The sequence below is a fragment of the Brenneria populi genome, assembly GCF_036016195.1.
GTDB classification, from domain to species: domain Bacteria; phylum Pseudomonadota; class Gammaproteobacteria; order Enterobacterales; family Enterobacteriaceae; genus Brenneria; species Brenneria populi.
This window is the reverse complement of record NZ_JAYWTM010000036.1, coordinates 1-49,935: the sequence shown is the minus strand read 5'-3', so window position 1 is coordinate 49,935 and position 49,935 is coordinate 1. Positions and strand designations below refer to the sequence as shown.

The 49,935-nt window shown below is 48.5% G+C and carries 50 protein-coding genes and 2 pseudogenes; 14 read left to right on the top strand and 38 right to left on the bottom strand.

Going from position 1 to position 49,935, the window contains the following annotated elements; genetic code table 11:
* Window positions 1-23: 23 nt before the first annotated feature.
* The 3 genes and pseudogenes from VSX58_RS20855 to VSX58_RS22555 form a co-directional block, all read right to left on the bottom strand.
* Window positions 24-479, bottom strand: a pseudogene (locus VSX58_RS20855) (LpxL/LpxP family acyltransferase); the annotation flags it as partial.
* Between the two features lie 202 nt (window positions 480-681).
* On the bottom strand, window positions 682-954 hold the full coding sequence (locus tag VSX58_RS20850) for a hypothetical protein (RefSeq protein WP_016247220.1): 273 nt from the start codon (window positions 952-954) through the stop codon (window positions 682-684).
* Window positions 955-1,033: 79 nt separating this feature from the next.
* Window positions 1,034-1,210, bottom strand: a complete 177-nt coding sequence (locus VSX58_RS22555; RefSeq protein WP_213076229.1) for a YnfU family zinc-binding protein — start codon at window positions 1,208-1,210, stop codon at window positions 1,034-1,036.
* A gap of 153 nt (window positions 1,211-1,363) precedes the next feature.
* On the opposite strand from VSX58_RS22555, the gene VSX58_RS20845 reads away from it, so the two are divergent.
* Window positions 1,364-1,597 (top strand): hypothetical protein, encoded by a 234-nt coding sequence (locus VSX58_RS20845; RefSeq protein ID WP_004132711.1) that lies wholly within the window; start codon window positions 1,364-1,366, stop codon window positions 1,595-1,597.
* A 19-nt stretch (window positions 1,598-1,616) separates the two neighbouring features.
* Here the strand turns inward: VSX58_RS20845 and VSX58_RS20840 are convergent, their stop codons facing one another.
* The 3 genes from VSX58_RS20840 to cspF all read right to left on the bottom strand — a co-directional run bounded on the left by VSX58_RS20840 (window position 1,617) and on the right by cspF (window position 10,813).
* Window positions 1,617-10,199 (bottom strand): GH36-type glycosyl hydrolase domain-containing protein, encoded by an 8,583-nt coding sequence (locus tag VSX58_RS20840; protein WP_327619757.1) that lies wholly within the window; start codon window positions 10,197-10,199, stop codon window positions 1,617-1,619.
* Window positions 10,200-10,354: 155 nt separating this feature from the next.
* A complete protein-coding gene (locus VSX58_RS20835) occupies window positions 10,355-10,519 on the bottom strand; it encodes a YnfU family zinc-binding protein (RefSeq protein WP_213076404.1) in 165 nt (54 codons plus the stop codon).
* Between the two features lie 81 nt (window positions 10,520-10,600).
* Window positions 10,601-10,813, bottom strand: a complete 213-nt coding sequence (cspF, locus tag VSX58_RS20830; protein WP_327619756.1) for a cold shock-like protein CspF — start codon at window positions 10,811-10,813, stop codon at window positions 10,601-10,603.
* Window positions 10,814-11,078: 265 nt separating this feature from the next.
* Here cspF and VSX58_RS20825 point away from each other — a divergent pair, with 265 nt between their 5' ends.
* The 5 genes and pseudogenes from VSX58_RS20825 (at window position 11,079) to VSX58_RS20805 (ending at window position 15,615) form a co-directional block, all read left to right on the top strand.
* On the top strand, window positions 11,079-11,297 hold the full coding sequence (locus VSX58_RS20825) for a cold shock domain-containing protein (RefSeq protein WP_223365845.1): 219 nt from the start codon (window positions 11,079-11,081) through the stop codon (window positions 11,295-11,297).
* Window positions 11,298-11,565: 268 nt separating this feature from the next.
* The gene (locus tag VSX58_RS20820; RefSeq protein ID WP_327619755.1) at window positions 11,566-11,793 is read left to right on the top strand and encodes a hypothetical protein; all 228 of its coding nucleotides are present in this window, start codon (window positions 11,566-11,568) and stop codon (window positions 11,791-11,793) included.
* A 563-nt stretch (window positions 11,794-12,356) separates the two neighbouring features.
* Window positions 12,357-12,761: an H-NS family histone-like protein gene (locus tag VSX58_RS20815; RefSeq protein ID WP_196406261.1), complete on the top strand. Its 405-nt coding sequence runs from the start codon at window positions 12,357-12,359 to the stop codon at window positions 12,759-12,761.
* A 77-nt stretch (window positions 12,762-12,838) separates the two neighbouring features.
* Window positions 12,839-12,973 (top strand): annotated as a pseudogene (locus tag VSX58_RS20810) (arsenical resistance protein ArsH); the annotation flags it as partial.
* A gap of 542 nt (window positions 12,974-13,515) precedes the next feature.
* The gene (locus VSX58_RS20805; RefSeq protein ID WP_327619754.1) at window positions 13,516-15,615 is read left to right on the top strand and encodes a hypothetical protein; all 2,100 of its coding nucleotides are present in this window, start codon (window positions 13,516-13,518) and stop codon (window positions 15,613-15,615) included.
* Window positions 15,616-15,951: 336 nt separating this feature from the next.
* Here the strand turns inward: VSX58_RS20805 and VSX58_RS20800 are convergent, their stop codons facing one another.
* The 8 genes from VSX58_RS20800 to virB11 all read right to left on the bottom strand — a co-directional run bounded on the left by VSX58_RS20800 (window position 15,952) and on the right by virB11 (window position 22,442).
* Window positions 15,952-17,001, bottom strand: a complete 1,050-nt coding sequence (locus VSX58_RS20800; RefSeq protein WP_327619753.1) for a DNA-methyltransferase — start codon at window positions 16,999-17,001, stop codon at window positions 15,952-15,954.
* Window positions 16,994-17,797, bottom strand: a complete 804-nt coding sequence (mobC, locus tag VSX58_RS20795) for a MobC family replication-relaxation protein (RefSeq protein WP_327619751.1) — start codon at window positions 17,795-17,797, stop codon at window positions 16,994-16,996. The genes VSX58_RS20800 and mobC overlap by 8 nt, the downstream gene beginning before the upstream one ends.
* 8 nt (window positions 17,798-17,805) lie before the next feature.
* Complete coding sequence (locus VSX58_RS20790; RefSeq protein WP_327619750.1) at window positions 17,806-19,542, bottom strand: type IV secretory system conjugative DNA transfer family protein; 1,737 nt, start codon at window positions 19,540-19,542, stop codon at window positions 17,806-17,808.
* Between the two features lie 352 nt (window positions 19,543-19,894).
* Entirely contained in the window at window positions 19,895-20,260 is a 366-nt protein-coding gene (locus VSX58_RS20785) for a hypothetical protein (RefSeq protein WP_186376608.1), read from the bottom strand.
* A 61-nt stretch (window positions 20,261-20,321) separates the two neighbouring features.
* Window positions 20,322-20,627, bottom strand: a complete 306-nt coding sequence (locus tag VSX58_RS20780; RefSeq protein ID WP_286462232.1) for a dpoa decarboxylase — start codon at window positions 20,625-20,627, stop codon at window positions 20,322-20,324.
* A 50-nt stretch (window positions 20,628-20,677) separates the two neighbouring features.
* Window positions 20,678-20,980, bottom strand: a complete 303-nt coding sequence (locus VSX58_RS20775; RefSeq protein ID WP_286462230.1) for a TrbM/KikA/MpfK family conjugal transfer protein — start codon at window positions 20,978-20,980, stop codon at window positions 20,678-20,680.
* A gap of 47 nt (window positions 20,981-21,027) precedes the next feature.
* On the bottom strand, window positions 21,028-21,426 hold the full coding sequence (locus VSX58_RS20770) for a cag pathogenicity island Cag12 family protein (protein WP_327619749.1): 399 nt from the start codon (window positions 21,424-21,426) through the stop codon (window positions 21,028-21,030).
* Window positions 21,423-22,442 carry a P-type DNA transfer ATPase VirB11 gene (gene virB11, locus VSX58_RS20765; protein ID WP_327619748.1) on the bottom strand — a complete coding sequence of 340 codons (1,020 nt, stop codon included), beginning with the start codon at window positions 22,440-22,442 and terminating at the stop codon, window positions 21,423-21,425. The genes VSX58_RS20770 and virB11 overlap by 4 nt, the downstream gene beginning before the upstream one ends.
* Window positions 22,443-22,479: 37 nt before the next feature.
* On the opposite strand from virB11, the gene VSX58_RS20760 reads away from it, so the two are divergent.
* Window positions 22,480-23,487 carry a hypothetical protein gene (locus tag VSX58_RS20760; protein ID WP_076945532.1) on the top strand — a complete coding sequence of 336 codons (1,008 nt, stop codon included), beginning with the start codon at window positions 22,480-22,482 and terminating at the stop codon, window positions 23,485-23,487.
* Between the two features lie 309 nt (window positions 23,488-23,796).
* Here VSX58_RS20760 and virB10 read toward each other — a convergent pair whose 3' ends face one another.
* From virB10 to VSX58_RS20685, 15 genes are all read right to left on the bottom strand, one after another.
* Window positions 23,797-25,038 (bottom strand): VirB10/TraB/TrbI family type IV secretion system protein, encoded by a 1,242-nt coding sequence (gene virB10, locus VSX58_RS20755; RefSeq protein WP_076945530.1) that lies wholly within the window; start codon window positions 25,036-25,038, stop codon window positions 23,797-23,799.
* Between the two features lie 12 nt (window positions 25,039-25,050).
* The gene (gene virB9, locus VSX58_RS20750) at window positions 25,051-25,962 is read right to left on the bottom strand and encodes a P-type conjugative transfer protein VirB9 (protein ID WP_233603715.1); all 912 of its coding nucleotides are present in this window, start codon (window positions 25,960-25,962) and stop codon (window positions 25,051-25,053) included.
* Entirely contained in the window at window positions 25,962-26,645 is a 684-nt protein-coding gene (locus VSX58_RS20745; RefSeq protein ID WP_046878108.1) for a virB8 family protein, read from the bottom strand. Before VSX58_RS20745 ends, virB9 begins: the two co-directional genes overlap by 1 nt.
* Complete coding sequence (locus VSX58_RS20740; protein WP_017346468.1) at window positions 26,638-26,775, bottom strand: hypothetical protein; 138 nt, start codon at window positions 26,773-26,775, stop codon at window positions 26,638-26,640. Before VSX58_RS20740 ends, VSX58_RS20745 begins: the two co-directional genes overlap by 8 nt.
* 92 nt (window positions 26,776-26,867) lie before the next feature.
* The gene (locus VSX58_RS20735) at window positions 26,868-27,932 is read right to left on the bottom strand and encodes a type IV secretion system protein (protein ID WP_076945528.1); all 1,065 of its coding nucleotides are present in this window, start codon (window positions 27,930-27,932) and stop codon (window positions 26,868-26,870) included.
* A gap of 10 nt (window positions 27,933-27,942) precedes the next feature.
* Window positions 27,943-28,167 (bottom strand): EexN family lipoprotein, encoded by a 225-nt coding sequence (locus tag VSX58_RS20730; protein WP_185220021.1) that lies wholly within the window; start codon window positions 28,165-28,167, stop codon window positions 27,943-27,945.
* Between the two features lie 11 nt (window positions 28,168-28,178).
* Entirely contained in the window at window positions 28,179-28,883 is a 705-nt protein-coding gene (locus VSX58_RS20725) for a type IV secretion system protein (RefSeq protein WP_289177909.1), read from the bottom strand.
* 20 nt (window positions 28,884-28,903) lie between these two features.
* Complete coding sequence (locus tag VSX58_RS20720; RefSeq protein WP_200064680.1) at window positions 28,904-31,648, bottom strand: VirB4 family type IV secretion/conjugal transfer ATPase; 2,745 nt, start codon at window positions 31,646-31,648, stop codon at window positions 28,904-28,906.
* Window positions 31,649-31,658: 10 nt separating this feature from the next.
* Window positions 31,659-31,952 (bottom strand): TrbC/VirB2 family protein, encoded by a 294-nt coding sequence (locus VSX58_RS20715; RefSeq protein ID WP_039493200.1) that lies wholly within the window; start codon window positions 31,950-31,952, stop codon window positions 31,659-31,661.
* A complete protein-coding gene (locus VSX58_RS20710) occupies window positions 31,952-32,662 on the bottom strand; it encodes a lytic transglycosylase domain-containing protein (protein ID WP_327619758.1) in 711 nt (236 codons plus the stop codon). The genes VSX58_RS20715 and VSX58_RS20710 overlap by 1 nt, the downstream gene beginning before the upstream one ends.
* Before the next feature lie 68 nt (window positions 32,663-32,730).
* Complete coding sequence (locus VSX58_RS20705; RefSeq protein ID WP_327619747.1) at window positions 32,731-32,964, bottom strand: hypothetical protein; 234 nt, start codon at window positions 32,962-32,964, stop codon at window positions 32,731-32,733.
* Window positions 32,965-33,370: 406 nt separating this feature from the next.
* Window positions 33,371-33,580, bottom strand: a complete 210-nt coding sequence (locus VSX58_RS20700; protein ID WP_327619746.1) for a TraR/DksA family transcriptional regulator — start codon at window positions 33,578-33,580, stop codon at window positions 33,371-33,373.
* Window positions 33,570-34,154, bottom strand: coding sequence for a DUF2857 domain-containing protein (locus tag VSX58_RS20695; RefSeq protein WP_039493206.1), 585 nt, complete (start codon window positions 34,152-34,154; stop codon window positions 33,570-33,572). Before VSX58_RS20695 ends, VSX58_RS20700 begins: the two co-directional genes overlap by 11 nt.
* A 4-nt stretch (window positions 34,155-34,158) precedes the next feature.
* Entirely contained in the window at window positions 34,159-34,365 is a 207-nt protein-coding gene (locus VSX58_RS20690) for an AlpA family transcriptional regulator (RefSeq protein WP_039493208.1), read from the bottom strand.
* Window positions 34,366-34,506: 141 nt separating this feature from the next.
* The gene (locus VSX58_RS20685) at window positions 34,507-35,433 is read right to left on the bottom strand and encodes a hypothetical protein (protein WP_039493210.1); all 927 of its coding nucleotides are present in this window, start codon (window positions 35,431-35,433) and stop codon (window positions 34,507-34,509) included.
* A gap of 967 nt (window positions 35,434-36,400) precedes the next feature.
* On the opposite strand from VSX58_RS20685, the gene VSX58_RS20680 reads away from it, so the two are divergent.
* A complete protein-coding gene (locus VSX58_RS20680; protein WP_327619745.1) occupies window positions 36,401-37,300 on the top strand; it encodes a MipA/OmpV family protein in 900 nt (299 codons plus the stop codon).
* A 391-nt stretch (window positions 37,301-37,691) separates the two neighbouring features.
* Here the strand turns inward: VSX58_RS20680 and VSX58_RS20675 are convergent, their stop codons facing one another.
* The 7 genes from VSX58_RS20675 to VSX58_RS20645 form a co-directional block, all read right to left on the bottom strand.
* A complete protein-coding gene (locus VSX58_RS20675; RefSeq protein ID WP_039493212.1) occupies window positions 37,692-38,375 on the bottom strand; it encodes a TetR/AcrR family transcriptional regulator in 684 nt (227 codons plus the stop codon).
* Between the two features lie 165 nt (window positions 38,376-38,540).
* On the bottom strand, window positions 38,541-39,239 hold the full coding sequence (locus VSX58_RS20670) for a DUF1080 domain-containing protein (RefSeq protein ID WP_234455465.1): 699 nt from the start codon (window positions 39,237-39,239) through the stop codon (window positions 38,541-38,543).
* Window positions 39,240-39,756: 517 nt separating this feature from the next.
* Entirely contained in the window at window positions 39,757-40,653 is an 897-nt protein-coding gene (locus VSX58_RS20665; protein WP_039493214.1) for an NAD-dependent epimerase/dehydratase family protein, read from the bottom strand.
* Between the two features lie 424 nt (window positions 40,654-41,077).
* On the bottom strand, window positions 41,078-41,431 hold the full coding sequence (locus tag VSX58_RS20660) for a putative quinol monooxygenase (protein ID WP_039493216.1): 354 nt from the start codon (window positions 41,429-41,431) through the stop codon (window positions 41,078-41,080).
* Between the two features lie 218 nt (window positions 41,432-41,649).
* Window positions 41,650-41,847 (bottom strand): tautomerase family protein, encoded by a 198-nt coding sequence (locus VSX58_RS20655; RefSeq protein WP_039359963.1) that lies wholly within the window; start codon window positions 41,845-41,847, stop codon window positions 41,650-41,652.
* A gap of 126 nt (window positions 41,848-41,973) precedes the next feature.
* Window positions 41,974-42,894: a LysR family transcriptional regulator gene (locus tag VSX58_RS20650; protein WP_039493218.1), complete on the bottom strand. Its 921-nt coding sequence runs from the start codon at window positions 42,892-42,894 to the stop codon at window positions 41,974-41,976.
* A 12-nt stretch (window positions 42,895-42,906) separates the two neighbouring features.
* Window positions 42,907-43,830 (bottom strand): LysR family transcriptional regulator, encoded by a 924-nt coding sequence (locus VSX58_RS20645; RefSeq protein ID WP_039493219.1) that lies wholly within the window; start codon window positions 43,828-43,830, stop codon window positions 42,907-42,909.
* A 98-nt stretch (window positions 43,831-43,928) separates the two neighbouring features.
* Here VSX58_RS20645 and VSX58_RS20640 point away from each other — a divergent pair, with 98 nt between their 5' ends.
* Window positions 43,929-44,552, top strand: coding sequence for an NADPH-dependent F420 reductase (locus VSX58_RS20640; RefSeq protein ID WP_039493221.1), 624 nt, complete (start codon window positions 43,929-43,931; stop codon window positions 44,550-44,552).
* A gap of 116 nt (window positions 44,553-44,668) precedes the next feature.
* Window positions 44,669-45,727: an alpha/beta fold hydrolase gene (locus tag VSX58_RS20635; protein WP_200550571.1), complete on the top strand. Its 1,059-nt coding sequence runs from the start codon at window positions 44,669-44,671 to the stop codon at window positions 45,725-45,727.
* A 194-nt stretch (window positions 45,728-45,921) separates the two neighbouring features.
* Here VSX58_RS20635 and VSX58_RS22550 read toward each other — a convergent pair whose 3' ends face one another.
* Both VSX58_RS22550 and VSX58_RS20625 read right to left on the bottom strand, forming a co-directional pair.
* Complete coding sequence (locus tag VSX58_RS22550) at window positions 45,922-46,053, bottom strand: hypothetical protein (protein WP_370568812.1); 132 nt, start codon at window positions 46,051-46,053, stop codon at window positions 45,922-45,924.
* 158 nt (window positions 46,054-46,211) lie between these two features.
* Entirely contained in the window at window positions 46,212-46,985 is a 774-nt protein-coding gene (locus tag VSX58_RS20625) for a DeoR/GlpR family DNA-binding transcription regulator (protein WP_039493222.1), read from the bottom strand.
* Window positions 46,986-47,444: 459 nt separating this feature from the next.
* Between VSX58_RS20625 and VSX58_RS20620 the strand changes: the two genes are divergently transcribed.
* From VSX58_RS20620 to VSX58_RS20605, 4 genes are all read left to right on the top strand, one after another.
* Window positions 47,445-47,774: a PTS sugar transporter subunit IIB gene (locus VSX58_RS20620; protein ID WP_039493224.1), complete on the top strand. Its 330-nt coding sequence runs from the start codon at window positions 47,445-47,447 to the stop codon at window positions 47,772-47,774.
* 17 nt (window positions 47,775-47,791) lie between these two features.
* On the top strand, window positions 47,792-49,084 hold the full coding sequence (locus VSX58_RS20615; RefSeq protein ID WP_039493226.1) for a PTS sugar transporter subunit IIC: 1,293 nt from the start codon (window positions 47,792-47,794) through the stop codon (window positions 49,082-49,084).
* 40 nt (window positions 49,085-49,124) lie between these two features.
* Window positions 49,125-49,433 carry a PTS lactose/cellobiose transporter subunit IIA gene (locus tag VSX58_RS20610; protein ID WP_039493228.1) on the top strand — a complete coding sequence of 103 codons (309 nt, stop codon included), beginning with the start codon at window positions 49,125-49,127 and terminating at the stop codon, window positions 49,431-49,433.
* A 22-nt stretch (window positions 49,434-49,455) separates the two neighbouring features.
* Window positions 49,456-49,935 (top strand): glycoside hydrolase family 1 protein (locus tag VSX58_RS20605; protein WP_327619743.1); only part of this gene is annotated, 480 nt, incomplete at its 3' end.

Here is a 49,935-nt window from a genome sequence, read left to right as displayed (position 1 = left end):
AAATTCAGTAAACCACTTCAATCATTGTGTGGGCGATACGTTGCCATCATAGGATGGCATAACCCCATTACTCTTCCACACAATTCAAGGGACATAAAATGTATCCCGACAACCATTACCCCTCTGGTCGCACCGGTCAGGTTTTCAAGCCCTTCGACATCAAACCATTTTTTGACTCTCGCATCGCTCCAGAACCAGGCCATTCCTGTTTCCATCAGTCCCAGCCCGAGAGAAACAAAGTTTTTATTGACCATCTGGCTCCGGGCAAACGGTGTCATCTCGGGAAAGCAAAGTTCGATATTTCTACTCGCAATCCCTTCCCGGCGTTTCAGAAAGGGTCTGGATATTTTTCCAAGACCAGAGCCCAGAATATGTAAAACCGGGTAAGGAAGCTGAACGAGAAGCCACAGCAGACCCAAACCAGACCAGGTAAGCCAGTGGCGAGGATGAAGTAAATTATGAGTAAAAGTCTGTGCCATAAATTTCCTTAATGCTAATGAAGGTTATAACGCAAAAGGGTAACAATGAGGCAATTCGTCTTTAGCGATACATTTTGTTTTAGATAATTTAAATTCATCTAAATTCAGGAAAAAATATTTTCCAATGACTGGTGAATAATTTAAAGAGCCAGGGGTGAATTGTAAGCCAGCAAATTTATTCTGTTATAAATCCATGGTTTTATCATTGATACTCAAGGAATTGTCTTCTTGATTCATCATCATCAAGGTACTCAAAAGAAAGAAGCCGAATTTTGGTAAGTTTATAAAACCACTCACAATCGTTTCGTTGAATAATTTCGCCTGGTTTGAAACATATCCCGGATGCCACCCGAATAATCGCATATTTACCATTACTAAACCTGACCCGGTGAATACAGAAAGGTTGGCCAGGCTGTCCGTGACAGCTGTTCGACATGATATGCCCTTCAATAAAAACAGATTTTTTAGATTTCATTATCATACCCTCGACAACAGCAGTACAGGAGGAATGTTGTCATTTTCCGACATCACTGACGTTAAGTGGCAGAAGCTGATCAGCCGCCGATACACCAGCATTCTGAAGGTCTGAACAACAGTCCGCAGGCAGGGCACTCAAGAACCGCATCTTTTCTTAGTTTACCTGCTTTCTGATCGGCTCTGTGTGCACATACCGGGCAGGCAACATGAACCGGTCTTTCTTTAAAATACCTGAGCCCATTTGTATAAGACATAAATAATTCTCTGAGGAATACAGTAATTATTATACGTTTTAATATAAAAATAACTGGCATAAGTTATGTTAAGTTGTGTCTGAATCAGGATATCAGATATTGAAAATTGAACGTCTTATTTATGATACACTACCCTTCCGTGAGAAATTTAAGATGAAATCAGAAGACACCCTTGACTGGTATCCGGCACAACTACCGCCTGTGAAAATTATTCTTGGCGAAGCCGTGCTGGCTGTGGGTAAACAGGGCCGACCGATTAATACCCGCACCTTGCTGGAATACCTTCAGGTCATGCAGGACAAACAAAAAAGGCGGGATGACAAAATCGCCATGCAGACTGCGATTGATGTTCTCAGGGATAATCAGCGCATTAACGGCAGACGTTAATGCACCTCCGGGATCAGTGTCAGTTCTGAATGATCTCAACCGTATGGTTTTGTCCATCATCCTTCAGCGGTATTCTGTCATCAGGGAGGAGAACACCATCCAGCGTCACGCAATATTCTGCATCGCCGCGTGAAACACTAATCTGATAATGGCTTTCACCATATTGATATGCCATAGAAAAAGACGACCACTCATCCGGTAACCTGGCATGAACACTAAAGTCAGTGCCGGAACGTTTTATCCCCAGTAATTCCTCGGTAAGTAAACGCCAGGCCCAGCCTGCGGAACCGGTATACCAGCTCCACCCTGCACGTCCGGTATGGGGAGCGACGCTGTAGACATCAGCACTCATGACATAAGGCTCAGCTTTATAAATCCCGACAGAGTCCGCATTCAGGGTATGATTTATAGGGTTGAGCATTGACCAGAGTTGCCAGGCTCGTTCGGCATTCCCCATTCGGGCAAAGGCCATCACTGCCCAGATGGCGCCATGCGTATACTGCCCTCCGTTTTCCCGCACGCCGGGCAGGTACCCCTGTATGTAGCCCGGATTTGGACCGTGTCCGTCGAAAGGAGGCGTTAACAGTTTGATCAGCCCTCCTTCGTTATCCACAAGGTGCTTATCCAGCGCCTGCATGGCCTTTGCGCACCGTCCCGGGCTCGCGGCGCCGGACAATACAGACCAGCTCTGCGCAATCGCATCAATCCGGCAGTCCTGTGAGGTTTTCGATCCCAGGGGAGTACCATCGTCAAAATACCCGCGCCGGTACCATTCCCCATCCCAGGCGTGGGCTTCGAGATTACTTTGCAGGCGCAGAGCCTGTGAACGGCACATCGCGGCGACGCTTTCATCCAGCCTGCGCTCCGCCAGCGCTGCAAACCGCTGCAAAATGTCGTACAGGAAGAAGCCCAGCCAGACGCTTTCACCTTTGCCTTCGATACCCACCCGGTTCATCCCGTCATTCCAGTCACCAGCCCCCATCAGCGGCAGGCCATGTTCCCCGAAGCGAAGTCCATAGTGAATAGCTTTGACGCAGTGTAACCAGAGTGTCTCTTCGGTGCCGCTGATGACCGGCGTGTCATAGACAGACTCTTCACCAGGCTGAAGCGAGCGTCCCTCCAGATAAGGAATGCGTATTTCCAGTGCATCCATATCCCCCGTCGTTTCAACATAGTGGCAAACAGCAAGCGGCAGCCAAAGATAGTCATCGGAACAGCGGGTACGCACACCGTTGCCGTGTGGCGGGTGCCACCAGTGCTGCACATCCCCCTCGATAAACTGCCGTGATGCACAGAGTATTATCTGTTCACGCATCCGGTCCGGAGCAGCGTGGCTCAGAGCCAGCGTATCCTGCAGCTGATCGCGAAAACCAAATGCACCGCCAGACTGATAGTAGCCACTCCGGGCCATAAGACGGCAGGCGACCGTCTGATACAACAGCCAGCCATTAACCAGTAAATTTACGGACGTGTCGGGGGTGTTAACTACGATTTTATCGAGAACATTGTGCCAGTGATTATGAATCCGGTTCAGCTCCTGGCGGACCGTATCCTCGTTCATGTAGCGGGCCAGCGTCTCCTGAGCACAAACATCATTCTCCTCTGCGCCTAGGATAAAAATAAACGTCCTCTGGTCCCCGTCAATTAATGTAACCGCCGATTGCACCGCTCCGCAGGGATCCAGACCGGCCCCCGTCTTACCAGAAAGCTTTTGCAGTTTCATAGCCGAAGGGGCGTGAAGGGAACCATTACGGCCAATAAACTCCCGGCGGTCCCCTGTCAGAGAACAGTCATTACCGCTGACGGCAAAAAATGTAGTTCGGCCGCCACCATTATCACCATAAAAGTTATTCGCAAGCACCCCGCAGCCGCCGGGCGTTCTGGCCACATGTGTCACAATGTGGGGGGCTGAGCGCGTTCGTGTTTCTCCGAGCGTCCACTCTACATAGCCTGTGACGGAAAGTTGACGTGTCCGTCCCGAAGAGTTACTGAGCGTCAGGAGCACCAGTTTAACCGGATCTTCTTCAGCAACCAGGACCGTCAACTCGCTGTCTATACCACTCTCACGATGGGCAAAAACGCTGTAGCCAAAACCATGGCGGGTCAGGTAATCACCGTGTCCGCGAACAGGTAAAGCCGTCGGCGACCAGCACTCCCCGCTCTCTTCATCGCGCAGGTAAAATGCCTCGCCGCTGCGATCGCTCACCGGATCGTTCTCCCACGGCGTCAACCGGTATTCATGGGCATTCTCATACCAGGTATAGGCCTGCCCTGCCTCTGAGATCACACTGCCAAAACGGGAATTTGCCAGTATGTTCGACCAGGGAGCCGGTGTAAGCGCATTTTCCCGAAGGACGATCTGATACTCCCGCCCATCCTGAGAAAATCCACCGTACCCATTGAAATGGCATAACTGACTGGTATCAGGGCTCCAGTCCGTATGTTGATTACGCTCGCGCACAGCACGCGGAATGAATGCCCTTGCCGGCGATTTCAGGGTATGAATACGCTGGTTAAGCTGCTCATTAATACCCCCTGCGCGGTCATCAAGATAAAGACAGGCCACGCTCATCAAAAGCAACTTATCCTCAGCGGAGAGATGCTCACCGTTCCGGACAAAAAGCCCGCCCTTTTTATCCAGCAGACTGGCTTCAGACCCGGCATAAATTAACTCCATAATCTGATTTTGTAATCCCTGCTGGTAGCCGCCGGGGCTGTTATTCAGGATAACCAAATCAACATCCAGCCCTTTCTGTCTCCAGTAACGGTGTGCCTGAATCAGTGTGGTCACTGAGGTGATACTTTCCTCGCTGGTTATACTCAGCAGCACTATCGGCAGATCCCCTGAAATTGCCCAGCCCCACAGTCCGGACTGGCCACGCCGGTTGCGGCCGATCGCCTGGCCTTCGGCGCGCAGCTCCTGGACAGGGTAAAGCACAGCGCTGGCGAGACTATTGAACAACGTGGCATCATCTTCACTGGCGTTCATCTGGCGCAATACCACCAGACTGTGAGACCAGGCCAGTTCAAAGACGCGATCGGCGATAGGGTAATCGCGATATTTCTCCAGCAACGCCAGGCTCTGCTGACGGGTCTCGCTGATGCCATAAATGATATCAATCGTAACCGGCTGCCCTGGCTGCAGAATGATGGCGTTGCGAATTGCCAGTATCGGATCCAGCACCGAGCCCGACGTGTTGCCTAGCATCCCTCCCGTCTCTATTGCCTGTGCATTCTCAGGGTTTCTGCCACGTCCAATAAACCTTGCCCTGTCCGTTTCAAACGACACGTTATGTCGGTTATCGCCGTGCACCACCATCATGTGAAACAGGCAAGGGCCCGGTTCATCCGGTGAGCGCGGGCGCCGGTGGCAAAGAATAGCGTCACGCTCAGGAGCCAGCTCAGTCTGAATAAACAAATTGCTGAATGCCGGGTGTGCCAGATCGCTGGCATCAGGTGCCAGTACCACTTCAGCATAGGTTGTCAGCTCCAGAGAGCGAGGCTTACGACCACGATGAATCAGTGTGAGCCGTCGCAATTCAACATCATCCTCCGGAGAGATTACCACCTGAGTTTTGACGCTGAGTCCCCCTAAGCTGCGTCTGAATTCTGCCCCCGCATCGGTGAACAACACTTCCTCGTCCTGTCCGCTGGTGTAGCCTGTTGGTTGCCAGGTATTGCTCCACACATCTCCCGTCTGGGTATCGCGGATGTAGCAGAATGCTCCCCAGTTATCACGGGTGGTATCACTGCGCCAGCGCGTTAGTGCAATATCATTCCAGCGACTGTAACCGCCGCCGCCCGCGGTCAACATCAGATGATAATGGCCGTTGGACAGGAGTTGAATATCCGGGGCGGGGGTATCCACGCTATAGAAAATACGGGGTTCATAGCGAACGGGTTTGACCCTGCCCTCATGAGATTCAAAATGACGGCGCGGACTGTACAGATCGACCGCATCCGGCACGCGCTCCTGTAACAGCAGACTCGCTGACCGGAATACCGTGCTGGACATAAAGCGTTCAGTCATGGGGGCGTCAAGCAGCACATGAGCCAGCGCCTGAAATGCCATACCCTGGTGATGCGCCATCCAGGACTGTACCACCGCATAGAGCTGACCGGTTGCAAGACGTGAGGGGGTATAGTCCAGCGCTTCATAAAAACCGTATTCTCCGCGTGCACCATTTTTTTGCAGCCTGAACAGGTTCTCACAGGCTCTCTGTGGGGAAACCATCAGCGCCAGCAGCGTGGCGTAAGGAGCGACAACCATGTCATCGGCAAGTCCCCTGCGCAGACCGAGCCCCGGTACGCCAAATGCCTGATACTGATAATTATGCTGAACATCAAAAGCATGATAGCCAGACTCTGAAACACCCCATGGTACCCCGCGTTCTTTCCCCCAGTGAATCTGGCGCATAACCGCCGACTGACTCATTTCATCGAGCAGGCTGCCGGGCCAGGTGGGCATCACCAGATTCGGCATCAGATATTCAAACATGGATCCGCTCCATGACATCAGGGCAGTTTCATTATCAATCGTGGTAAACAATCGACCCAGCGCGTACCAGCTTTTAAGAGGCAGCTGATTAGTCGCAATGGCAAGAAAACTGGTCAGGCGGATTTCAGACGGCAGGAGATCGTAGTGGCTCTTGTCAGGCATATTGGTGTCACAGTTATAACCGACGCTGAGCAGACTGGTTGCTTCACTGTACAGAAAGGCGAAATCCATCCGGGCATGCTCATCCAGCCGCTGTTCCAGCTCGGTGATAATATTGAGTCGCATTCGGGCCTGCTCCGCCACTGACGCCGGAGGCGTTCCTGTACCGGTTAATGTCGGACGGGCAAGCTCGCTCAGCGTCGGCAGCTTCTGTTCATTCCAGGATGCAGGCAACCAGCCAAGCAACAGAGACCACTCATGGCAAAGCTGAACCAGTTGATGCTCCAGATGTCCAGCCCAGCGCATCTGAAGAGGAGATCCCTGATGACATGCGCTGGTCAGATGGTTGCACTGGGTGCGCATGCTTTTCAGTTCGCTGAAAAGCGCCTGCGGAGAGAGCGACACCGCGTTCAGGCAATGCTTGCGCAGTAGTCTCAGGCTGTCAGGTGGGTTCTTACCCCACTGTTTTTCCAGAATATCCAGCGTATCGTTCAGTCCTGCCAGTATCTGTTGGTTGCTTAAAACAGGCTGATGACGCATGGCAGACAGGCCTGCACGCAGGGTCAATAAATGCCCGGCCATATTGCCGCTGTCGACGCTGGAGATATAGCGTGGACTTAGGGGGACCAGCGTACGGGTGTCATACCAGTTGTAGAGATGGCCCCGGTAGTGCTCCATTTTATCCATCGTGTCGAGCGTGAGCGACACGCGCCGGAGCACCTCTCCGCCAGGCAGGTAGCCAAAGTCCCATGCCGTCAGGTTAGCCATAAGTGAAAGACCAATATTGGTAGGAGAAGTTCGGTGTGCCACCGTCGGTTGTGGTATTTCCTGATAATTATCAGGCGGAAGCCAGTTCTCTTTTGCTGTGGCAAATGTTTCAAAAAAAGCCCAGATTTCACGGCTTGTCTGGCGTAACAGCTGTTTTTGTTCCTGATTAGGCGAAAAAACCTTACGCACGGGCTGGCGACTCAGCCAGCTCATCAGCAGCGGTGCCACACACCATACCAAACCGATCGGTAACGCAATCCCCAGCAGCTGTGGGGCAAATTGTCCGGTCAGTATTGTCAACGCCACGCCACCGGCAACGTTCAGCCACATCGCCTGATAAAAACGTGCAACAGTGGGTCTGGCCTGACTGCTGTCCTGGCTGTGGCTGACCCACTGGCTGAGGTGACGCCTGCTTATCCCCAGTCGCCATAGCGTCACGGCGATCGCTTTCAGCGAATATCCGGCTTCGTGCGGCAGTATCGCAAAATTAAGGCTGATACCTGACAGACGCTTTAGCGCGCCCGCCCCAACCAGTAACAGATGCGGCTTCACGCGGCGACGCAGAGGTTTATGCAGAAGGTCGTGGCTAATGCAGAGGATGGCTGGCAACAGCCATATCAGCAACAGTATGCCCAGCCAGTAAACCGGATTGGGTACCCAAAGCAGAGTGAAGAACAGCAATACCAGTAAGGAGGGGGCGACCATACTGCGACGTAGATTATCGAGTAATTTCCAGTAAGAAAGCGCGGTCAGCGGATTCCTGACCTGGGTTCCATCGGCTTTTCTGACGCATGGTTTCAGCCAGTTAAGCAGTTGCCAGTCACCCCGGATCCAGCGTGAACGTCGTGCAACATCCGACAGATAATTATTAGGGTACTGTTCGTACAGTAACACCTCGCTCAGCAGACCCGAATGTGCATAGCATCCTTCAAGCAGATCGTGGCTGAGTACCAGATTTTCCGGGCAGATGTTGGTAGTGGCCTGCATAAAAATATCAACATCGTAAATCCCTTTGCCCACAAACGAGCCTTCCCCAAAGAGATCCTGATAAATATCCGAAGACATCATCGAATAAGGGTTATTTCCCGGTACGCTGCTGCGCAGGGCTGCGTAACGCCCCTGACCGTTGCGTGGTATCTCCTCCGCAAGACCGGGCTGTAAAATACCGAATCCTTTGACAACCCTCTGGCGTACCGGATCATACTCAGGCGTATTCAGCGGATGCGCCATCGTCGCGACGAGTTTGTGTGCCGTATCGCGCGGGAGCACTGTATCGCTGTCCAGGGTAATGACGTATTTTATGTGACCCGGTAAAAGGTGGGCAGGCATCTCTGCAACGCTGACAAATTGCGTTCCGGGATGGCGCAACCAGCTGTTCAGTAACGCCAGTTTTCCCCGCTTGCGTTCATAGCCCATCCACGCTTCTTCCGAGGGGTTCCATTCAGGCTGGCGATGTAACAGATAAAAACGTGGTCGGCCGGAGGGGTAGCGGCGATTAAGCGCCTGCGTATCGGCGATAGCCTGTCTGAGCAGCGCGTGACTTTCCGGCGAGGGTTCATTTTCAGAATCAGCAAAATCAGTGAGCAGCGCGAACCTGAGATTTTCGTTTTCATTCCCCAACCAGCAGACTTCAAGACTGGTGAGGAGCTGGCTGAAACTTTCGTGGCTGGTCAACATACAGGGAATGACTAACATGGTGGCACTGTCAGCGGGAATACCGGCTGAAAAATCCATCCCCGGCAAGGGTCGAGGAACGCGAAAACGGGTGGTTGCATCACTGAGCAAATCGCTCATTAACTGAGTTAATGCGATAATCAGAGGTAATATCACCGCGATCAATAGCCAGTCTGCGCCCTGCATGGCGGTTTCGTGCAATATTGCTGCGGTCGCTGCGGTTGTCAGCAACGCCAGGCTTCCAAGCCATGACAGCAGGGTTATTCTGTTGAAACTGTGCCGCAAGCGTATGAGCCTTGAGGCGTCTGCCAGGAGATGAATATCCAGCGCCTGTCGACCTTCGCCCGCAAGATAATAACCAACATGATGTTCCGGTGTATCAGGCGCTTTTTCCTCTGAAAACGCCAGCGCCTTCTCAGCAACCTCAGGCTCGCTGAGACCGCTGTCTCTGGCCAGAACCTCAACTACGTGCCGGTAATGATCCCGGGTATTGAAGTGCATCCGGGGATAGATGCCGGCAGGATCATTGCGTAATGCCTGTTCGACAACGCTTATCGTTTCGGCGAAATCAGCCCAGTCCGTTTCACTCAATAAACGCAGGCCCGCGATGCTGTTACTGACGGACAGCTGGCTGGCGGCAAGCTGCTGATTGAAACTATGTATGAGAACGTCAGTGGTGATCCCCTGTTCCCGAAGGCACTGATCAACCCAGGTCAGAGGTAACGACAGCGCGTTGCCATGCCCCTGCAGGCGCCGCACCAGCTCTGCGACAAACGCACTGGTTAACGGAGGTCGGGAGCGCGCCATATCGGCAACCACCATGATTAAATCACCAGGCGCACTCTCTGCGCATTCGACAATCCTTGTTATCCACGTATCAGCAAGGTTTCTGTCCTGCTGCGCTTTTATCACTTCCATACTGATACGACGAAGATTTTCAATCAGCGCAAGGCGCAGCATTCCCGGTAACGCCCAGACTTCACCCAGCGTCAGCGGCGTCACCTGTTGATAGGCAGTGAGATAGCTGGTCAGGCTGGCGGCATCCCAGCGGCCATCGCCGTGAGCAATGGCCTCTGATGCAATATGATAAATTCGTGGGCAATTTAACGGCGATACCAGCGACGGAAGACCTTTGCCAAAGCTTTTCGGCAGATGCTGGCGGACAGTGCGGATTTGTTCCTCAATCAGATAATAATTGTCCAGCAGCCATTCACCGGCGGGCATGATACTGGTCTTTTTACCCGCGTTAAGCTCATAGCAGTTTTGGGTAATGACGGCCTCATTGTCGCCAAGCCGTTTCAGAAGATAATAAGGATGCCTATCCGGTGATACTTTATGAGTCCGCGCCAGCTTCTGGCCGTAGCGTTCCATCTGGACGGTCGAAAAGAGTTCTGACCGCGGCGAGCTTTCACCGGCAGGATCGTTCGCCGAAAACGTTATGTTTTCGGCAGCATTCATCAGAATACGGGAGCGGTTAAACCACGCTCTGGGGATCATTTTCATAGCATTGCTCTGATGCGACGTTAGCGCGCAGGAGCAGTTGCGAAATCAGTTCAGAAACGTTCTCTCAGGATGGGCGTCAGGCATCAGGGATTTAACAGCTGCCGTAATCTAACATAAGTATAGGACATGAGCTCTGTTATGCGGTTTTTGTCGAGCTAGCGTCGGGAGATAAACAGAGCCTTACATCCGGGGCAAAGCATGGTCTGGTTGAGCCGGATTTTTGACAACGGTTGTGCTGATTTTAAGCCACAAACAGGACAGGCAGCAGTGGCAGTAGACGCACTGCTGAAGAGTTTCATTGCGTAATTGATAACAGACATAACCATTAACCTTTCAATGAATGAGATTCACCGTACCACATATGGTTAAGTTTTAATCTATTTATTTTGACACACTGAAAATCAGGAAAGATAAATGTTCGCAGCCACAGGTCCCCTGAGACCGTTTATCCGGCAAAACTCTATGCGCCTTCCAGGGATGAGTAATTCTGATTCGCGGGAGTTAACGGCTGAAATGTGAAGCAGAACGTCTTTTCGTCCATCAGATGGGATGATGAGGCCTTTACCACAAAGAATATCAAAGTTTTTGACAATTCCGGTCATTTTATGGGACAAGTCAATTCCTTATTGAAAACACTTAAAGACTATACATTGGAAATGGCATTCAGCCACTTTTATTTTCCCTACAGGACCTCTGGACGGCTAAAAGATAATTTGCTTATATCGATTCCCTGTGCCTTAATGAATCCCATCAGTTCGATGTACTAATGAAAGTTAGAAATTTTCCGGGCAGTTCTCATTACCAGGCGCTATCGTTGATATCCCCTTTTTTGAGTCCATACGTTTACTATCAATACAATGATGTATAACAGGAGTCAGTATGACCTCTAGAATTACAGGCCTGGTAAAATGGTTTAACGAAGACAAAGGTTTTGGTTTCATCTCTCCTCTTGATGGCAGCAAAGATATCTTTGTCCATTTGTCTGCACTTAATGGCGACAACTTTAAAACTTTATTTGAAGGTCAGAAAGTTGAATTCGCCATTCACCGCGGAGACAAGGGTCCTGCTGCTGCAAACGTAACACTTTGCGATAAATAAATCATTGTGGGTCTGCGATAACGATGAAGGATTATTCCTGAGTAGACAGATCCATAACTTAAATCAGATGAAAGTCGTTTATTCTTAATATCTGATCAGCATATTTTTCAAAATTATGAGTATGCTAACCGATGTGATGAAGTACAGTACTACTGCATAAAAAGTCTAAAAGCACAAGCTAACCACATGTTAAATAAGAAGTGCGTAATGGCTTTGACCTTAATGGCATCTGCCAGTTAATATCCACGAGAGAACAGGGTAATAGAATATGATTAAAGTCCTTGTTTTCTTTAATGCTGAATCCTGTAAAGTCATGACCGCTCTGGAAGGTATATCCTCTATCAGGCAGGAATATACAAACGGTGAAGAAACACATCTTCGGATTATGTCTGCAGGTTTTCCTTCCTTAACTGGCGATCATGGTATTGTTTACGTGGCTACTGACAGGGAGTTAACGTCACAGGAGATACTTGATGCGGCCAGGAAATATTTATAGCATTTTTGTCATGCTCTCTGCTCCACGTTTAATTGCATGCTTACCCTATTTATCAGAATCGAACGAAAAATGAGTTAAAAACATTTATGGCCTGCTAACAGCAGGCTTTTTTTTACATTACACTATTTTAGAAACACCTCTATAAAGAGAGAGTAATTCGCTACCCTCTGACAAAATGCAGGTGTCTCTCCCCTGCATGCCATCTTGCCATTTGTGAAAAACCTTGCTAAGTGGCGGCGCTGTCTCTCCTCATTTTAAATCTCATCAGGTGTGACTGAAGCAATAAGTTATGAGGGTATAAAAAGGCTCTCCGGATGACTCCTGGCATCATAGTTTTAAGTACCTTCAAAAATGCATGGACATTTCGTAGGAGTTGTAATTTAGTTCTTGCACATTCCTCTTAATTTTGTCTTGCGATAAGAGATTTATATAACTAGTCTAAACCTCGTTAATAACAATATGTACCAATCGGATTAAAATGCTCAGTAAGAAAAATCGGGTTGATGAGCAACCGTCGACATTGGTATTTGCTGAACAACGAAAAAACTTTAAAAGGTCTCTTTATGTCAGATGCTCTTACACAGTTAAACAATATCCGTACCTTACGTTCTCAGACTCGTGAAATGTCATTAGATGTACTGGAAGATGTTCTGGAAAAGTTTAAAATTATTCTTATAGAACGACGAGAAGAAGAGACATTACGTCTTGCAAATGAAAGTCAGCGCCGCGATAAACTGGAAACACTTCGTCAGATGATGCTTGATGAGGGTATCGACCCATCCGAACTTATGGCTGCTATTGGCTCTCCGGGTAAGGTTAAAAAGACGCGCTCCCCACGCCCCGCGAAGTATCGATATACTGACGAAACTGGAGAGTCAAAAACATGGTCAGGTCAGGGGCGAATGCCGAAGCGGATCTCAAAGCTGATTGCTGAAGGTGGGGAATTAAAAGATTTTGAAATCAGTTAAAAAGAGCCGGGTTATACCCGGTTCTTTTTTATAGGCCGCAAGTTGCCTTAGAGAATAGTCGAGAAACATTTATTTCCGTCGATGTAGCCGAGGAGCTGTTTAAAATCACAGTGCAGCTTAAGGGACAAACCGGTTATCTTGCAGATCGTTACAGCGAGCGAAATGAGAGCCATCAGGAGCTTTCATTCCGAGTCAATCAGGACAAAAAATAACGTATGTTCTTCGTGAATCCATACTGCATGAGCTTAACAACGTCTGCTATTGGTACGGAGCGGACCGACCAGCTTGTTGTCAGGTCCGCTTTGAGCGCAGGCTGTGTGAAAACTCTGACCTAAAACTGAAGTGCGCGCGTCTACGCAAAATCTGGAGTTGCCCGACTAATTAGCTGAGCCACATTTTACGTATGAGCGCAGTTTTCAGCCCTGTTTTTGGCAGTTTAAGCGACCAAAATAGTTTTCACACAGCCTGAGCGAAGAGCAGAAGTTCGTAGTTGAGTCACTATGAATCTTGCTAACAATGGCGTGTGTCGGTCAACTGGAAACAGGTCAATCATGATCTGGCTAAAGTTGATCGGTAATATGCAAATTTGTTTAGGTAGAAGTAATAAAAAGTTCAACGGAATTCTATAATGTCTGTTGTTGTCTAAGAGCGGTTCCTTGAACCGCCTGCGATTTGGCTATAGTGGACTTATTGAGATTTTGCAGATCACCATGGCGAAGGTCGTCGGCGCCAGCTTCGGAAAAGGGAGACCATCTTGTTCTTAAATATTGACTTCGACGATCAACTGGCAGTTGCCAGTATTTCGTTGGAAGGTTGGGCTCAGCCGCTTGTCGAATTCCTCTCACAGTATTTTACCATCCACAAAGACATGCTTCGTCTGGACTACTCCCACATATCACCTGATAACCACGTTTTTACGGGTTGGAAGCGTGAGCAGTTTAAAGACGAATTCAAGTATGCGGCACAGCAGGGGCAGATAGCGCTGACCTTAAAAGTTCTCGGACACGGATCCACGGGGATTGAGAATTCGTCCTCTATCTTGGACCCAAATTCTTACCGGTGCGCTCAGGATACCTTCAGGAATGGCTTACTTAAGGTCGATCCCCCGGGCTTACGTGAAATCATTGTAGCGGAAATCGAGCCACGTGCGCTTTGGGTGAACTGGTTGCTCGATGACCGTTCATATTATCGGCGTAATTTTTTGGACGATCAGCAGATCATGGAGGCGTTGGTGGACAATACGTCCGAGGAAGATTGCATCGATGTTCTTCAACTAGTCGACCCTCACCAGTGGCAGAATAATTGGGCTTTCGAGAAACTGGTCAAGCTGTATTGGCAGCGTGTACGCGACTATTTGAAGAATCATATCGGCATGTCGTCGGACTATTCAAGCGTCACAAGGCAAGAGCTCGTCTTCTCTCTATTTGCGAATTCGCCGACAGTGCAGACATCCCGGTGGGCTTGCGAACAGGTTTTTGAACAAGCAGTTCCGTCAGTCTTTCCTAAGCTTATCCAACATTGCTGCAAGATATTGCCGGAAGATGTACGTAATCTGTTCCTGCGCTGGAATATCCGTTCGCAGAAAGAGAAGGAAAACAATATCAAGGAGTGCGTTGCCAAAGCCTTCTCGAGGCTTGCTGAATTGTCCGGGGACACTATACCCTCGGACCTCGCACTTGCGGCGGCTTGGCACGAGTTTGGAGACCCAGCGCGGTCTAGTCAGCAAAGCGTCATTGCCAGCCTCAGAGAATTGCCATCCCAGCCGTGGGATCGAGAAACGCTGTGGACCCAACTAGGCCCGGCCGCCCGCGAGGCCTGGCGGCAGGATCTGTTCGATCGGGTGAATGAGGAACCTGAATTAGCCCAGGGGCTCCTCAATTTTGCCTGCCTTTGGCTCGAGCAGACGGCATTTGCCGAAGTCGAGCCAGTGCTTTTGCGATTGATGGATGACGAGGAGCATCTGGCGTTTGCGAATCGGCTTGTCGGTACTCCTGCAAGGCAACTGCAACTGAGGAGCAAGGGACTAGTGCGGTCCAAGCAGGGGGCACTGGACCTGGAGGGGCCAGTAGGCCGGGGCGAGGGTGCTACTGCGTTGCCTAGCGTAGGAGCCCAAACTTGGCTGAGCGACCCTTCCGTGGAGCGCGTCATCCATAGGGCGCTTAGCCAGATGGAGGAAAAATTTTGTCGCGAATATTCGGAGACCTGGGGAGATGACGAGGAGGCCCATACGGCGCGCCTCCTGACTCTGACAATGGAGGCGTTGAACAACGCGAGCGACCAGTTACATCAACTCTCGGTTACGACGCGGGCGACATATCCGAGCCTGACAGTGAAGGTGCGTCAACCTAGCAAGCGAGAGGAAGGGGCGAACACATCAGCCGGGGCTCCGCTGGGGGCAGACGTGCTGTTCCTGAGCCGTATCGTGGACAAGGGGGAAACAGTGATCCAGCGTGCGACCCTTATGCAGGTGAAAAAGCGCAGAGGCACTGTTTCGGGACGGGGCTTCAGTTCGACGGTAGGCATCGACCTGCAGCAGTGCGAGGACATACTCAAACAGTCAGAACACGCCTATTACCTGTTCACGACTCCGGCCTCGCCTCACCCGGTTCTCTGGGTTGCCCCAGCGCGGCTCGTCAGAAATTTGACCCAGTTGCACACGAGCAAAACTACTGTTTTGGCGATGCAGGTACGCGACGCCAGCTGCTCCTACGCGGATTTTTTTCTGCACGAGCTTGTTGGCCTGTGGGCTGGTGACGAGCATGAGGACGTCATTGCCATCGCTAACGGCGATCTTCGGCTTGGGCGAATGCCTCGCCACATCGTTGACATCGAGGTTCGCCGCCAATCGGATTGATGTGTCAGGAAGAAATTCATGCTTCAACTCGCTCAAAAGCAGAAGTTTATAGTCAGCCAAATCTATATCCTCGTTTGGGCTGCATCGGCTCAAAGAGCGAAGCTTTATAACGTAGATTTGAAACCGCAATATCAAAGGTCAGTTGAATCGCCACAGGTTTAACAGAAACCTCAGAGTCATTTATGAACTGACCCCACCCCGTTGATTGCCACAGATTGTTCTCATTAACGTCCGCTGTTGGCACAAAGCTGCCTGTCAGATACAGGTTATGCCCTGAGCCATAAAAATGTTAGCTCAAATCTGAGCCAAGTACTCTTAGAGGCATTTAACCCGGCTTCATTTATCAATGTGTCTACCTACGTCACCAGAACGAACAGTGGTACTACGTGCTGCCGCAATACGCCTGCGAGCAATGTTCACATAATCCGTTTCGCGCTCAATACCGATAAAACAGAATCCTTCCATCACCGCAGCTTTGCCGGTGCTTCCACTGCCCATAAAGGGATCAAGTACAGTGCCGCCCGGGGGCGTAATCAGGCGGCAAAGGTAACGCATCAGCTCGGTGGGCTTTACACATGGATGATTGTTACCCTCACCACGGTCCTTTCTGCTGGCCTTTGCACAATAAAAGAACCGACTGGCGCTACTAATTTCCTCCTGCTGAAGAGTGTCTGGGAACATAGCAAGTACTGCATCACTGCCATCATGGATAAGATTGGCAGGCCAGCGACCATCAGGGTTTCCTTGTTTGGCGATACCGCCATCACCTTTATTTTTGCCTCGCCACATGTGATTAGGATCGGAACCACCCGGTCCATTAGGGTAACTATAGGGGGATTCCCCCTCTGCCAGAGGGATCCTGCACTTGCTGATGTTCAGAGTGCCGGTACTATGCGCGAATAAGTTCGATGCTATAGACCCTTTGAATGGCTTACGGGCAAGGGTAATAGGTTCCAGTGCCGGTTTTAACGCGTGGTGGGATTTAGGAAAGCCCGAACCGTATACCCAGCCTAGCATTCCGTCACGTCCAAATGCTGCGTCCAGCAATTTGAGCTGGTCCGGAGACAAACTTTCAATGAGGGCCTGAGCAGCATTGCTGGTCTCGTAGAGAAATACGATCATGTCACGTATTTCAAAGCCCGTATCCTCTATACGCGCTGCCATTCGGTGTTGAGTGCGGGAGCCCGCGAACGACAGCAGATGACCACCGGGTTTGAGTACGCGCAGACATTCTTTCCAGATGGCCGGTGAAGGGACATCGTAGTCCCATGTCTTCCCCATGAATTTAATTCCATATGGCGGGTCGGTCACGATGCTGTCCACCGAGTTGCCTGGCATATTGCGCAGTACGTCAAGGCAGTCGCCATGAGTCAAAATGTCATGCATGGCGTTCCCTCCCTTCATCGCCACCAGATGATGAAGAGGGGGACTCCTGCTTATCATTGACACTATTTTCCAGCTCATCAATTGTGCGGAAGAGAAACATTTCCCGGTTCTTTGCATCAAACGGGACGGGAACGTTGTTCCTCATCACCGTCCTGATGCTGTCAAACAGCCTGACCAGCGATTCTTTGGTTTTATCATCCGGCATCACATACATCGCATAGTGCCAGCGCCCGGCGTCGCTGGCGGCCAGATGACTGTTGATGATGCTGATGTAACGGGCGCGGGTTTTCATCGTTCGCTCTGTTTCCACCGCAACGATGGCACCGCTGCTTAAGGTAATGATGCCGTCCGGTCGGTGCCGGAAGCCCGGGTATCGCGACATAAACTCTCTCCGATCGCCGTTAAGCCAGCCTGTACCGCCTTTTTCCTCAAGGGCGATCCTCACCCGCTGATTTAACAGTCGATGTTCCAGCGTCGAGTGTTTGAGTTTTCCCGGCTCAAAATAGGCGGGGAAAACCTTGTCATCAGCGCTAACCACCATCGCCAGTCCCTGCATGCTGAGCCCCCACAATGATTTTTTCCCGGTCAATACCGGATATTCGTGTTTAATCAGGAGGCCCATCGCAACCGCTTTATTGAGCAGTTTATACATCGCATGGTTATGTTTTCCTTTATAGCCGACAACTTTTTTTAAGGTCCGCAAATCAGAGAACGTTTCTTCCTTGAGAAAATACAGCAATGCCTGCATTCTCCGTTTTGCGGCTTCATTTCTTTCAGTAACGTTATGAATAAGCATTGATAGCCTCACAGGTTAATGGAGGGTTTGTGAACCTGATTTTCTTTTTCGGTATGCGGAGGGTTTTTATGCTCAAATGAAAACAGGTCGATATATTGCTTCTTTGCTGGTATGTGGAATAGTTTGGTTGCCTTCGCCAGATCATTCTGGGTAAAAACAAAACCAACGAATTGGGGGAGGTTGAGCAACATGTTGCTGTCGATGTAATAGCGTTCAGCCTGGCGGATCATCCTGTCCATTTCCATTTTCTCTGTCAGGGAAATATCCGTTTTTACTTTCCTCATCTCATCGTCAACCAGAATAGATCCGGTCATCCTTGCCACCCAGTCGGCGGTATCCGGATCACGAAGGCGATAAACCAACATAAACTTGCAGTTCTCAATGACCGAACCGGCTACAGCATCACCCTCCAGATCTGCCGGACAGTCATACAAATCTTTTACCGACTGGTGGGCCATGATGATATGCACGCCTTTATCCCTCGCTGCGCCAAGTCCTTCAAGCGCAGGGCGGGACAGGTGATACTTGAGTTCATCAAGGAAAATAGCAACAGGACGAGGTTTGCCTTTTATCCGGTCACGTGTTTCGGCTATCTGGATCAGACGGGTTAAAATCATTCGCTGAGCCGAGATGATTTTCTGATTACGCATTGAGCCGATGATGTAACAACAGCCACCTTCATCAAATATTTTCTTTAATGAAAATCCCTTATTGGCATTAATGGAGTTTACTAAAGCGATTTCCTCAAGCTCGCCATAAAAAGCAGGCACATCTTCACTGAGGGATTTCACAAAGTCAGTGTTAAATAAGTCGCGTAACGTCATTTCTTTTTCATAAATAGCTGCCGTATTTCTGGCTGCACGACGGTCGGCAATACGATAAAAGTCAGCACCTTCACCTTTTTTACCCAGGCTGAAACCTGCATTAAACAGCTCCTCCAGCTGTTCATGAGAAATATCAGCCAGTAAATCAAGCTGAAAATTAAGGTCATTCAGGTTAATAAGAACAAATTGCTTTCCCGCTTTCTGACAAGCTTCCCGTAGTACATGCGGTGCCCACTCATCATTTTTAGGATCTTCGACAAATACGCCTTCACCTGAAAGTATTGCCTGATAAAGCAGTACACAGGCACTGACGCCTTTACCGGAACCTGTGGTGCCGATAAGATCCGCGTGCTGAGTTTGAAATTCTTCGGCGGTGATATATTGTGGCTGATTATCTTTATCCAGCCCGATAAAAATACCTTTACTCAGATCAATATAATCCAACGGATTATACGCAATACTGTCAGGTAACATGTCTCTGACTTCACGAACATCCGTTCTGACATTTCTTTCCAGTTTGCTTTTTTTAATCATCCTGTGTTTTAGACTGTCGATTTCTCCGGCCAGTAGCCTTCGGGCAGTAATATGAAAAGCCAGACCGGCAAGCGTAAATCCGACAGTCAGTACCCAGAGTGGTAATCTTAGTAGTATGTTATTGTCGAGTACTTTAAAGAAAAAACTCAGCCCCTGAATGGTCAGTGGTGACAGAGTGCCAAATATGAAAAAGAAGGTGGATACACCCGCTACGGATTTTAACCAGAAGGGGGCATTTTTTCTTTCTTCACGTGGCAGATGAAAGATGAATGGCAGCGTCAGCCCGGCGAATATGGATAATATTACCGGGTTGTGTTGCAGCCACAGCAGAAAAAAAGAAAAGGCATCCGAAAAGGCATTCAGCCTTTGCATCAGATGAGTTCCCATTGCAGTGATCTCCGGTCTGATTTCGGTGTGACGGGCGCAGCACATGGGCGTCACCGATGGACGTTAAACCCCACGCCCACACGCGACGCCTATTGAGGACGCCCATAAACGGATTAAAAGCACTGAACGTCTCCGACGCTCATGCCCGTTATCCGCGCTTTCAGAAAACAGCCGACGCATGGTCGTCCGTCCCCTGAAACGCGCGAATGACGGGCAACGGCCTGTGACATTACGCTCGTGCTGGACGCTCTCACTGCATATCACATGGGGGTAATGTCGCGGCTGGACGCCTCGCCAAAACCCCCAGGATCAAAGGCGGCACACCGTCGCCCGCTACGCGCGACCAACCCCTTTAAGACGCGCGTTTCGCCTGTTTTTTCTCGCAAGCTCCAAAAAACGGGAACGCTGCTTTAAAGGGGTTGGTCGCGCCTGATCGGCAATATTCCCCGCTGGGGCGGGAAATATTACCTGGCTTGACGGTGTGCGGGGCTTTGCCCCCCAAATAAACCGCTGTCGTGGGCGACAGCTTTTCGCTCGCTGGGGCGGCGAAATTTATTCGGCTCCCCCCGGCCTGCTCAATTCGCTTTGGGCGAATGTTCGCAGGTGGGCGCGGTGCCTGAAAATTAGCAATTTCTGCGAAATTGAATTTTCTGTCCGCGCTCCACATACTTATTTTACGGCTTAACAATTTCTCCGAAATTGAAGCCAAAATAAGCATGCTTTAAAACCGCCGTCTGTCAGTCTGTGGCGTCATTCGAGACATTATCAATCTTTGTTATTCACGTCTGTTCGCGGGCTATTTCAGCCCGGCATTCTCGTTCAGCGTTGCATACCGCATGGTAGGTGTCATCATCGACTTTCGTTCCCTGACTTTCGGCATACCGCCTGAGCTTCTCGGCGTCCGATTCATTAAGTTGTGACAGATGATGTCTCAATAAACCGATAAATCGGCTTTCATATATCTCGTAATAAAGTCCGCATCCCTGATGTGCTTTTTTTGACAGAGAATCATAGATACACGTGACAGATATTCTGTCGTGATGCGTTGAGTGAATGTTGGAAATAAACAGGTCTTCTTTATCCATTTTTGCTTCTCCATGCAGGGAAATACATTAAGATAACGGCTAGGGTTGTATTACCCTCTGAACTTGCCAAACCTGGAAATAATTTTATTCACCGCCTCCGGGTCAGCACTGGCACATTCTCCCAAGAAAGCTTTTCTGGCATTCAGTGTGTGATTGGGTAAAAAACCGTGTTTATTCTTTTTGACGATATTGAAGAAAGCACGTTCCGCAGAACGACATTCACTTCCTCCATTGTTTCCGGTTGCTTTACCGTACATACAAAGCACCACTTCGCACGGGTCAGCAGCGAAAGAATAAACAGGCGTCCCGGCAGCAATGCACAGCACTGCCGTCGCAATAGCGGAATATTTCATGATGACGTCCTTACGGTGAGGTGAATTTCAGGATGTGAGGGGAGGATTCAATGTGAAAAATAAATGCGAGTGTCGCTGCATGTCAGGCATCCAGAGACAGGTTGATATTCAATAACGCCTTTTGCACCATATCGACGCAGCCAGTTTTTTGCAGTAAAGAATTCTGCGCCTGATGTTGTAGCAACAACAATACGTGCAGAGTGGGCGGCCGCGTAATATACGGCGGGCGTCCAGCGTGTCTCATTAAAATTCCGTGTGTGAATGGATAATAACCATGTATCTTTAACCATCGGAGAAGGAATAATTACCGGGTTGTCTCGCCATTGAGGTAAACCAGTATTGACTGACTGGCCCGGTTTATCCCATTCAACAGTAACCGGTGGCGGGGGTGAAGAACAGCCGGAAAGTACCAGCGAAAATAGCAGCATATTGATAACCTTCATCATGCTTTCATCTCCTCAAAAAAGGCGCTGCGGTGCAGTGGCCGGAAATAAATATCATTCATCCGGCGCACATTACCGTCCAGGTCGATACTCACGATAACGTCCAGACTGTCCAGCACCTTGCGTAGCATAAAGGTGTAAGGGAGTCGGGCGCATTGCGGGTTTTCATAACAGCGGGTAATAAACCCGTCTACCGCTTCCATTGCTGAACCGGCATGGACAGAGGTCATACTTCCTTCATGGCCGGAGCCGGTTATCTTGAGAAAATCCCAGGCCTCACCGCCGCGCACTTCGGTTAATAGTATGCGGTCGGGATTCATGCGGTAATTCCAGCGCAGCAGGCTGGCGGGCGTCACAATTGACCCTTTTTCATCTGCCGATTCCGACGGATAAAAAAGGTGGACGTAGTTTTTATGAGTAAATAAGGTGATTTCCGGATTATCTTCAATGGTTGTAATACGCAGATGGCGCGGAATAAAACCAATAAGCATCTTCATATAGGTGGTTTTTCCGGTACTGGTTTCCCCGGCCACCGCAATGGTTTTACCGTATTCCACACATTTCTCCATAAAGCGTGGAATGTCTTTTGCGTCATATAAGGCTAATAATTCCTGATCGTGCGTCTGCGTTTTTTCCGTGCCCGTCACTCTGTTATAAAACCCGGCGGCAATATAGTCCTGATGCGGAATTTGCACCTGTGAGGGTTTACGCAGGGTGATGGACACCGTGTTACGCTCGCAGGCCGGGGGCACAATCACCTGACAACGTTCGCCGGATTCCAGCGTAGCTGACAGCCCCGGCTTGATATCTTCGATATTGTCGCCGTGATGCTTCGCCAGACATCTGGCAAAGTAATAGCAGCCCTCATAATCCAGTGGAACAGTGTGCAGTTCCCAGATGCCATCAATTTTGGTGAATAGCTCGCCCGGGCGGTTGACGGCGATCTCTGTCAGTCCCCGGCGATCCAGAAAATCGCCAAAAAATCGCTGCTTATAGCGGTCGAGAGAGAGGTTTTTCATGTGATATCCTTGAATCGGATGAACGTATGGAGGGAGCATGTCGAAGACAAAGGTACTGTTCGCTTATTGCCATGAACTGGGGCGTTGCTTGTCCATTGATGAAGCGCGAACGGAATTTTTTTCCAGAAAGTTGGAAGAAAGGAAGCGGTTCACTTTTTCCTGTAGCGATCGCAACTGTAATGTCACCATTAGCGGCGTTAACTATCACGTCAAAGCGGAAGATGGCGAAAAATTCAAGGCTGCACACTTCCGTTCCCCCCATCCTCACAAGTTCGGATGTGAATGGATCGCGTTCACCGAGGATGCCGATCAGGACAGACAGCCGGACGAATCAGAGGCTGATTTCACGGAAAGAAAAGCAAAGCAAAAGCTGACGGACTATATCAACTGCTTTGACCCTTCGATTGATGATCCTGAGGGTGAGCCAGCTGATCCCCTGAAGCTTCCCACTCCCGCTCATGTAAAAAAACCTGTCGGGGATGATGAAAAGTCCGGTGCAGATGAAGAGCCACGCTGGAGTCGCTATACGCGAACCAACCAGCTGCAGCGACTGATCGACACATGGCAGGAAGCGAAAGAAACGCTGCCTCAGGATGAGTTCAGGGCATTGAGACTCAGGATCATGCACCACGGTCAGGTCTATCTTCATGAATATATAACGCATATTCAGCGAGGATTGACTAACCCGTACGCGGGCGTCATCTATGGCGGCGGAACGCTAATGCATCGGTATGGACGGGGTTTTCTTTTTAATTTCTTTGATAAACATGAGGGTAAACCTGTTCGCCTCTATGTCAGTAAAGATCTGATGGCGAAAGGCCGGTTTGGTCATTATATCGATGAAATACTGGACACAGAAAACGTCAGGTATTTCCGTGTGTTTCTGCTCAATCCGGTTGTTTCTGAACGGGAAAACAGCGCAGGAAAATCCGTTATCAATCTTGAAATATCAAAACTACGTCAACTGGCGATTTACTACGAGCTGAACTCCAGCAAGGCAGATGATTCTCCATCACCGGAGAAGGATGGGGATAGTCCGGCATAGCGGGCTAATGTTGTCACAAGAATGATAATATCGGTGACATCAGGCAGCGATATCTGCTTATGTGTCAGCCGGATATCGTCTGAGGTAAAAGGCGGTACATCCAGAGAACCTTCACCGATGGTAAGGCAGAACGTTTGTCCTTCCCCAAAGTCAATGATGAGCTCTGTCAATGCGCCCCCGGCACGATAACATGTCATGACTATTCTCCTGATCCCGTTAAGGTGTGACATTACGTCGTTGACTACGGCATTGTTGTCATCGTCCCTGACGATGACGTCTGTCGCGGTGACGCCAAACAGAAACTTTCGATTATTCACTCTTCATCCTCAGTGCATAGATGCCGGAAAAATCAATATCCTGCCCTGTGATCAGATTGATGATCTCCCCCTGATTTTTGTCGAGGGTCGGTGGGATATTGATGCTGTTTTCCAGCGTGGTACGTGCCATATCCGCCATGGCCTGACGACTGTTTTCGGTATAGTCCGTGTTACGATCTTTCTGACCAGCACTGTTGGATGCCCATGCACCAATATCAGGGATCATACCAACCAGTAATGCGCCGCCGAATCGCTCTCTGAAATGTGTGTCGATCCAGCCGTCAACGCCAGCCTCGCCCAGTTCTCCGGCAGCACGGGTATCGACCAGCGGAATATCAAGGTAAGGGGGCTGGCGGGTACGCAGTTTTGTGATGATGAGAAAGGCGCGTCCCTGTCCTTGCGTCATTCCTGTCTCTGCACCAGTCTGATAAACGCCTGAAGCCGTGGTTCCTTTTTCAATCAGTTTGGTATTACCGCTGGCACTCCAGATATCTTCGGCGATCGTGCAGCGGATTTTCCCTGCCCGGTCCGAGACAAAGCGATAATCCAGCGAACAAGGAATGGCGGTATTTTCCGGGACGTACAGGTCCGGGTTGTAAGGAATTCGCTGGACCGCTGCAGGGGAGGGTTCCGGTTGTGGCGCGATGGTGTTTTGCCGAGCAGTGGATGACGTTTCTGACGGTTGCCCGTCAGAGGTTGCCTGCGTCATCTCCTGCTGCCGGGTCCGTACCGGGTTTTGGGCCGCAGCGGCTGACCCATCGCGCCGAACCAAAAAATGGGCTTTATCAAGATGAGGTGGCATCTCAGGTTCCGAGGCTATTGTAATGCGCGGCCTGTTTCCTGCCGGTTCCGATGCTTTGGTACCGGTACCTTGCGTACCCAGATCGGTACGCTGCCGGTAATCTGTCCGGTTCGTCTGTGGCGCAGAATCCCGCTGCTTATCTTCAACGGGTTGCCAGAGCAGATTGCGGTATACCCAGTTGCCCGCCCATGCCAGTGTAATCAGCGCAACGGCGGCGAGCGCCAGAAAAGCAGTGGTCTTCCCGCGCCTGCGCTTTTTCAGTTTGTTGACGGCGGGTTGTAGCGGATCATTCTCTTCATCGTCCTGCTCTATGAGAAGTGCCGCTTTACGCTTTGTACGGGCCTCGCGCTCCAGCGCGGCAATATCGTCATCCGCCTGCGCCGGAGAAGGTCGGGCTCCATCAGACACAGAATGCTGGTATTCGTCATTCATCTGCATGACTCCTTAGTTGTCATTGGGTTGAGGTTTTTCTACCCGTTCAACCTGCGGAGAAACCGTGGCACCATCAGCGGCCTGGACCCTGCCAAATCCACGATTTTCCAGGCCGACTACGGCGTTACCGGAACGCAGGACCAGACGGGGCGTGACCTCCTGAATGACCAGTACGGTGAAGTCGCCTTTTCTGCGGACACTGCTGTTAATCACATGCTCCTGGCCGTTGAGCTCTTTCGTAACGGAGGGGATGGATTTGGCCGGAGAGAAACCCACGAACGTAAAGCGGCCATCGTCATACGCAAAATCCGGAACGATACGGGTGCTGTCGCGCCCCGGATATTTGAGGTAGTGCCAGTTGCGTGGCGTCTGCGCGGCATTCAGGGCCTGCTGAATGTCAGTCTGCTGCTGTTTTTGTTCCCGCTCCAGCGCTCTGGCCGCTGTCTCACGGCTGGCCTTCTCCCTGTCTTCGACCGGATAACGGTAACTCACCTGGAAAGCAGGCTGCTGAGGTGACTTATCATCGATGACGTTCAGCTCGACGTTGTACAGCCGACGGGTGGTGACGATCAGCATGTTGGTATGCCAGTCCTGGCTGTTAGGGGGGATCACCACCTGCGTGGTGTTACCGTCCGCGCCGGGCGCGCCCTGAACGAGCGCCACCGGGCGGACGTTGACCCGGTTGGCGTCCGGTGTGGCTTCCCACGCTTCTTCAAAACCGGGTCTGGCACTGATAACCGCTTCGTCGCTGTCAAACACCAGCGTGGTCATAAAGCCGGGACGGGTATTGACGACAGTAACGTTCAGTGGGTTATAGACAATCTGCTGAACGCGGGCATCATAGCGGCTGGCCTGCGGAATGGCCGCGCACCATGCCGTAGTAAACATCATCAGCGCGAACAGGATAAAGATGATGTTTTTCATTATTCACCTCCCCGGATTTCACGGTCTGCCTGCCAACTGGTCACGGTAAAACCGAACGGGTTAAGCTCCCGCTCCGTATCGCTCATTTCTTTGCCGGGGTCAGAGTGAAATGTCAGACGGGCATCCCAGTATTCGGTGCGGGTGCTGTTGTCCGCGAGGCGGCGGATAGTCTTTTTATAACGAAGGGTGGCAACTTTATCGGGATCCGTACCTGAGGTGATCTGGTTTGACAGAATGTCGATTTGCACGGTATGTGCCCCGTTCTGCCAGATCTTGTCCGGGGCGTCTTTTCCGGCATACAGCGCCAGGTAGTCATCGTTGACCTGAGGACTGTTATAAACCTGTACTGTTGCATAATCGTCCTGCAGGGAAGGGTACACGTACCGTTCACGCAGTCTGACGTAATTGGCGGTCATCGCCTTCTGATAAGCGTCCTCGGCCGTCAGGCTGGTCTTTGATACGCGGGTGACATGCTCCACTCGCCCGGTATGATTATCCACTGTGTACAGTTCAATGACCGTTTGTTTCAGCGGCAACATCAGCACTACGGCGATAAGCGCCAGTGCGGCGAGGAGCAGCCCCGCGCCGCCCACCATAAATCCGGCTTTCGTGGCGCGTTTGTCCCGCTCAATCATCTGCTGTTCAAAGGTGCGGGAATCCGCAATGAGGGTCTGTTCACTCATGACTGTTTAACTCCGCCATAATCTGAGGGGTGTTCACCGGGATGCCCTGACCACCAAAGGCAGGAGGACGGGGAGACTGTGCGCAGCCGGAAAGCGCGCACAGCAAAGCCAGCGCAATCAAGCGTTTCATGGGATTTTTCCTCAGTGAGATCAGTGGAATGAAAACACGGCTATGTTTTCACAAGGGATGTAAAGGGGAGATTTCGACCAGAGATGACAGATTTAACGATGGAATTTTTGAACGGCCGTTTCTCTTGATTGCGCCAGTCGCCGGGCTTCGTTGCGGGCAATCATCTGCTCAATCGCGTTTTTACGTGCCTGAGCCGCACTGTATCCCGGACCACTGCCGGGTTTACCCGCACTGGCATTTCTCCAGCCCTGAATATTGTCCTGAAGGGTACGGGTAGTCTGCTTACCGGCTCCTGCTGCCAGTTTCCCGGCACCAAACGCTGCCGCGCCGATACCCACCGCTGCCAGCCCCTGCATGGATATGGTTGCACTGGCTCCGGCCAGCGCTCCGGCCAGTTTTGCGGAGAGGTAGACCAGTATTGCAGCACAGACACCGGCCAGGCAGACCTGTGCGCCTAACTCCACAATGTTGGATTGTGCTGACAGTTGGGTTGCAATATCTAACCGCGAGTTTAGATAATTAACGACAATGCGCAGTGACAACGCAGAAAACAGAACCGTTAATATGGCGGCGAAAACATTTTGCAGCCAGTTGTTAAACATGGGGCGTAAAAAGCCATACAGCAGACAAAAGATAAAGATGGGGGCGGTAATACTCAGCAGTAAAACCATGACTTCCGCGATCATTGAAATGAAAGCAGTGATAATCATTAAAACGAATATCCCGAGCCAGACATAAAATTGAGCCGTCATGCCCTCATCTTTTATGTACGTTGAATTATCCATGTCGTGTAACGTTTTACCCAATACTTTCGCTTTACCCCATAAGCTATCCAGTAACTGCCAGATATTATCGCTGCCGGAAAATCCCTCCTTTAAGCCATTGATGGCGTCAATAACCCCATCGAGATAACCGCTGACATTTGCCACAAAGGACAGGATGATCGCCATCCTCATGATGTCCCACATGACATCCTCCATTGGCGTGGACAACTTACCAGCCAGAGTCTGGTAACCGCGCCACATGATATAGAGCGTGGCTGACGTTGCCGCCAGCCCCACCATCATGGAAGAATATGACATCATCAGTCCCTTTGTGGCGTCAGTAACTCCTCCTATCAGGTGTTTTTCAACACCGATAAATACACCACCGGGCATATTAACCTCACTATGAGTTCAGGTCGGGAGTGGGGGCATTTAATTGCTGAATTTGATAATGGGCTTCATTGGCGTTTTTACAGTTATCGGAGGCATCGCCGGTTTTTTGGCATTTTTCATACACCGCTTTTAGCTCATCGGGATGAGCTTTGTACCACTTAGTGGTTTTGGCTTCTTCTTTGCAGCCACTGATGATGAATACTAAGGACAGGAAAGAGAGGGTTAATAAACGCATGTGAGACTCCTTTAGCCGTTTAAATCAGGGGTTGGTGCAGTTAACTGTTGCTGATTCCACTGTTTAATACGCACATCCTCCAGTACTTTTTCGCGCTTTTCTGCTGCCTTCACGCTCATTTCCCACTGGTCAGTGAGCGTGTTCAGCATCACTGATTTTAGCTGAATACTGTTGGCAAGGTCCTGAGACTCCTTTGTGTCTTTGGATAGTGCGATACGGTTCGAGAGGCCGTTAATCTCGCCCAGCGTTTGGCTGACCTGCTCCTGGATCTCGCCAGTCTGCTCAAACTGTATCGCTTTGTTGATAACCAACTGTTTGCAGGTATTGGCATAACTTCCTGACTGTTCCGAATTGCAGGTATCGAAAACCCGGTACTTCGCGTACAGCGCATCGAACTGTCCTGAGGTGCCGCCGGAAAGTAGCAGATCATTGAGTGTCTGGCCTGGCTTGCGCAGTTTTTCCAGATCCGATTTCAGACTCTTCGCCTGATCCACAAAATCAGCGATATCACGGACGCCGGTGGCTGTCGCCAGCTGGTTTTTATACGCCTGGATCTGGCTCTGATAATGTTGCGCGGTCTGCATCCAGCGCTGCGCTTCTTTCAACCATTCGAGCTCACGCAGCGGGTCCGCATCAACAAGGACCGGAATACCGGCGTGCGCCAGCGGGCTGACAATGACGCACGCGAAAATCAGGGCATGAAATCGCCTTTTCATCATGGATCTCCTTTGGGTTTTCAGAGTGCCTGAGCCAGGTAGGAATCCAGCCATTCATCGGGCTGCATCCCTTCCCGGTACAGGGAATCGAAGATTTCGAGGTTGTCGGCGCTGCCGCTCATCACTCGGGTGTATCTGCCGATACCTGAGAGGTCGAGCGTTACGCGTGCAGCAAAACGTTTTGTGTCGCCACGCCTGAACTGATTTTTCACGACCACATACTGGCGGGCCTGCGGATCCAGATTTTTCACCACATCGAACACTTCCGGTTCAAATTTCATCCCTTCAACATAGTGTGCCCGGTCAGCATTGGGGTTAGCTGCCAGGATCTGCGTCCCGCACTGCTCAATGATGGCGGGCGCAATCTCGTCCCTGATGATCTCCGCCGGTGACTGGGTCCCCACAACCAGCATACCGTTGAGCTTACGGATGGTTTTCAGGCGGTTATAGGCGAAATCCTTAAAGACCGGGTCCCGAAGCCATTTCCAAAATTCATCCATGAAGATAACCAGTCGTCGACCGTCGAGCAGCGTGGTGATGCGGTACAGCAGATAAAAGGAGATCGGCGCACAGACGTTGGCATCATCCAGAAACTCCGTGCCGTCAATGCCAAAGTTATCGCAGTGGCTGATATCGAAGGTGTCTGAGGCGTTATCAAACACCCAGCCGAATTCGCCACCCTGCGCCCACTGCGACAGGCGAATGCTCAGTCCGTTCTCCTGTGCCTCCCGGGTGGCAGGCTCTGGCAGATTCTCCAGTAAACGGGTGATCCCATAGATACGGTACTGTGGTTCATTACTCATCACTGCCAGTACGGCGTCATTCAGACGGCGTTCATCTCGGGGCGTGATGGTCGCGCCGTTACGTGTACACAACAGTTTCATCAACTGACTGATGAAACTGATATTGCGTTTCGTCGGCTGCAGAGAAAACGGGTTCCACCCCGTGGGGTCGCCATGTGTGATGCGGTAGTAACGGCCTCCCAGTGCCCTTATATTCATCTCCGCGCCCCGATCCTTGTCCAGATAAACGGTGGTCAGTCGTTTGGTTTTCGCATCAGGGGAAAAACTGTCCTTACGCCCGTATTTCTGCTGCATGTTTTCAAGGAACGTCATCAACATGGTTTTACCCGAACCGTTGGTGCCAAGAATGCAGGTACTGGCCGGGTTCTTCTCATTGAATTCGTCCTTGTCCGCCAGCGTGTTATGCAGGTTCAGATAGTAGCCATCCCCTGACGGGGTGCGCAGTAAGGCCATCGCATCCCCCCAGGGTGCGTTATCGCGCTTGCCGGGATAGAAATTGTGCAGCGCGGCCAGCTCAACAAAGTTCTGACTGCTCAGCTCGCCCTTGCGGGGACGCAGGTGATAATTGCCGGGTAGTTGCGCCATATACGCAGCTGAAAGAGAAAGTGCGGCGGGAACCGGTGTAATGCCAAGGTTGTTCAGGGCATTGCTGATTTCACTGGTATCGGCCACCAGATTGTCCAGCGAGTGGGAAAACACCATGATGGAGAAATGGTGTTTTCCATAGGCGATTTTCCCCGATGTCAGCAGGTCAAGCGCCACATCCAGATCCAGCCGCTGGGATACCGCATCATCATCCGAACTCATTAACAGACGGCGGGTGCGTTTGATGGCCTTCCTGGCTTCCTCGCGTGACATGCAGGTGTAAGATTGCGTGATCACGTAATCGCAGGGGGCGTACAGCAGTGAGTCCATCATCCCTGTCGCGGTCTCCTCCGGGAACTCCTTCACTTCCAGCCCCCGGAAATACCCTGTACCGCTGGCGTGGTTTATCTGCCCGGACTCCCCGGAAAAGAACAGCGCCGCCGACCCCATCATCGAATACGCAGGAGCGCGGGTGACGCGCACCCTGCGCCACTGGTGCGTCAACAGATACTCATAAAAGGATAACTGGGAGGAGAAGACCGTACTACCTTCAGTGAAAGTGCCAAGAGGACGTGCGGCGTAACGTGACAGTGCGGTATCTAGTGAACCTTTAATTTCCAGCATTTCCCGCAACGCAGCGTCAAGCTCTTTGAGCTTCTGGCTGTCATTCATGCGTCTGTGCCCGGCCTTTTCCAGGCTGACAAACGGACGGTAGCAGACGGTCAGAAACAGGCGGTTACGGCGGAACGGATCAGCGGCCAGCGAGGCATAATAGAGACGGCTGATTTCATCGGCGTAAGGATTGCCGGATGCCTTATGCAGCGAATCGGTAAACGGCTCCCGTACGTTATGGATATAAAAGGTGACTGGCATCCCCTCGAATGAGCGGATAAGCCCATGCAACTGATTGCGGACAATACTGAGCGTTTCTTCTGACTCGCAATCGAACGGGGTCCCCGTCAGTTCCCAGGTGCAGTAGAGATCACTGTGTGGTGAGCGAACAACATGCTGATGAATATGCGATGAATACGGAAAGTACTTCCTGAGCGTGGCACACTGATTCAGTTTCATGGCGTTGAGAAACTCCGCGATATCAACAGCATCATGCTCAACGGGCATAAATACTGTTGCACCAAACAGACGGTTTGCTGCCGGTTTTCCTCTTGCCCTGAGCCAGACGGCAATCAGGCTGAACCGCATGGGCTCATTCCGGGTGACGGATTTCATCACCAGAAATTCAACCGGGAGCAGGGCAAGGAAAGCAACGGAAGTCCAGACAGCGACGATGATGGTGATACCGGTGACTCCCAGCAGGGGCACCATCGGCACCCCCCACAATGCCGCCGGGCGTTTCATTGCTTTGAGCAGCTTTGCCATAGATGACCTCTCAGCTCATCAGCAGTGCGCCGATCTCACTGCCTCCACCAATCAGGATCCCGCCAATAATGATGTAGGCGCATTGGGACAGGCTTTCGCCTTTCCAGAGGGTCTTGTAACCCACCCAGATCACGGCCACGGTGATGGTGATGGCCGCCAGACCATGAAGACCGGTGGAGACCTTTTCCATCACGGTATTTGCGCGAGTGAAACCATCGGCAAACGCCGTGGTTGTAGAAAATACTGTCAGCATGCAGGCAGATAGGGGGCTGACAGCAACCTTTAGCTTACGGAAACGTGTCATTATTCTTCCTTATCTCGGGTTGGCAGAGAAAGGTTCCGGCGCACTGATGGCGCTGAAGTCTGTACGATGGCGGTTTTCTCCTGACGGAATTTTGTGGGGACACCACGGACGACGGCTTCTGGCCAGATAACGCGGGGACGGGAAGTGTTACCGGCAGGAAAGGCTTCCGGGGGAACGGTTGCCGTTAATTTGTCCTCGCGGGTGCCCGGGACGACATAGCGGGGAGAGGCCGCAGCATAACCAATCCGTTGCACATAGCTGGTTCCTGAAAAAGCCGCTTCCGGCTGTTGTCCGGTACGGAAATTGCCGGAGTAATAGCAGCTCAACGCTCTTTTCAGGGAACCTCCACGTTGGTAACAGTCGCTGAGAATGCGTTCAAAGACGGACAAATTGGTACAGGGATCAAGCAGGTCGCGGGCAGTCACCTGGTAATGACGGAAGTTGGTGCTGGTAATTTGCATCAGCCCCACAGAGTAACGGCGTCCTTGTGCCATAAGACGGCGGATAATCTGCTCGGCTTTTTCCTGGCTGGCGGGATGATGGGAGATAATATTTTGATTACCGAGGGTGCCTGTGGCCTTCGGGATAATTTCGGCGATGGCATAAGGGTTGAAACCGGATTCCACTCGCGCCACGTCGAGCGCAGTAGAGGGATGAATGCTGGCGGCGCACTGCATGGCCGCCGCCAGAAAGGCAGAGGTTGAAAGCATAATGGCCTCGGAATTGAAGACAGCGTGCATAGTCAAAAGACCTTGCACGCAGAGGGGAACAGGAAGGGTTAAAGTGCTGTTTCGATATTGCCGGTACCTTGTGAAGTATTGGTGTCCTCTCTTGTCTCAAGCTGAACCAGTTTGCCGGAAACCGCGATACCGGGCGTCAGGACAATATTCAGGCCTGGCTTGCCGTTGTGAGCGAATGCCACGCCAACCCTGGTCAAGTAGGTGTTTTTTTCGCCCTGCGTATCGGGTGTGCTTTCCTGGGTAATAAATACGTGATATATGGGGTTTCTCATGATTATCCTCTAACCAGATCAACAACGAATAAAATCAACGGGTCACATCCCGATTCTGCATTCCGGTTTCAACGGGTCAGCGAGAACATTCAGCGGCACCCTGAATTGTGGTTGCGTGACAGCCCGATTCATATTTTTAAAGAGCAATACTCGCCACGAACGAATAAACGTCCATAAAGCTCGCCAGTGGAACGTGGCGTGATTAGCGTGCGGTGTCAGCGTCAGAATGAAAATAATAAAATCAAAAAGGAAATGAGAGATAAATACACTTCTGTTATTCACTAATGAGTGGGTTTAATTAAATTAATAATCCTGCATCGCATGGGTAAAAATCGCATAGTGATTTATTAAGATAATAAAAACCGTGCAGAGAAGATAACTTCTCTGCACGAGTGCTATCTTGGTATCAACGTTGGTGATGCTCAAGTATGGTTTGGCATTCCGTACAAGTTGCCACACCTGGCAAAGTTTGCCGACGCTTTTCTGGAATGGGTTCACCGCACAATCGACAATAATGTAATGAGGGCGTGGTGGCTGGCTTGAAACGATTATGTTCAATCATCTCTTCCAGACGTTGCTCATTAAATTCCTGATCGCGATCGATCTCATCTGGCATGTGATGTCCTCCTGTCCAGAGCTTCCTTCTCACAAAGTGTGATGCGGTTCCAGACGACGGTAAGGGAAGACCCTCTTTCTCGAGAAGACAATGATTCAGTGACCTGCATCATTGCCTCCAGAGCGTCAGGTGTATCAAGTCTCTCTGTTCGGTTCTTTTGCCATAACAGCCAGATTTCGGCATCAACGGCTTCATCTGGTATAGGCGTTCGGCCATAAGGTATGGTGACACCCAGCAACCGTCGGCGAGAGCAGACCTCATTCGAGGTGAGACCAAAAAAGTGATTCAGGAGTGCAATAGACCCTCCCAACCTGATGGCCCGATTAATCTGTTGCTGGCATTGAGCCTCTTGGCGGGACAATGTCAGGATTTGTTGTAGAACGTTGTGACGGACAGTGATCGACATAAATTGTGCCGATGCCCGGCTGACGATGAAGAGTTCGTCGAGGGAGAGCTGATTGAGGGCATTCAATTCGTCGAATGTGAATCCTAACATTTCACAATAACGAAAATTACCGTCCTTGAGCGCGGCAAGGGCGTTTGTCAATACCACATAATTCAGTGAGAGAAACATAATGTTATATCTCCCTTCTGTGTGTTAAGCGGTTAGCTAATTTGAGGTTAATCCAATCGTCAATTTCAGATTCGAGCCAGGCTACGCTGGCAGGCCCAATCTTTATTGAAGAGGGGAAGGTGCCGTCTTTCATATACAGGTAGATTTGTGAGCGTTTCAGACCGGTTTTTAATTCCACTTGTTTCAGCCGTAATAACTGATGAGATGTCATAGATACCTCCAGCACAGAAATGGGATATGCCCGGAGATGACAAATAAGCACATTGAGGGAGAGAATGACAGTTGATGAGCCCGTATTACGGATACCACAATCCTTAATACGGGTTTTTAGGTAGAAGAACTAAGTTTAAGATTACTTTGATGCTAAAAATGATGCGGGTGAACCGCGTTCAAGCGCAGTTTTCAATGTGTCACCGCTGAGACGATCAGTCATGCCTTCTACTGAGGCCCACTGCTCGAAGATGGAAAGCAGTTTATAGGGTTGCTTGATTAATGAACTTATTGACTCATTGTTTTTGCAAGAGAGCCAGAATAGTCTTGATAATGGTGTAGTTATACGTGTCGAGGACAATCGGATAGTTTCGTTTTTGAGTCGTAAATTGATTAATTTTTCGAGTTCAGTTTGACGAATGACAAAGCATGCATCCTGAGGCAAATAATGGAGCGGAAAAAATTCTTTATTATAGAGTTTGCTTATAAGATTGGATGAAACTATTTCATTGATTTCATTTGCAGTACCTTTAGGTAGTCTCCTCAATTGCTGTTCAAATCTTTCCTTCCAGGTCGTTCTCTCAAATACTTGATAAATAATTCCGGAAACAACAACAAAAATACCATAATTTGTATATTCAGGTCTTTTTATTGGTGTTGGGATGTTTAGGGATTTAGCAAGTAGCCGTTGTATTAATTTATATTCATGACCTATTAAAGCTGCTTCAAGTACACTATGGGTAGCAGAAATATACTCACCTTCGGTGCTTGATATTAAATTCCTACCACTGAGGAAGCAAGTGCTATCAAGGATACATATCCTGTTGAACAATGAGCTTTCAGTAGGTTTTACTTTTATTTTAGAATTGAATTCTTTTATTTTTCGAATCGTTATAGATGATTGAAAATATATTGATAGTGATATTTTACCGCATAGTGCACTCCTGCAAATATCACTGTATGTAATCTTTTTGTTTATCAATTGATTAGCTGTATTTACTGCCTCATCTATGGTAATCCAATTCGGCATGATATTCTTAATGTTAGATAAGGTGTTATTTTTCTTCATGGCTTAAGTCCTCTTCTTAATTAAGTGCAAAACTTTTTATATCTGCACTTAACAAAGTTGTGGTTTTGATTTTTTTGAAATAAAAACCATAAAAGGATTTTTAATGATACTCTACTGAATGTGTCGATTATGCAAAATAACGAGGGTGTTTATTAGAGTGGAAATAAGGAATGTAAATTTGAGTTTTATATTGTAATCATGAGATTTGCGTCTTAATCGTATCATGGTTAAAATAGTTCTTTAGCCTTTTAAAGGTAATATTCGGCATTCTCTTTAAAGAATGATTAATGCACGAACATTTCTGTTCTATGCAACAAATAACTACTTGTAAAATTAACTTCCAGCTGACAGCGGATAAACGTACAAATAAATATAGTTTTAATGGGATTCTCTGGATGCCGTAAATAAATCCCAATTCATCTCAATCGTAACATTTCAGCACTATGTAAAAGCATTTTTAAGCAGAGGCATCCACCCAGCGGCATTATGCTGAATCAGTTAACTGTAACCCCATAGTGACGCGGAGAGAGGGGTTAACCTAATTCGTATCGTTATGGATTGACACAATCGAAACGAAACAGTATCGTTTCGTTATTATGGATTGTTTTTGTACTGTACGCAAACATCAGTATGTTTACCGTTTGAAGCGGTTTTAATGGTTATAGCGGTGCGATGGTCGCAGTAAAACTTACAAGTGTATGTATTGAAAGGTTTTTACCCAATCGAGTATTACTCAGGTCATCAATGGATAAGACTGCAACCAAGATGTTTTGCCCCAAATCCTTAGTGAGGAGTGACTTCGATTGTGAAGAAAGTGTTGTTGGCAAGATCACCGAGCATCAGCTCAATATGAGCTGCTTATGACGTTTTAAGTAGTAAAATCAGTAGATTAGAAGAATCCGAAGTGTATGAAGGCAACACAGTAAAGTACCACCTTGGTTAAGGTCACATATATTGGCTGGCCATTATGTCACTGATGATGAATTTGTTTCTCCAGACTTATGAGCTTCGATCCCTGATTGATGGCTCTTGGATGTGTATCCCCCACGTTAAAAAGGACTATGCAATGAAGCATCGCTCTCACTCTAGTAAGTTGGTTGGCTGTTCTGTGTCTAATGTTTTGGCTTCTCTTATGATGTCAATTTTCTGGATACCAGCTGCAATAGCGGAAACATCAACTAGTAGCAGTAATGAAACCTCGAAATGGGGGGTGGGTGCCGGTGTTGCAGCCATTCAAAAACCATATCGCGATATTGATGTTGATGTACTGCCTTTACCTTTGTTTTCGTATGAAAACAGATGGATCAGTGCTTCTATTCCTAAAGTAGATCTTAAATTTCTCTCTAACGAGTCATTTACACTGAGCCTACGAGCCAAATATGCCGGGGATGGTTATGATGCGGATGATTCTCCATTTCTTACCGGTATGGATGACCGCAAGGGCGGTGTATGGGCCGGGGGAGCAATGATGTGGAAAACTGGGATTGTCGATCTTTCGGCGGAAATTCTCGGTGAAGTGTCCGGGTATAGTAAAGGCTCTCGAGCAAAATTACAGGCAGAAAAACGGTTTGCATCCGGGACTTTCGGTTTAACGCCAAGGTTCGCCGTCGAATGGGTTGATAGCAAATTTGTTGATTATTACTATGGCGTGAAAAGATCAGAGGTGCGGGTAGATCGCAGTTTTTATGAGGGGAATTCTACCACCAATATGGAGGTGGGAATTCGTATGGATTATACCATGGCTCGCCAGCATACGCTGTTCCTTGATGCAAGTGCCACCCGGTTTGGGAGTGGTATTAAAGATAGTCCATTAGTTGACAACTCAAGTCAGACATCGGTAAGTATTGGTTATATTTACCGTTTCTAATGCGCTAAATGATCTATCGCTCATGGAAATTCATATCATGAGCGATAAAATATCAGTTATGGAATAACCTTGATAGTATTTTCAGACCATACAAAAAGTTACTAACATGCAGTTACCTCTCTTAAAAACGATGTGCCAACCGCTATTTTTACTGGAGAGTATACTCATAATGTTCCAAGCTAAGAGTGAATGCATTCAGTTATTCCTGGTTAGGAACTGCGTGTCTATAAGAAGAAGAACATCGGGACCGTTTGTTGGTATTTAAAATGCAACGAGTTTTACTCATTATTTAATAATTTTTTCAATAAAATCCACTGATAATAAAAATATTGAGTGAGGGGATTCTATTACTAGGTTTGCTATAGGCCAGTGAAGGGGAGCTATGGAAACCTCAATCAGATGATTTATAAACATAAGCACGTATGAAAACCTCAACTGCGCGTGAAACAATATCTGTAATTTGCTGTTCACTGAGTTGCGTTATTACATTATATAAGCCTGCTTCATTTATCTCAGATTCAAGCAAGCCGAAATAATGACAAGCAACAACATTAGGATCCGCTTCGTATAAATAGCCTCGTTCAATGAGTGGTTTAAAGTATAGTCCTAGATGCTGTATGGCTTTGTTTGGACCTTGTTCATAAAACAATTGACCTAAGTCTGGATTTGCGGACGCCGTAATCATCATACGTCTGGCTGCAAGAGCGCGTGGTGTATGAAAACTAGAAAGAATGTAGTGTCCAAATTTTGTCAGAGCATCTTTACAATTTTCTTCATGGTTTGGGAAAAGAAGTGAGTCTACAGCACTTTCTGATGAACTAATCGGCTGTGGACCATCTCCAGTACAGTACAAGAAATTGATGATTTCATTGTCATTTCCTTGTGATGCTTTGATTATCAGTGCGGAAAACAACGACTCCTTTGAGTCAAAATATCGATACAAAGTAGATTTTGCACTGCCTGATCTTGATGCTATTTGATCCATGGTGGATTGCTCAAATCCGACCTCAAGGAATACGTCTCTTGCTGCGGACAAAAAGGCATTTCGTACACTCTCTGATTTGCTTCTGGACATCAGTGCTCCACTAAATCCTAATCTACGATAAAATGATCTAAGATACCGAAACGATGAAGTATCGTTTCGGTATTGTCAAGTGGTGCGATTGTGGACAGGATAATTTACTTCAAATGGCGAGGCGACCTGCATATTTTTTGAGTTAATTGATAACCTTTACCTGATTCAGGATGCTGGCGTTATTTTTAAATTCCGAAAAAAAGCCATCGTACCGGATTCAAGCCATACGCCAACACCACCACGCTGATTTGCACCCAGTTTCAAGTCTGTAACTATAAGTGATGGAGTTGATTTTCCGTCGAGATAAAGCTCAGCTTTTTCTCCTTTGACAACAATTTTCATGTGTATCCAGCGTTCCATATCCAGTTCAGCATAGCTTTCGTACTTTTCTGGGGATTCTTGTCTCAGTTTGTCAAACCTGTAATCAGGATAAGCGACATACTGAACACTGTGATTACGCCGAACCTGATCTTCAGCAACGCTATTTGTAGGACGGAGGTAGATACTTTCAAAGTGTCCCTTGCTGTCTATACGAAAAGTCAGGCCAATAAAACCTCTGGCATAGGTTGGCGCTTCATCTACAAGCTTACTGGCAATATCAACCTCAATTACACCGTCACCAAAATCAAACGGTAACCAAGCCATATAATTTCGGTCGGCCAGTTTTTCCTTCTTCGGATCCTGAATGGCATCAGTTGGCATGGTCATTTTGAATGCTGGTTCACCTTTGAAGGTACTGTGCTCCAGAGATACGCCGGATAGCGTGAAATCCTTGATGGTAATATTAGCCGAAGCACTTACCGAAAACATTTCAGCAGCACAAAGAAAAACAGTGGTAAAAGGAAGTTTCGGTATCAAACTCATAAGTTCTCCGAGTTGTTTGAATTAACTTTATGGTGCTTGATCCTCTCTCTGATTAATATTACCGATCGGTATTATCAGTTTGCCTGGAGATGGATGAGACGGTAGCGTTCTTCACATGGATGGATTTATGGTTTTGCTGGTTTTTCATCATATAAAAGTTTTATCCTGAACCCTAAAAAATTCTATACATGAAACGAATTATCTAACCAATAATAAGTGGGGATGTTCTGAAAGATAAAGTTTCATTTTGGATGGACACTCCAAACGTTTCGTAGAGATTCCCAGTACTTAATGGCATAATGCGATAATGCTTATAGAGTAAGCAGATACGGATGTGATGTATGTAACAAATACCCTTTATGGGATGTCCACATGATGTAGATGAAGACATTACTAACATCGTTTTATGCCAATCCGTAGGGATGGGAGCATACGGAAGAAACTAGCGGCCTCAATTTAAGAGTCGTTTGATCCAAGGCATAATTGTTCTTAGTGCCTTGAATCAAGATAAAGGTATCTACTTAGCCGTCATCTCGGTCAGAATCCACTGGACAACTGAATTATGTTGCGGTTTCCATCCTAACTCCTGATGGGCGCGAACTGATCTAACCCTACTATTGGAGCCTAATGAGTAGCGAGCCCGCATTCTACCCCAAATCTTTTCAGCATCTTCAATAGGGCAACTTTGAGGTCCTTCAATTTCAAAACGTTTTGCGATGGCTGCCCCGAGTTCTGCAAAGGATGACTCTCCATTTTCTACAAAATAGAATGCTCCTGATGGCGCATTTTCCAGTGCTAGTTGGTAAAGTTTGCATAGGTCATCTATATGTACGTTGGACCAGATGTTCAAACCTTTTCCAATGATGCGTACTACTCCGCTGTCTAATGCCTGATTAATGAGCAGTGGAATCTGTACGCTGTGTGTGTCTGGCAGTTTCCCTTCTCCGTAGATTAGGCTGTTACACAAAACAATGCCTCGTATTCCTTTCGTCCTTAGGATTTTCTCGTCAATCGCTCTTCGTGCTTGTTTTTCAGGAGGGATATACAGTGTACTATTTTCATCGAAGATGACATTGTTGGATTTATTACCATCGCTCATATCAGCAATGACACTTGTTCCACTGGTATGCAGGAGCGGTTTGTTTGTCCCGCGAATAGCTGTCAACAGAGTTTCTACTGTATTTAAGTCATCGCTATTAGCGGCATTGATGACGGCATCTGCCCGTTGGGCTTCGTAAGTAAGTAACTCGCTGTTGTTGAGTTCACCGATAACGGGTTCGATACCTCGGGCTGTAAGTTGTACTGCCTTATCTGGATTACGAGCGAGTCCACGGATGTGGTGCCCAGCGTTACGTAAATAGACTGATAGAGAACCACCGATGTATCCTGTTGATCCAGTTATAAAGATATTCATCACCGACTCCTTTTTTAGAAACCCATAAAACTGCTAAGTTTACCTCTACACAATTGATTTTATATTTCGGTGGATTTTCCCGCATGTAGTGAAAATATCATTCACTTTTTCAATGACAGCTTCGCACTCAGGCAATATGTCTCGACAAAACGCCGTCACAATGATACTTCGTGTATTGCGATAGAAGAGGATTTCTCCTAATACACTTTCAAGCTCCTTGTTAGACCGGGAGACTCTCTGCGGAGTTGTCCCCATTTTTCTGCCGTTTCTTTAAATGAGTTTGAGCGAGCTGTTGTGATAAAAAAAGCAATAAATCCACTTTTGATAACATAACATCCCCCTGCAACTCGCCTAAAATTGAGAATAAAGCAACCTCTCGCCTTTCAGGCGAAGCAGCTGGAAATGGCTTTGAATCCGGGGAGCGTTAGCGAGTAAAACCGGCAAACGTTTTCATGTAAACAGCGCCAAAGGCATCCAGTCTTTTTCTGATATGTTCGTTGGTTTCACCATATACAGTCAGGCCGGTTACATCAACATGTGAAATAAAGCGTTCAGCAAACGGAGCAAAGGTCACATCAACATGAGATACCAGTGCATCCGCCTTATAACCTTCAATGATATGTGCTGTTTTTTGATCATCACTGACGCTGTACATATAGGTCAGTGTTCCCGGTTCTTTTTCAGTCTCTTTTACAATTTCAGACGCCAGATTACGAAAATTAGCAAACTGTCCTTCTTTTACAGAAAGAGTGAATACACAAATAATTTCATTCTTCATTACATCATCCTGCATAATGGATAGTAAAGAAATAACATCTCATTTCAATTTTGCTGATTACATCCCGACATTAATCAACATAAATAATCCGGTTGACCTCTTTCGATAATCATCATGTCGATTGGAAATATAAGCAACGAATGTAAATATTGCGTGTTCAGTACCGTGATATCAAGTCAGGCACGGTACTGGACGTCCGGCAATTTTAAAAATGTTCTTTAACCTGACTTTTTCATCGTTTCCGCAAAAATTTCGCCAGAAATAGCCCAGTTTTCAGTTTTCACATCATTGAAAATGACATAAACATATTGTGGGTCGACACTGGCGTGTGTGGCAATCGCTTCTGTTACCGCACGTGCAATAGCAGGTTTAGCCTCATCGCGGCCATCAAACATCTGAATATTTACTACAGGCATGGTATGTCCCCTCATTGTGAATAGTTAACAGATAGTGTGTTGCAGAATCTGTTAACTATCGTCGTACAGAGTGAACAATTGATAAACCCATATGTGGGGGACGCAGTGGGGAATTTTTTTCCCTAATCAGGCAAATCTATCGATATCGGCCAGCCGGATCAGTTCATCAATAATGAACCTGACCCCGGGCATGAGTGCCCTGGCACGAGGCCAGATTACGCTCAGTTCTGTAGGCGACGGTGTCAGTTCCGGTAGAACGGGAATAAGTCTCGCATCAGCAAAATAGGGGCGCAGTAGCGATTCAGGGAACTGTATAATGCCTGCTCCGGCAATCCCCGCTGCTATCATGGCATCACCGTCACTTATCTGATGAAATGGAACAGGATTGAAACGTATATCCTGTCCTTGCGGATCGCGAACTAGCCAGTTGAGTGGCGAGCCTCCCCGCCAGGCCATAACACATCGATGTTTATGCAAATCTTCTAGGGTAAGAGGTGTTCCATAACGGGACAGATACTCTGGTGACGCACACAGGAGCAAATGTTGTGCATTCAGGGAGCGGGCAACTAAATCAGTCGTGTCTTTCAGAGGACCAAAGCGAATAGCAAGATCAAACCCCATATCCAGTGGATCGATAATACGGTCATTGAATGTCAGCACCAGTCGGAGCTCAGGATACTGCGCGGCGATTTGCAACAGTACCGGCATCATAACGGTTTTACCAAATGCAGCAGGCATATCAATTCTGACCACACCTGATGGTTCTGTCTGTCTGGCGAGCAGTGATGACTCTGCGGCCTGCATTGTTTCCAGTGCGCTTCTGCAACTGGCAAGATAAGCCTCACCTTCGGTGGTCAATGTCATTTTTCGTGTTGTACGGTGAAAAAGCTTCGTGCCTAGTCGTTCTTCCAGCCGGACAATGCTCTTACCGATTGCTGAGCGGGTCATTCCCAGTTGCTCGGCTGCTTCTGTAAAACTGTGTGCATCCGCCACGGCAACAAAATGGACAATGGCCCGGAGAGAATCAGTGGTGAAAGGTGCTGGCATACAGGAATTCCACTACAACACACGACGTGTAGCCGGGAGCGATTTCCCCTGGCCAGTGCCGAAGTGACGGGTCGAAAAATCAAGAAAGCTGCGAAGCTTTGGTGTCAGCCTTCTGTCCGGGGCATACATTACATGCAAAGGTCTTGAGGGTACGCTGTACTCGGGTAATACATGTACGAGTCTGCCTGCCACAATGTGCGGCCACACCAGTTCTGTTGGTTGCATTGCAATACCAAAACCAGACAAGGCTGCGCTGATCAGCGCCTCGCCACTGTCCAGAAGCAGACGCCCGGAAACGGGCAGTGAAACATGGCCTTCCGGACCATCAAATTCCCACTGTGTTCTGAGGGTGGTATGAGTGAAGATCAAACATTCATGCTGCAATAAGTCTTCTGGTTTTTTCAGTAACAGTGCTTTTTTCAGATAATCAGGTGCTGCGCAAAGAAGCAACTGGTAAGGGGCAAGGGATTTTGCCATCAAAGCACTGTCCGCCAGCGCGCCGACACGGAAAACAGCATCGTATCCTTCGTCAATCAGGTCCACTTTACGGTTAGTTAGCGTCATTTCGACCGATATTTCAGGATGTTCTTTAAGAAATAGCGGCAGAAGAGGGGCAAGCGCATTGATGCCGAATGTCACGGGGGCATTGATTTTAAGTCTGCCACGCGGAACAACCCTCACTTCCTCGGCAAACGATTCGGCAATTTCTACCTCCGCAAGAATAATTTTTGCACGCTCATAAAAATGATGGCCCGCCTCAGTCAGGCTATGTTGCCGGGTTGTTCTACTTATTAATCGTACACCAAGATGGTGCTCAAGTGCTGCGACATGCTTACCCACAAGTTGTGCGGACAGATTCATTGCATCCGCTGCGGCTGAAAAGGAACCCAGCTCCACAGCTTTGACATAGATAGCCATGCTGGTCAATCGATCCATTGAAAACAATCCAGTTATAATGTCCAAACATTAAAGCAATTTATCATGCTATGACGCAATAATAGACTGGTTTCGTTAATCATCAAGAGGAACGAAACATGAAAATTGGCGTAATTGGTACAGGCAATATGGGGGCAGGACTTGCTGCTCTTTTTTCTGGTAAGCATGACGTGTTTATCGGGCATCGGGACCCGGCTAAAGCCGCTGAATTGGCTCACAAAATAGGTGATTCAGTTCAGGGGGGAGGGATTGCCGCTGCTATCTCCGTTGCAGACATTATTATTCTTGCCACCCCTTACCTTGCAGCAACAGACGTATTTTCAGCCGCTGGTGATTTGGAAGGCAAAGTGCTGGTCGATATTTCTAATCCGGTCAGTGCTGATTTCAGTGAACTGGTTATTGGTCATGAGACCTCAGCGGCAGAAGAAATTCAGAAACTGGTTCCGAAGGCTAACGTTGTAAAAGCGTTCAATACGCTTTTTGCTCAACTGCTCCCGGAAGAATCACGTCAGAGCAACAAATTACAGGTATTTATTGCCGGGAATAATGACCAGGCTCGTGAGCAGGTAGCTGAACTGGCCACATCTGTGAATCTGGAGCCGGTAAATGCGGGCCTTCTCAAGAACAGCCGTTACCTTGAGCCTCTTGGCGCTATGAATATCCAGTTTGGCTATTTCCTGGGTCACGGGCCGGTAGTCGCTCCTGCCTGGGTGAAAGCCTGAATATTCTGAACAATTATCCGGCTCCCCCTCTGTCGGATAATTTTATTGGAGCCCGTTCGATTACTAAACCGTTTCAGACGGGTTCATCTGCACATACAATTTATCCGGACATTGTCGTGAAAAATTTTAAAAAGTATGTTGTTAAATGGGTTTTCACTCTTCTTATGACCATTTCAACTCATGCCGTATTTGCCGCCTCTGCCGTTGATGTTATTGGTCGGGATTTTGTTTTTTCTGCTCCGCCTGAGGGTATGCCATCCAGGCTGTCCGATTTTAAGGGCTTACAGTTAAATACCTTTACCACAAGTGATGGGGTCAAACTTCGGTACTGGGAAGCAGGGAAAGGGAAGCCTCTGGTGTTTGTTCCTGGTTGGGCAGCTAACGGGGCAGAGTATATCTATGTGATGTACCTTTTAAGCCAGGACTTTCATGTTTATGTACTGGATCCCAGAAATCAGGGGCTATCTGAATCCGCATCCTACGGAAGTCGTATATCTCGTTTTGCCATGGATCTCCGGGAAATGACGCAGCATGCAGGTATTACTAAAGCCAGTTTTAGTGGATGGTCCATGGGGGCATCTGTTCTGTGGAGTTATATCGATTTATTTGGGACTTCTGACATAGAACGAATTGCATTTGTGGATGAGCCCCCCTCTATCTACAGCCATCAAAACTGGACAGAGCAGGAACGCCTGCAAGCTGGCGGAAGTGTGACTTCACCCGAAGCAATGATCGAAGCATTCCGTGGTATGAAAACACCGAATAAGCTTGTTTCCGACCTGAATGCATTCGAACGGGTTCAGTTAATGGACTCTCCATGGTTTGCGAGTTCTGAGAATTTTTCCCGTCAAGTAACTCGTAACAAACCGCAGGATCTCGAACGGGTACTCTTTGATCATCTGACCAATGACTGGCGGGATGTTATTGAACACAAAATAGATATTCCAACGGCAATCTTCACCGGTGAATACAGTCCATATATTGAAAGCCAGCGCTGGATGCAGTCGGTTATTCCAGACTCCAGATTATTTATTTTTACCCGAGCAGAACAAGGTGATCACTTTTTGATGTTCAAAAACCCGCTCAAATTTACGTCTGAACTTAAATCGTTTCTGAACGAGAAAGTGAATGGAAATTTCAACACAACTGAGAGTGATAATAAACTCAATAAATAAAGGGAAATATAATTTTTTTCAACTACCCATTAGGAATTGGATTAGTGGGAGTGCCCCCTATTAAGTTGTCAGGCATGCTTATGGCGCAGTAGGGGGATAAAAGAACCACCACTCATCATAGCCAATTGCTGCATAAGGCGTGCGATTTCGGTTGCCTGCTGTTCACGCTCAGAGGTGGAGCCCTGCTGACGTTGTTAACTGCACCAGGCGTAGAGTTTATAATCGTGCAGGCTGAGCTCCCTGGCGGCTTTGGCCACGCCGATACGCTCAGCCTGCGCCTGCTGGTGAAACTCCGGGGTATATCGATTACGGGATGTCTTCTTCATAGATTTTGCTTGCATCATGGTTCATCTTGTTAACGATTTACTCGCTTAACAGCGTGTCCGCTATGTCGTGGGTAGGATCATGCCTCCGCCGAACCGCACCGTCTCATAAGCCCGGACGTCTGCAACGAGCAGACTCATTACCAAAAACTCAGCCTTACTTACTCATCAGTATCTGTTCTTTTGGTATCCACTACTACCAATTCAACATCGTTCTCTTCGATCAGCTTGAGGATGTTTTTTGGTGGTGTTTTATCCGTGATGATATGATCGATATCCGACCAGCTGCAGGATTGATACATCAGTTGTAGATTAAATTTGGCGAAGGTTGCAATACAAATCACTTTTTTTGACTGTTTAGCCATGGCGACTTTTTGCAGTGCATCAAGTTCTGTATCTGTGGTGATGCCACTTTCCGATAATGCACTGACGCCAATAAATGCTTTATCCGCATAATAACGCTTAATTTGCTCCAAGACGGTATTACCTAATATTGCGTGAGAATAGTCATCAAAATTACCGCCCAATACTGAAATACTAATCCCTTTATTTCCAATGATCTCGCCTAACACTTCAATGGAGTTGGTAATGACACTAACCGGTGACGGAAGCTGGCGGGCGAGGGCGGCAGATGTCGTACCGGCATCAATAAACAGGATCTCTTTTTCATTAATGGTTTTAGCCGCCCAGGCAGAAAGTAATGTTTTTTCAGCACTGTATTGTGCACGCTGAACATAAGGCAATTCGACACGCTTTTCTGCCAGAATAGCTCCACCGCGAATACGCAATATATGTGGAAGTTGTGTCAGTTTGACTAAATCCCGACGTGCAGAATCTGATGAAATATTATACTGCTGACAGATGTAATCGAGAGTCACTTTACCCTGATTTTTTATTAATTCCTCTAACTCGATCAAGCGTTCTTCTTGCGTCATTACGTATTCCAATCTTCTGAGTAAGGATAACCAGGCCATGTTAGCTGAAAACGTGGCTTGCGTACACGGCTTCATGACCGACCGGGTACGTCCTCATGGAAGGAAAACTTACTTCTTATTGTTAACACTAAATCACTTAAAAACACTTACTGATATGTCTGTTTAAATGCATCAACATTCATTTTGTGTATAAAAAGCAATCTATATGCTTAAAATTGAGTGATGCGCATCACATAAATATAATGATTTGTAAGTGATTTGGTTCTTTTTGAGATTCGGGTCACGGAATCCTGTGACCAGTACTGAGAGCATGCACCCGTCAAATGAAAAGAACGCTTTCTGGCAGATTTCATTCCCAATACGAAATGACCAGGCGAACGATAGCCACCAGTCCATGGTACGTGACCGAATGAAATGCCGGGCCAGAGTTACACACTATTTTTATAAAGAGGGCTGGATATGAAAAAAATTTTTCTCTGCTGCGCTGCCGGTATGTCAACCAGCATTGTGGTGAATAAAATGAAGCAGGCTGCCAGTGCCAAAGGTATCGAGGCTGAAATTATTGCTGTGGCGATGGAAGAGTTTGAATCGACCATCTCTCATTTTGATTGCTGTCTGATGGGACCGCAAATCAAATATAAATTCGAAGAGTTTAAGTCGATTGCTCAACGTGAAGGAAAGCCGATAGCCATCATCAGTAATATGGATTACGGCATGCTTAAAGGTGAGAAAATCCTTAATGATGCTCTGAAGATGATTCAGGATTCTCAAACTAACCCAGTGCAATAATTTTACAGGGTAATATCATGTCGAACGCATTTTTTAATTTTATCGAAAATAAAATTACTCCCGTTGCCGCCGTTGCTGGAACCCAGCGTCATATTATGGCGGTTCGCGACGGTTTTATTGGCGCGATGCCTTTTATGATCGTGGGCTCTTTTTTACTTATTTTTGCGTTTCCACCTTTTGCACCGGATACCACCTTCTTTATTGGCAAACTTTGGTTATCCGTTTCCCAGCAGTATTTCAACGAAATCATGACCCCCTTTCATATGACGATGGGGATTATGGCCTGCTATATCAGTGCAGGGATAGCTTACAACCTGGCACAAACGTACAAGCTGGATGCGTTCTCCTGCGCCATGCTGTCGCTGATGACCTTCCTCCTGATCACTTCGCCCTACAAAGAGGGTTCGCTGCCGGCGGCCTTCCTCGGCGGATCGGGTATTTTTACCGCGATTCTGGTGGGGATTTTCTGTGTTGAGTTGGTCCGCATTCTGAAGCTATACAACATTGGTATCAAGCTGCCAGAACAAGTGCCGGATAAAATTCGCCACTCATTCAACCTTTTGATCCCGGCGATTGTCATTATCTGCACCATCTACCCGTTGAACGTGGTGTTACAACACCAGTTCGGCATGCTGTTACCTGAAATAATCATGACCGCCTTTACCCCGCTGATTTCTGCGGCGGACTCTCTGCCAGCGGTGCTGATTGCGGTCTTACTCTGCCAGGTTTTGTGGTTCTCTGGCATCAACGGCGGGGCGATTGTCGGCGGCATCCTGCAACCATTCTACCTGATTAATCTCGGACTAAACCAGACGGCGCTGGCCAACGGTTTGCCCATCCCACATATCTTTGCGGAGGCGTTCTGGGCCTTCTTTATCAACCTCGGCGGATCGGGTGCCACGCTGGCACTGGTTATCCTCTACATGCGCAGTAAAGCGGTACACCTCAGAGCCATCGGCAAGCTGTCGGTGGTACCGGTCTGCTTCAACATCAACGAGCCGGTCATCTTTGGTAGCCCGGTAGTGATGAACCCGGTGCTATTTATTCCTTTCATCATCGCCCCGGTGGTGAATGCAATCATTGCCTGGTTTGCCACCACCAGCGGTCTGATTGCCAAAGTCATCTCTCTGGTTCCTTGGACCACGCCCGCACCGGTTGGCGCCGCATGGGGTGCAGGCTGGGTCATGAACAATACGTTGCTGGTTATCGCGCTGATTGTTATCGACATCTTCATCTACCTGCCTTTCTTCAAAATTTATGAAAAGCAGCTTCTTGAGCAAGAACGTGAGCAGGAAATGGCCACGGCATAAGCCGTCCATTCCTCCTTCTTTTATTGAGTGGAGACAAAACATGGATATGGAATCAACGGTCATGGAGTTGATTATCAACGCCGGGGAATCGCGCAGCTATGCGATGGAAGCCCTGCGTGCCGCCAAACGCGGTGAGTGGGAGCTGGTTGATGCAAAACTTGCTGCTTCCACTGAGGCGTCGAAACGTGCCCACGATGTCCAGACCATGCTGATCGGCCTGGACGAAGGCTGCGGCAAAGTGCAGGTCAATCTGGTGCTGGTGCACGCGCAGGACCACATCATGACCTCAATGCTTGCCCGTGAACTGATTGCAGAAATTATTGACGTACAGCGCCAGTTACAGCGCTAACCTTCTTTTTCAGGAGTAAAAAATGACATTTCCACGTGATTTTTTGTGGGGCGGTGCGGTTGCGGCCAATCAATGTGAAGGTGCCTGGAATATTGATGGCAAAGGCCCGAGTATTCAGGATGTCACTCCGCAAGGGGTAATGGGGCCGATGACGGAGCAGCCGACGGACAATAATCTGAAGCTTGCAGGGATCGATTTTTATCATCGTTATAAAGAGGACATTAAACTCTTTGCGGAAATGGGTTTTAAGGTTTTTCGCACCTCGATTGCCTGGTCACGGATCTTTCCCTACGGCGATGAACAAACGCCAAATGAAGCGGGCCTCGCTTTTTATGATGCGCTTTTCGATGAGTGCCATAAATACGGCATTGAGCCGTTAGTCACTCTTTCGCATTACGAAACACCACTGCATCTGACCAAAGAATATAACGGATGGGCAAACCGGGCGATGATCGGTTTTTATACCCGCTACGTCACCACGGTATTTACACGTTATCAGCAC

Coding starts and splice junctions, on each gene's coding strand:
- VSX58_RS20735 (WP_076945528.1), bottom strand. CDS start 27,932: ATGCCCGGTGGTGTATTTATCGGTGTTGAAAAACACCTGATAGGAGGA.
- VSX58_RS20690 (WP_039493208.1), bottom strand. CDS start 34,365: ATGACATCTCATCAGTTATTACGGCTGAAACAAGTGGAATTAAAAACC.
- VSX58_RS20615 (WP_039493226.1), top strand. CDS start 47,792: ATGTCGAACGCATTTTTTAATTTTATCGAAAATAAAATTACTCCCGTT.
- VSX58_RS20655 (WP_039359963.1), bottom strand. CDS start 41,847: ATGCCTGTAGTAAATATTCAGATGTTTGATGGCCGCGATGAGGCTAAA.
- virB11 (WP_327619748.1), bottom strand. CDS start 22,442: ATGAAAAACCTCTCTCTCGACCGCTATAAGCAGCGATTTTTTGGCGAT.
- VSX58_RS20850 (WP_016247220.1), bottom strand. CDS start 954: ATGAAATCTAAAAAATCTGTTTTTATTGAAGGGCATATCATGTCGAAC.
- VSX58_RS20625 (WP_039493222.1), bottom strand. CDS start 46,985: ATGACGCAAGAAGAACGCTTGATCGAGTTAGAGGAATTAATAAAAAAT.
- VSX58_RS20715 (WP_039493200.1), bottom strand. CDS start 31,952: ATGACACGTTTCCGTAAGCTAAAGGTTGCTGTCAGCCCCCTATCTGCC.
- VSX58_RS20845 (WP_004132711.1), top strand. CDS start 1,364: ATGAAATCAGAAGACACCCTTGACTGGTATCCGGCACAACTACCGCCT.
- VSX58_RS20840 (WP_327619757.1), bottom strand. CDS start 10,199: ATGAAAATGATCCCCAGAGCGTGGTTTAACCGCTCCCGTATTCTGATG.
- VSX58_RS20610 (WP_039493228.1), top strand. CDS start 49,125: ATGGATATGGAATCAACGGTCATGGAGTTGATTATCAACGCCGGGGAA.
- VSX58_RS20745 (WP_046878108.1), bottom strand. CDS start 26,645: ATGAGTGAACAGACCCTCATTGCGGATTCCCGCACCTTTGAACAGCAG.
- VSX58_RS20640 (WP_039493221.1), top strand. CDS start 43,929: ATGAAAATTGGCGTAATTGGTACAGGCAATATGGGGGCAGGACTTGCT.
- VSX58_RS20730 (WP_185220021.1), bottom strand. CDS start 28,167: ATGCGTTTATTAACCCTCTCTTTCCTGTCCTTAGTATTCATCATCAGT.
- VSX58_RS20760 (WP_076945532.1), top strand. CDS start 22,480: ATGTCGAAGACAAAGGTACTGTTCGCTTATTGCCATGAACTGGGGCGT.
- VSX58_RS20790 (WP_327619750.1), bottom strand. CDS start 19,542: ATGGGAACTCATCTGATGCAAAGGCTGAATGCCTTTTCGGATGCCTTT.
- virB10 (WP_076945530.1), bottom strand. CDS start 25,038: ATGAATGACGAATACCAGCATTCTGTGTCTGATGGAGCCCGACCTTCT.
- mobC (WP_327619751.1), bottom strand. CDS start 17,797: ATGCTTATTCATAACGTTACTGAAAGAAATGAAGCCGCAAAACGGAGA.
- VSX58_RS20770 (WP_327619749.1), bottom strand. CDS start 21,426: ATGATGAAGGTTATCAATATGCTGCTATTTTCGCTGGTACTTTCCGGC.
- VSX58_RS20785 (WP_186376608.1), bottom strand. CDS start 20,260: ATGCTTATTTTGGCTTCAATTTCGGAGAAATTGTTAAGCCGTAAAATA.
- VSX58_RS20680 (WP_327619745.1), top strand. CDS start 36,401: ATGTCACTGATGATGAATTTGTTTCTCCAGACTTATGAGCTTCGATCC.
- VSX58_RS20780 (WP_286462232.1), bottom strand. CDS start 20,627: ATGGATAAAGAAGACCTGTTTATTTCCAACATTCACTCAACGCATCAC.
- VSX58_RS20685 (WP_039493210.1), bottom strand. CDS start 35,433: ATGAAGAAAAATAACACCTTATCTAACATTAAGAATATCATGCCGAAT.
- VSX58_RS20670 (WP_234455465.1), bottom strand. CDS start 39,239: ATGAGTTTGATACCGAAACTTCCTTTTACCACTGTTTTTCTTTGTGCT.
- VSX58_RS20815 (WP_196406261.1), top strand. CDS start 12,357: ATGTCAGATGCTCTTACACAGTTAAACAATATCCGTACCTTACGTTCT.
- VSX58_RS20645 (WP_039493219.1), bottom strand. CDS start 43,830: ATGGATCGATTGACCAGCATGGCTATCTATGTCAAAGCTGTGGAGCTG.
- VSX58_RS20835 (WP_213076404.1), bottom strand. CDS start 10,519: ATGTCTGTTATCAATTACGCAATGAAACTCTTCAGCAGTGCGTCTACT.
- VSX58_RS20720 (WP_200064680.1), bottom strand. CDS start 31,648: ATGGCAAAGCTGCTCAAAGCAATGAAACGCCCGGCGGCATTGTGGGGG.
- VSX58_RS20660 (WP_039493216.1), bottom strand. CDS start 41,431: ATGAAGAATGAAATTATTTGTGTATTCACTCTTTCTGTAAAAGAAGGA.
- VSX58_RS20800 (WP_327619753.1), bottom strand. CDS start 17,001: ATGCATGACATTTTGACTCATGGCGACTGCCTTGACGTACTGCGCAAT.
- VSX58_RS20675 (WP_039493212.1), bottom strand. CDS start 38,375: ATGTCCAGAAGCAAATCAGAGAGTGTACGAAATGCCTTTTTGTCCGCA.
- VSX58_RS20695 (WP_039493206.1), bottom strand. CDS start 34,154: ATGTTTCTCTCACTGAATTATGTGGTATTGACAAACGCCCTTGCCGCG.
- VSX58_RS20705 (WP_327619747.1), bottom strand. CDS start 32,964: ATGAGAAACCCCATATATCACGTATTTATTACCCAGGAAAGCACACCC.
- VSX58_RS20650 (WP_039493218.1), bottom strand. CDS start 42,894: ATGCCAGCACCTTTCACCACTGATTCTCTCCGGGCCATTGTCCATTTT.
- VSX58_RS20825 (WP_223365845.1), top strand. CDS start 11,079: ATGACCTCTAGAATTACAGGCCTGGTAAAATGGTTTAACGAAGACAAA.
- virB9 (WP_233603715.1), bottom strand. CDS start 25,962: ATGAAAAACATCATCTTTATCCTGTTCGCGCTGATGATGTTTACTACG.
- VSX58_RS22550 (WP_370568812.1), bottom strand. CDS start 46,053: ATGAAGAAGACATCCCGTAATCGATATACCCCGGAGTTTCACCAGCAG.
- VSX58_RS22555 (WP_213076229.1), bottom strand. CDS start 1,210: ATGTCTTATACAAATGGGCTCAGGTATTTTAAAGAAAGACCGGTTCAT.
- VSX58_RS20820 (WP_327619755.1), top strand. CDS start 11,566: ATGATTAAAGTCCTTGTTTTCTTTAATGCTGAATCCTGTAAAGTCATG.
- VSX58_RS20725 (WP_289177909.1), bottom strand. CDS start 28,883: ATGAAAAGGCGATTTCATGCCCTGATTTTCGCGTGCGTCATTGTCAGC.
- VSX58_RS20740 (WP_017346468.1), bottom strand. CDS start 26,775: ATGAAACGCTTGATTGCGCTGGCTTTGCTGTGCGCGCTTTCCGGCTGC.
- VSX58_RS20665 (WP_039493214.1), bottom strand. CDS start 40,653: ATGAATATCTTTATAACTGGATCAACAGGATACATCGGTGGTTCTCTA.
- VSX58_RS20775 (WP_286462230.1), bottom strand. CDS start 20,980: ATGAAATATTCCGCTATTGCGACGGCAGTGCTGTGCATTGCTGCCGGG.
- VSX58_RS20710 (WP_327619758.1), bottom strand. CDS start 32,662: ATGCTTTCAACCTCTGCCTTTCTGGCGGCGGCCATGCAGTGCGCCGCC.
- VSX58_RS20620 (WP_039493224.1), top strand. CDS start 47,445: ATGAAAAAAATTTTTCTCTGCTGCGCTGCCGGTATGTCAACCAGCATT.
- VSX58_RS20700 (WP_327619746.1), bottom strand. CDS start 33,580: ATGCCAGATGAGATCGATCGCGATCAGGAATTTAATGAGCAACGTCTG.